The organism is Pseudomonas folii, assembly GCF_014357575.1.
Lineage (GTDB): Bacteria > Pseudomonadota > Gammaproteobacteria > Pseudomonadales > Pseudomonadaceae > Aquipseudomonas > Aquipseudomonas folii.
In genome coordinates this window covers 1-43,749 of the sequence record NZ_JACONW010000035.1, presented here as the reverse complement: position 1 = coordinate 43,749, position 43,749 = coordinate 1, and the positions used below count along the sequence as shown (strand labels likewise).

Here is a 43,749-nt window from a genome sequence, read left to right as displayed (position 1 = left end):
ACAAGTTGGTTCCTACCTGGAAATCTGCTCTGTCTGACTGCCTCGGTAGGAGCGACCTTGTTCGCGAGGCGTCATACCTGACTCACCGCGTGAAACGCTCTCGCCAACAAGTTGGCTCCTACCCTGAAATCTGCTCTGTCTGAATATTTGTCACAACTCACTGCTACAGTCCGGCGGTCCACATTCGAGATACACCCCATGCGACTCGCCTGGTTGTTTCTGCTATTTGTTGTCTTCAACGCGAACGCCAACGCGCTCCAGGACCTTGAGAATTACGCTTTTCCGACCCGCAACGACGAAACCCGTGAAGGCATTCGCACCGACGCCTTATTGGTGATGCGCGACGGTCAGGTGCTGTACGAACGCTATGGCGGAGTGACGACCGCCCAGACGCCGCACCTGACCTGGTCAATCAGTAAAAGCATCATGGCAACGGTGCTGGGCGTAGCATTCGGCGAAGGGCGCTTTGCGCTGGATGACCCGGCAGCTAAATTCTATCCGCCGTTTCGTGCTCACCCCGATATCACGATCAGACATCTGATGCAGTGGACCTCCGGGCTTGATTGGCAGGAGGACTACGAATACGCCCCGCTTAATTCCTCGGTGGTCGCCATGCTTTACACCCGTGGCCGGGACGACATGGCGCGCTTTACGGCCGAGCATCGCAGCGCTCATCCACCGGGTTCGTCGTTCCTGTATTCCAGTGGCGACAGCAACGTCCTGTCTGCTGCGCTGAAAGGCATAGTCGGGGAAAAGGCCTATGCGGACTATCCGTGGTCAGCGCTGTTCGAGCCGCTGGGCATTCGCAGCGCCGTCTGGGAGACCGATGCCAGCGGAACGTTTGTCGGTTCTTCCTATGCCTACATGACAGCACAGGATCTGGCCCGCATCGGTGTGCTGATGCAGCATGGGGGGCGGTGGAATGACCGACAGCTAGTGCCCAAAACCTGGATCGACTTTGTTCTGACTCCCTTTGCCAATTCACAACCCGACGCCGAAGTATCTGGCGGTCAGTGGTGGCTCAATCGCGCCGCGAACGGTGAAAAAGGCCCATGGCCCGATGCGCCCGCTGACACCTTCGCGGCGCTGGGGCATTGGGGGCAGGCGTTGTATGTGATGCCCAGTGCCGGGCTGGTGATCGTGCGTTATGCCGATGATCGGGACGGCAGTTATTCCCATGATCAGCTTCTAAAGCTGGCTATGGCGGCGTTCGGCAGGGAGAGCCCAAGCCCAGAATGATTTTCTGTAGGAGATTGCCCTGTGTCCCTGAGACCGCACTATCGCGAAGCAAACACGGCCCCTGTAGGAGCGCCACCCCGGTCACTCCTACAGGGCAGTGTTTGCTGCGCGATAGTGCAGCGTCGAAGGCGGGGCGGCGGTTCCGAAAAATGCATTCCAAAGGGGGAGACCAATGACCACAGGTTTTATTCGCCGTCGTCCATTCAGCAGCCTGATGCTATTGATTCTGGCTGCACTGGGATTACTGGTCTGGCAAAACCGCGTCGCATTGGCGGCGTTCCCAAGCATCATCAGCGCTTATACCGCCAAAGAGTATTGCTCCTGTCGCTACGTCATGCTTAATTCCGCCGAGTATTGCCGTGGTTACGTGAAACAGTACGTACCGAGCAGCTTGCTCGAAGACGCGGCGAATAAACGGGTAACTGCCGAAGGTCTTGGCCGCAGTAATGTGGCGAGCTGGCAGGGCGAGCGACAAGGCTGTCGCTTGCTACCGTCAGCGCCTTGAAAACCCGGATGCGAACGTAGCAGTTTGCTAGCGGTCAGACAGGCGGTACGGTTGCCCCTTAATGCGCATCTGGAGTTTGCATGCCCATCACAACCCGCCTGCTGCTGGCCTTGCTGGCGCTGACAGCGTTGCCCGCTCAGGCGAACTGGTATCTGGATAACGAATCCTCACGGCTGTCGTTCACCTCCACCAAAAACGCCAATATCGCTGAAGTGCATCGCTTTTTGACCTTGCACGGGAAAGTTGATCGTAAAGGCGCGGCTGAGCTTGAAGTCGAGCTGGAGTCGGTCAGCACCGGCATCGCCCTGCGCGATGAGCGCATTCGTGAGCAAGTCTTTAACGTTGCGAAATTTCCCAGAGCGAAAATCAACGCGCAGCTCGACCTGGGCCCGATCAATGATCTGGCGCCCGGAGCGCAGCTGGAGTTGCGCCTGCCATTGGTGGTGCAACTGCATGGCAAATCCCACAGCTATAGAGCCGAACTGCTTGCCACGCGTCTTGATGAACGACGTTTTCAAGTCGTGACCCTTGAGCCGTTGGTGGTCAATGCACAGGATTTTGATCTGGTGCCCGGCTTCACGACATTGCGCGATGCGGCCGGCTTGTCTGCGGTCAGTCTCGCGGTGCCGGTGGGTGCCGTCTTGATCTTCACGGCGCGCTGAGTATGGCCGGGGCGATTTTTCCGTGGCGTGAGAATAACCAGTTTCAGCTGTTGATCGACGGCCCGGCTTTCTTTCCGCGCATGATCGCCGCCATTGATGGCGCTCAGCAGCAAGTCGAGCTGGAGCTCTATCTGGTCGAGGCGGGTGCTTGCGCCGAGGCGGTGGTACGCGCCTTGGTGGATGCGGCTCAACGCGGCGTGATCGTGCGCTGCCTGTTCGATGACTTTGGTGCACAGGCCTTCACCCTGGGGCTTCGTAAACGCCTGACCGATGCGGGCGTGATTCTGCGCTTTTACAACCGCATCAATTGGCGGCGCGGTGTGCGCAACTTCTACCGCGACCATCGCAAGTTGTTATTGGTGGACAAAAAACTCGCGGTGGTTGGCGGTACGGGCGTTACCGATGAGTTCTGGCAGCCTGCCGAGGACGTCAGCGAGTGGCATGAAGTGATGGTGGAAATCACCGGACCGTTGGTTATCGACTGGCAAGCATTGTTCGACCGCCAGTTTCACGCCAACCCTCGTCGCACCGCATGGCGCCCCGCCGAGAATTTCGGCTTGCCGCGTCTGCCGAAGGTGCCTGTGTCGGGTCACGGATTGGGCCGTGTTGCCTATGCGGATTCCCGCCAGCACCGTGACATTCTGCAATCGTTGGTGCGGGCGCTGAACAGCGGTCACAAACGTATATGGCTGGCGACGCCGTATTTTCTGCCTACCTGGAAAGTCCGCCGTTCATTGCGCAAGGCAGCCTCTCAAGGCATTGATGTGCGCTTGCTCCTCACTGGACCGCGCACTGATCATCCTTCAGTGCGCTACGCAGGGCATCGCTACTACCCGCGCTTACTGCGTGCGGGCGTGAAAATCTTCGAGTACCAGCCGTGCTTCCTGCATTTGAAAATGGTGCTGATCGATGACTGGGTCAGCATTGGCTCATGCAATTTCGATCACTGGAACCTGCGCTTCAACCTGGAAGCCAACCTGGAGGCTCTCGACGTTGGCCTGACCAAGGATGTAGTCGCGAGCTTCGAAAAAGACTTTGCCGTAAGTAAGCAAATCACCCTGGCTGAATGGAAGGCCCGACCTTTGTGGAGCCGGGTCAAACAGCGGCTTTGGGGTTGGGTTGACCGGCTGGTGGTGAACCTGCTTGATCGGCGTAACTGACGTGGGACCGGCTTTAGCCGGGAAGGCGGTATTTCTGACGATAAAGATGGGGTGAATATACTGGCCTCTTCCCGGCTAAAGCTGGTCCCACGGGTGCGCGTTAGTCTCGGCTATGGGGTGTTCAGATTCGTCACCGACAGTCGATAGACCGATCCACCATGGCCTTGGCGATTTCTGCCATGTGTACAACCGAGAATGCCAGATCACGGCTGGTGCCTTTGGCATTGTCGCCTGATTCGTAAGCGGTCGTGATGATGCAGCGCAGCAGGTCAGACGCGTAGTTGAGCGCTTGTTGCTGATTGACTGTTTCGTTGATGGTGAAGAGGGGTGAGTCAGCATTGTTTTGTTTGAGCATTTAGCAGTTCCCAGATTTTTATAAGGAGCCGCTCCTATCGCTACCAACGATAAAGGTGGCGGCCGCACGCAAGTGGTAGACCGGTAAACCTAGGCAAACCCGGTGCATCCGAAGACGCCAAGCGCGCGGCCACCATAAACATAGGCCGAAAAAATGCGCCTCGCAAAAGGTGGCGCACCGCGCCCAGGATACTCAGGTCTACCAAACCTGATCGCTGATTTTGCAGCGACCGGCGCACCCTAGAGATCTTGAAACAGGCGCGCAATGCGTCCAGAGCACTCTCGGAAATTTCCTTCGAGTAAAGAGGATATGTCCTGCGATTTCGCGGAAATCGAGTCGAACGCAGTCTTTGTCCGAGATCGCCTAGTGCCCGACACAGCGCTGTCGCAAAGCAAGCATTGGACCTGTGGGAGTGACCGGGGTGGCGATCCACAGTGCTCGCGATAAACGATAACGCGGTATGTCTTCGGGCTACGTCTCATGCATCGCGGGCAAGCCCGGCTCCCACAAAGGTTTGTGTTTGCAGCACGATGAGGTTGTGTCAGCTTTTTGAGCTGCATTGGAGCTGATGTCTTGGGTCAACATGGCTTTAACTGCGGATGCATTACCTGTGGAAGCGGCGCACAGCGTAGAAATCGATTTGCATCTATAGACTCTAGTTGCTACTGTTTGAGTCTACAGATGCAAAAGGTATCTCTCATGTCCGCCGTCCCACAGCTTCAGCCGCTCTCCAAAGAGCAATGCGTATCCGGCCTGCGCACTGCGCTGCGTATTCTTGATAAGTGGGATGCGTCCAGTGAGCAGGCGTGTCGGATTCTGCGTATCTCCCGTAGCACCTACACCCGTGCCAAGCAGACCAGCTCCGAATGGTCAGTCGGGCTGGACATGGATCAGATGCACCGCATCAGCTTCGTACTGAATATTCACGCGGCGTTGCGCACGGTCTTCGACAACCCGGACAACGTGTACGGCTTCCCGTCGATGGACAACGACAATGAGTTCTTCAATGGTCGCAAGCCGCTGGACATCATGGCTCAAGGCGACATTGTCTCGTTGTATGAAACCTTCCGCCGCGTTGACGCACTTCGGGGTGCACAGTGGTGATGCTCGACAGCCTGCCACTTCTTGCCGAGCAAGAGCAGCGGGCATATCGATTGGTCAATTCCAGGTTCCCGCCCATCGATCTGTTCGATGATGTTGCCGATGCCGCCGAGTTTGAGGCGTTATACCAGTTGCAGGCGTTGACCAATCCCCGTTTGCAGAATGAAGTCGGGCGCATTGCGTTGATCCCCGTCGCCGAGATCCCATTCGGCATTCCAGGCTGTTCTTACGCGGTAGGGCCGTTCACCCACGTCAATCCGGGCGGCTCGCGTTTCAGTTCGGGGGATTTCGGAGTGTTGTATCTGGCCGATGTGATGGAAACCGCTATCGCGGAGGTGCGCCATCACCAGAACAGGTATTGGTCGAAAGTGGCCGGGCTCAACTACGAGCGTTTCCTGTTTCGTGGTCTGGTCTGCACCTTCGATGAAGTGGCCAATCGCGATGCTACCGGGCTGCCACTTTCAGACCCGATTTACGATCCTGAAGATTATTCCACTGCTCGCCAGTTGGGCCATGCAGCCAAGCGGGCAGGGTGCCCAAGCCTGCGCTACAACTCGGTTCGCTCACCGGGCAATCATTGCTGGGCATTGATGACGCCCAGGCATGTGAAGTCGATTGTTCAGACTGCACATTACGAAATGATCTGGAGTGGGCAGATCACCAGTGTGAGTCGGCTTTCGAAGGCTTGAAGGCGTTAATGGCACCGCGCTGTCGCGCAGAAAACATTGGACCCTGTAGGAGCTGCCGAAGGCTGCGATGGCGGTGTGTCAGGATGAATGCTTCGCAGCCTTCGGCAGCTCCTACAGTAGCCCTCGAACGCCAATAAAAAACCCGCATCTCTGCGGGTTTTTTATTGAAGCCGACGTGCTTACTGCACTTCCACCGCCAAACTGTCGCTGATCTTTTTCTGCCAGATCTGCGGCCCGGTGACGTGTACGGATTCGCCCTTGCTGTCGACGGCAACGGTAACCGGCATGTCTTTGACTTCGAACTCGTAGATCGCTTCCATGCCCAGTTCGGCAAAGGCCACGACTTTCGACTTTTTGATCGCCTGCGCCACCAGATAGGCCGCTCCGCCGACCGCCATCAGGTACACGGCTTTGTGGTCCTTGATCGCTTCGATAGCGCTCGGGCCGCGTTCGGATTTGCCGATCATGCCCAGCAGACCGGTTTGATCAAGGATCTGCCGGGTGAATTTGTCCATACGGGTCGCGGTGGTCGGGCCAGCCGGACCGACGACTTCTTCACGCACCGGATCAACCGGGCCGACGTAGTAGATAAAGCGACCCTTGAGATCAACCGGCAGGCTTTCGCCCTTGTTAAGCATCTCGACCATGCGCTTATGCGCTGCATCGCGACCGGTGAGCATTTTGCCGTTGAGCAGTACGGTTTCGCCCGGCTTCCAGCTTTGCACGTCTTCCGGGGTCAGGGTGTCGAGATTGACGCGGCGCGCTGACGGGCCGGCTTCCCAGACGATTTCCGGGTAAGCGTCCAGCGGTGGCGCTTCCAGCGAGGCCGGGCCGGAACCATCAAGCACGAAGTGCGCGTGACGGGTGGCGGCGCAGTTAGGGATCATGCACACCGGCAGCGAAGCGGCGTGAGTCGGGTAATCCATGATTTTTACGTCGAGCACGGTGGTCAGACCACCCAGGCCCTGAGCGCCGATGCCCAGTTGGTTGACCTTCTCGAACAGCTCCAGACGCATCTCTTCGATACGACTGGATGGGCCGCGCTTCTTCAGCTCATGGATGTCGATGGATTCCATCAACACTTCCTTGGCCATGACGGCGGCTTTCTCGGCAGTACCGCCGATACCAATGCCAAGCATGCCAGGCGGACACCAGCCTGCACCCATGGTTGGAACGGTTTTCAGGACCCAGTCGACGATCGAGTCGGACGGGTTGAGCATCGCCATCTTCGATTTGTTTTCCGAACCGCCGCCTTTGGCTGCCACGTCCACTTCCACGGTGTTACCCGGAACGATGGAGTAGTGAATGACGGCGGGGGTGTTGTCCTTGGTGTTTTTGCGGGCCCCGGCCGGGTCGGCCAGGATCGAGGCGCGCAGGACGTTTTCCGGCAGGTTGTACGCGCGGCGCACACCTTCGTTGATCATGTCGTCCAGGCCCATGGTGGCCCCGTCCCAACGCACGTCCATACCGACGCGCACGAACACGGTAACAATACCGGTGTCCTGGCAGATCGGACGATGACCGGTCGCACACATGCGCGAGTTGATCAGGATCTGCGCCATGGAGTCACGGGCAGCAGGCGACTCTTCGCGCAGATACGCTTCGTGCATGGCCTGAATGAAATCCACCGGATGGTAGTAGGAAATGAATTGCAGGGCGTCGGCTACGCTCTGAATCAGGTCGTCTTGCTTGATCACGGTCATGTGGGCGCGCTCCTCTGTTTAGGACGGGAACATTCAAAAATATTGTCTGAGTCATCTGCCATCTTGCGATGTCTCATGGCTACGGCAGCATCACTGGCTGCGACAAAAAGGCGCGGCAGTATAACCCGCAACCTCGTTGCTCCATCCATCGGTTTTGCGCCTTGTCATGATTGGTCCGCTGACTGGTTTATCCCTATTGCTGCGGGAGTTGTCAGCCGACACCACCGCAAGCCGGTGTAATCCGTGTATTTGAGCTACGCCACATCAGTTGCAATTGAACCTTTTTGAACGTATTTATCCCCCGTCGCTGGAAACTTTCTGACGCGAGTCTAAAGTTCTGGGCTTGGTGCCACTACGGGAAGGAATCCTTTTTGAGCACGATGACCAAACGGGAAATATCCCCGACCACACAGTCCATTTTTTTGAAGCGATTTGGTTTGGCGGTGGCGACCTATGTATTGGTTCTGTTACTGAGCGGGCTGGCCATTTACGCGGGGGAGCTGCAACAGCCATTGCATGTGGCGGTGTTCACCTGTGTTTCGGTGCTGCTTAGCCAACTGGTTTTACTGATCGTTTTCCTTACCCGATTCAATCAGCGCTTCAGTGATGCGAGCCTGACTGAATTCCAGGTCGTGCTGGCCTTGTGTTGGCTGACCTGGCTGTTGTCATGTCTGGGGGAGGCTCGAGGCATATTTCTGATCATCTATGCGCCGATCCTCCTGTTCGGTTTGTTTCAGCTCACACCCATGGTCTTCGCTCGCTGTGCGTTGCTCGTGCTGTTGAGTTTCGCGGGCATCAATGCGTGGGAATTCATCAATGGAGCCTTGCAAAAACCGGGCACCGTATTGCTGCAGATCAGTGCTCTGTTCGTGATGCTGCTATGGCTCAGCCTCTTTGCCGGTTACGTGCATGCCCAGCGCCAGCGAATGCGTCAGCGTCGCTACGCCTTGCAGGCCCACCAGGACACGTTGCGCGGGATGATGGCTCAGCTTGAAGAGCTGGCTGCAACCGATGAACTCACCGGGCTGTATAATCGCCGCTACTTTTTGCGCATGGCTGCCCGGGAATTGAATCAACTGAACGACGACACTTCTCACGGTCTGGCCTTGATCGACCTTGATCACTTCAAGCGCATCAACGATAACCATGGCCATTCGGCTGGCGACCAGGTGTTGCAGGCTTTTGCGGCTCGCGCCGAGGATTGTCTGCGCGAGAGCGATGTGCTGGCGCGCTACGGTGGAGAAGAGTTTGTGTTGTTGATACCACTCTGTGACGAAAAACAACTGGTCGATTGCTGTGAGCGTGTACGTGAGTCATTCAGCCGTGTTGAGCTGGCGGCGTTACCTGGCTCAAATCTCAGCCTGTCGGTGGGCATGACCTTGCTGCAACGGGGTGACAATCTGGATGAAGCCCTGCACCGGGCAGATCAGGCGCTGTATCGGGCCAAGCGGGGCGGGCGTAATCGATGTGTAGCGGGTTGGGAAAGCGTTGATGCCTGAGTTGCATGTAGGCGAGCGTCACTGGACGGTCGAAGCAGGAAGCAATTTACTCGACAGCCTCAATCAGGCTGGCGTCAGCGTTCCCTATAGCTGCCGGGCAGGGAGTTGTCATGCCTGTCTGGTGCGCTGCATTGATGGCGAACCCGCGGATGCGTTGCCTGAGGCGCTGGATGCGGGCAAGCGTCTGCAGGGCTGGCGTCTGGCCTGCCAGTGTCGGGTGATGGAGGATTTGACGGTTCACGCGTTTGATCCACTGAGCGACGGGATGCCTGCTCGGATCGCTGAGTGTGACTGGCTCAGCGCTACGGTGCTGCGTTTGCGTCTTGAACCGGAGCGACCGTTGCGTTATCGGGCTGGACAGCATCTGGTGCTGTGGACTGAGGGCGGTGTTGCCCGGCCGTATTCGCTGGCAAGCTTACCGGGCGAAGACCGTTTTCTGGAGTTTCATATCGACTGCCGTCAACCGGGCGCCTTTGCCGACGTAGCTCGCCATTTGCGCGTAGACGAGCGTCTTGGCCTCGGCGAGTTGCGGGGCGGTGCTTTGCAATACGATCCCGACTGGCAGGACCGGCCGTTGCTACTTTTGGGCGCCGGAACCGGCCTCGGACCGCTGTGGGGCGTGCTTCGAGAGGCGCTGCGTCAGGAGCATCAAGGACCGATCAGGCTTATTCATCTGGCACGCGATGGCAGTGAGCATTACCTGCATACCGAACTGACTGAGTTGGCAGGTGCCCATGGCAATATTCAAGTGCAGCTGGCGACGGTTGATGAACTGGACGCGACCCTAGCCGACCTGCGCATGCTGTCGCGCAAGACCCTGGCGCTGGTCTGTGGCAGCCCGCAAAGTGTAGAGACCTTCGCCAAGCGACTTTATCTGGCGGGTATTCCGCGTAATCAGGTGCTGGCGGACGTGTTTGTGGGACGTGAATAAGGCATTCAAACGCGAGATTGCCTTGTGTCCCGGACACTGGACTCACACAGAACCTGTGGGACCGAATTTATTCGGGAAGAGGCCAGTACATCCGCCACACCATCGGCGCTTGGAATGCCGTCCTCCCGGATGAATCCGGTCCTACAGGCCCAGGTTTGCCGCGAGATAGCGCGGTGCCATAGACATCGGGGTCTCTCAGAAATGCACTGCGGTTCACCCTGGGTCACCAGACACAAAAAAGCCCCGGCTCTCGCGAGTCGGGGCTTTTGTTCACTGCGCGGGCGGTCTTAGACCAGTGGATCGCCTACATGCAGGATTTTCATGCCATTGGTGCCACCGATGGTGTGGTAGCTGTCACCCTTGGTGAGGATGACCCAATCGCCTTGCTCAACGAGACCGCGCTTGAGCAGTTCGTCTACCGCAGACTGGCTGACCTGGCCTGGTGGCAGGTTGGCTGGGTCGAACGGTACGGTGTAAACGCCACGGAACATTGCTGCGCGAGCCTGAGTCCCGCGGTGCGGGGAGAACGCGTAGATCGGCACCGATGAGCGAATGCGAGACATGATCAGCGGGGTATAGCCGCTTTCAGTCAGAGCAATGATCGCTTTAACGCCCGGGAAGTGGTTGGCGGTGTACATGGCGGCCAGCGCGATGCTTTCGTCACAACGGGTGAACGAGTGACCGATGCGATGGCTGGAGGTTTTACCCGTCGGGTGCTTCTCAGCGCCGATGCAGATGCGGGCCATGGCCTGAACGGCTTCGATCGGATAAGAACCCGCAGCGCTTTCAGCGGACAACATCACAGCGTCGGTGTAGTCGAGCACGGCGTTGGCCACGTCGGAGACTTCTGCGCGGGTCGGCATCGGGCTGGAGATCATCGACTCCATCATCTGAGTAGCGACGATTACCGCTTTGTTGTGGCGACGTGCGTGCAGAATAATGCGTTTCTGAACGCCCACCAGCTCGGCGTCGCCGATTTCAACGCCCAGGTCGCCACGGGCAACCATGACCGCGTCACTGGCGCGAATCAGCGCGTCCAGCACTTCATCGTTGGCAACGGCTTCAGCACGTTCGATCTTCGCCACCAGCCAGGCGGTACCGCCGGACTCGTCGCGCAGTTTACGGGCGTATTCCATGTCGGCAGCGTCGCGGGGGAAGGACACGGCCAGATAGTCCAGGTCCATTTCGGCAGCGAGCTTGATGTCCAGCTTGTCTTTTTCAGTCAAGGCCGGAGCGGTGAGGCCGCCGCCGCGACGGTTGATGCCTTTGTGGTCCGACAATGGACCACCGATCAGCACGGTGCAGTGCAGTTCGTCGGCCGTCTGAGTGTCAACGCGCATGACCACGCGACCGTCGTCGAGCAGCAGCTCGTCGCCTACGCCGCAGTCCTTGACCAGATCCGGGTAGTCGATACCCACGATTTGCTGGTTGCCTTCGGTCAGCGGGTGAACGGTGGAGAAGGTGAATTTATCACCGACTTTCAGTTCGATTTTCTTGCCGGCAAACTTGGCAATACGAATTTTCGGACCTTGCAGGTCGCCCAGCAGGGCAACGAAGCGCCCGTGCTTTGCGGCAATTTCGCGAATGAGCCTGGCGCGTGCCTTGTGCTCATCCGGTGTGCCGTGGGAGAAGTTCAGACGAGCAACGTCCAGACCCGAAAGGATCAGCTGTTCGATGACTTCCGGCGAGTTACTGGCAGGGCCAAGGGTGGCGACGATTTTAGTGCGGCGAACGGTCATGCATAAACTCCTTATATGAAGCGCAGCGAGAGGCTACTACTGTCTTGATCTGTAGTCATGTTTCTTTGCATTGTCGTCTTACTTTACGAGCCGGTAACCAGCAGACGACCGGTGTCAAAAACCGCTTGAAGAAATCCTGTCTGAGGTCGATATATTGCAGAGCACAGGAGAGTCCCATGCGAATCGTGATGATTTTAGTATTGCTGGCAGCTGTCAGTGGTTGCACCCGAATGGCAATGAATTCCAATTTGAACAGCGCCTATCGATCCTATGATCGGGGTGACTGCGAGGCTGTGATGTTGAGCCTCTCCAAGGTCGATCGTCAAAGCCGCTCGCGTCGCTACGTTCAACCGGAAGTATCGATGCTGCGCGGGCAATGCCTCGAGCGGCAAAAACTGTTTGTTGATGCGGCGCAGACTTATCAGTTCATCATCACTCAGTACCCTTACAGTGAGTATGCATTCAGAGCGAGAGCGCGCCTGGAGACGCTGCAGCAGTTGGGTCACTATCCGCGCGTCCAGACTGCTCAAGTCAGCCCTGTAAAGCGTTAATTACATCCGTTTGGATCAGTTGTAACGTTTTTGAGTGGTTGTATGCCATAAGTGGTCTAGTCTTACGAAAAGCAGACGGACGTACGTGACTTGTGGCGCCTGCATTGGGTCAGATTCACGTTTCTGCGACGACAAACTCAAGTTTGTCCGTATTGACGGTGCCAGCGCGCAGTGCTGGCTACCCCAGGAGTATTAGCGCGGCCATGCTCAATGGCCACCTATGGCGGCTGACCTATGTTGAAAGAACGAAGGATCGAACGGCACCAATTGCCTGGTTATCTGCGGGTGTTCAACCGCTACACCAACAAGCAATTGGGTTGTCTGGGCAACATTTCCGAGAAGGGATTGATGCTGATCAGTGATCTACCGATGCTGGTGGGTGCTGAATTTCAATTGCGTCTGCAGGTACCTTGTGAGAGAGGAATGCCTGTAACCCTGGAAGTGACAGCGACCTGTCTGTGGTGTCATGAAGATGAGACACCAGGTAGCTATGACTCCGGCTTCATATTGACGGAGTCACCGCCAGAGTACGCGGAACTGATTGGTGCTCTAAGGCATTACTTCAGTTTTTATCCGATGGAGGCGTCGGCGTGAGGGCGACTAACTGACTCACGCTAATTGCGTAGGAGCTGCCGAAGGCTGCGATGCAGTTTTCCTGACAGACCGCTATCGCAGCCTTCGGCAGCTCCTACAGTTCAATGTTTGCTTCGCGACAGCGGATGGCGGGAAGGCGCGTTCACAACGCCCCGGTTTTTTTCCAGTTCAGGTAGCGACTGATCAGTTCCGGCCCAAGCTCTACCGGACGGGAGTCGAGAACTGGTATGCCGTGGGCGTTCAAACGGTCATGCAATTCGGTCCGGGCGCTCAGAAAGTCGATGGTTCCGCAGTACATCAATGCGTCTTCGTAAGTCTGAACCGGCTCGTGCCGTAATGTATCCAGCACTTCTTCGCGCAAACTGACTATCAGTACCCTGTGTTTCTGACTCAGCATTTTGACCGCTGACAACAGCTCCTCATCATCTTCATCGCGCAAGTTGGTCATTACCACGACCAAAGCGCGGCGCTTCTGGCGTGCTATCAACTGGCGTGCGGCGGAGCTGTAGTCTGCGGTTCTGCGAGTGCTGTCCAGGTCGTAGACGCTGTTGAGCAGGACATTCAACTGGCTCGGCCCTTTGACCGGGGCAAGGTAGCGGTCCTGCTCGCTGGCAAAGGTCGACAGACCTACCGCATCGCCCTGACGCAACGCGATGTGCCCAAGCAATAGCAGGGCGTTGAGCGCATGATCGAAGTGCGAAAGATCGCCGTCCTGGCTGCGCATGCGTCGACCGCAGTCGAGCATGAAAATGATTTGTTGATCAGTTTCTTCCTGATACTCACGGGCGATGGGCGTGCGGTGACGCGCGGTAGCTTTCCAGTCGATTTGCCTCAGGCTGTCGCCTTCGCGAAACTCTCTCAACTGGTTGAATTCCATGCCCAGACCACGCCGCTGTCGCTGGCGTACGCCCATCTGGCTGAGCCAGTTTTCAACCGCCAGCAACTGCCCCCCATAGACGCGGGCAAAATCCGGATAGACCCGTGTACTGCCGTTCAACTCCAGATAACGACGAACTCGCCAGAGTCCCATCGAACTGGGCAGCTCTATCTCGCAACGGGAAAGCTTGAAAAGCCCTCGTTGCAATGGCCGCAGGCGGTAGCTCAACCGACTTTGCTGGCCCGGCCGCAGCGCCAGGGTTTGTGGCAGATGTTCGACCTCGAAGCCCTCCGGCAAATGATCAAGCACCTGCACGGTGGTTTCATCCGGATAATCGTGGTTCAGCGTCAGATGTGCTTGCGCCCAACGACCCAGCGCCAGACTCCCGCTGACTTCACGTTCCAGGCTCGGTGACGGTTTACGGACCAGCCGAATGGCATCTGCCAGTGCCAGCATCAGCAGTGCCAGCAGCAACGCGCAAAACAGTATGCCGACCTCATCGGGCACCTCAATGGCCATTGCGGACAGAATGCCGAGCAACAGCGCAATGCCAGCCAGGCCTCCCAGCCAGCCAAACAGTGCAGTCGATGGTTTCAGCAATTGCTTCATAGACGGGGCGCCGGAACCTGATCGAGCAACTGGCTGAGGACCTGATCAACCGACAGGCCTTCGATGTCGAGTTCTGGCGCCAGCCTTACCCGGTGGCGCAGCACAGCCAGCGCACAATCCTTGATGTCGTCAGGGATGACAAATTCGCCACCTCGCAGCAACGCCCGCGCCCGGCCGCCACGTACCAGCGCAATGGAAGCCCGTGGACCTGCGCCGAGGGTCAGTCCCGGCCAGCTGCGGGTAGCGCGCGCCAGTCGCACGGCATAGTCCAGTACCTGATCGTCCAGCGGCAGTTCGCTCGCAATACGCTGCAAGGCCTGCACTTCACGCGCCTGGAGCACGACGCGTAGCGGTTGTACGTCGAGCATATCGGCCCGTGTTGAGCGCGTGACCTGGCGGACCATGCTCAGCTCTTCGTCGACATCGGGATAGTCCATGCGCAGTTTGAGCATGAAACGATCCAGCTCGGCTTCTGGCAGTGGATAAGTCCCTTCCTGCTCAATGGGGTTTTGCGTCGCCAGCACCATGAACGGCTGAGCGATGGGCATGGGTTTACCTTCAAGAGTCACCTGCCGTTCCTGCATGGCTTCAAGCAGCGCGGCTTGAGTCTTGGCCGGAGCACGGTTGATTTCATCGGCCAGCAGCAGGTTGGTGAAAATCGGACCTTTACGGAGTTTGAACTGCTCGGTGTGAAGGTCATAGACCGCATGGCCGGTGACGTCACTGGGCATCAGGTCAGGGGTGAACTGAATGCGGGCGAACTCCCCGCCAAAGCAACGGGCCAGCGCCCGGACCAGTAAAGTTTTGCCGAGTCCGGGCACCCCTTCGAGCAAGACATGGCCGCCACCAATCAACGCGGTCAGCACGTCATCAATAACGGCGGCTTGTCCGATCACGGCTTTTTGCAGCTCTTTGCGCAACGCCTGGGCCAACTGGCTGGCGCGCTGCCGTTGCTGCGCCTGATTGCTGGCGGGCGGTGCGGGAGTGGCTACCGGGTCGATATTGAACTCGACGACAGGCTCGGTGCCGGGGGAGGTTTCGTTGGGTAGATCGCTCATAGGGCATTCCTGATGGTTTGCAGGTGGGCAACCTGACGGGTGAAGTCGGAACTGGACATGCGCTGTGCCGGACGTGGGCGCAATGCCTGGCTGATGACACTGGTTGGCTGGCGGGTCAGGCGTGCCAGGACCTGCCATTGGTCGGCGACCACCAGGGATTCGAAGCCTGGGTGACGAATGCGGGCGCGGCGCAGGATTTCTGCCTGCAGGGTCCGCAAGAGGGTTTGCTGGCCGCTGCGACGACGTAGAAATTCAGCACTGGCGCGCAGGTGCTCGGTCAATTGGCGACGCGCGCCGACAGCAGGTGCTCGCACAGGCCCCTGACGCATGCCCGCCCGCCAGAGTCCAGCGCCGATCAGTAGCGTCAGCATTAATAGCAGCAGCGGGAAATGACGCAGCAACAGGCTGAACAGGTTGTCGTGGTCGGTTCTGAAGACCATCGTGACTTTGCTGTCCTGGGTCAGGTACCACAGGAGCCACGCATTGTCGTAATGACCGATGGATCGGGTTTTCCACAAGTCGGCATCGGTGACCACGGTAATCAGGCCGTCACCATAGATCAGCTGCAGCATGTGCGTTGCGTCAGCGCTGTTGGCCCAGGACTGGGCGTGATCTTCAGGGTCTTCGAGGTGGAAGCTGGGGTCGAAGCTCATGTAGGCCGGAGCTTCTTCGTTTTCCAGATACAAGCGTGTCAATTCCGGCCAGGACACTTTGGGTGCCTTGGGTACAGGCGTGCGCAGCGGGATTACCGGGCTAACGGAGCTGGGGGGTGAGTAATCCTGCCCTTTGAGGTCTTTGGTGAGTAATTGATGAATCTGCAACCGGTCCAGCAACAGATCGCCGCTACGGCCTCTTTTTTCATCCCAGAGTTGCTCGGCGACAAACAGCAGATGCCCGCCGGACCGCGCCCACTGCAGCACCTGGTCCGCTTGGGCAGGGGTCATGTTGTCGCGATAGTCGAGCAACAGCAGGGTTTGGGATTCGAGCCTCGCATCGGGCAGTTTGTTGGTCGAGTCGGCTGTCTTTACGTCGATGGAGCGACTGCGTAGAAAACTTTCCGCTGCCAGCCATGGATTGGCGCGAGCTTCGGGGGAGGGGCCTTGATCGATCGTTTCTTCGTAGCGCTCCAGATTCTTCAGGAGGTAGGCCGCAACAACGCCCAGAACCAGCACAGCCAGAGCGAGCAGCAACCAGCGACGTCGGGTCATGACTGCACTTCCCGATCAAACAGGCGCCGCCAGCCATCACAAAGCTCCTGCTGTACCGGAGTTGCAGGTAGCTGGTGACCATAAGCGAGGTTTTGCCAGTGTCGGGTCAGGCTTTGGCTGAAGTTGTTGAGGGCCGGTTGATCAAGCGCTGCGATTCGTTGCAGAACCTCGCCTTCGGTGTCGGCGCTTTTCAGGGGCAGTTGATAGTCGACAAGCAGCCGGTTGAGTAGCGCCCGATACAGCAATCCCAGCGCTTCACGTGGCTGGGTTGACCACAGCTGCTCCGCACTGCCTGCAATGTCCGCAGGCAGGCTTTCGGCGCTGACTTGCAGGCCAAACAATTGTTCCGGTGGAGCGCGCTGCGGCTTCTCACGGGGAGCGCGAAGGTTGACGAACGCTGCCAGCCATTTCCGGTAGCGCCAGATCACCACACCGATCAAGGCGATAACAATTCCCCATAGCAAAACCTGGAAGACCTTTGCCAGGACGTTGCCAAATTGCAGCAGCCATTTCAGCCAGCCGAACAATTTGGTGTTCTGGTCCGCGCTTTTCTCCTGCGGAGTTATTGGGGCTTCAGGCAGCCGCCAACCTGAAACGGTTTTCGGATTCTTGAACGGCGGCTGTTGCAGCAGGTTTTTTATGTCCTGCTGCGACTCTGCGCTGGTCAGTTCCTGATTGACGAGGCGCGGGCTGTCGGGGCCAGCTTCGCCCTCTGGGGACAGCATGGGAATCGGACAGCTGAAATCCTGCTGCGCAGACCATGCGGGCGGCGCGGCGCTGATCAGCGTCAGGCCAAGGCCGATCATCAGTACATAGGCGCTACCCGTGAGCCTTTGGCGCAACCGACGCAGGACCAGTTCAATGTCCCAGGCTTCTAGAACCGTGCGCCGATTCAGGTACAAGGTGAAGCCGCAGGACACGTAAACCGGTCCCCATACGATCAGAATCAGTGCATAGAAAAGATTGCACAGGTGCTCCAGCCAGTTTAGTTCGTCGTTCAGTTCGAGCATGGCCAGCCAGGTCCAGTCGACCTCTACCTGCTGGGGAATCAGTGCATAAAACAACACGATCATCCCGATCCACAGGGACGACTCCAGCGTGCCGCCCACGGCAGTCAGGCAGCGAGCGGCGAACTGATCTTTCTGGCTGAGCACGCCAATGCGCTGGCTGAGTGCCTCGCCGGAGAGTTGTTCCAGTTGTTGCACGGGCAAAATGAAGCTACGGCTCAAGCTGAGTCGGCGCCAGGTCAGGCTGGAGAGCAGATTCGGGCGCAACGTTTTCAGCCAGCTTTTAAGTGCATCTTTCAGGCTGGGTGCAGGGGCGAACAATGCTTTGGAAAGAATAAGAAGTGGCAAGCGTTCATAGACGGGCTTGATCCACCAGAACAGCAGGATCGCGGTAGTCGGATGATTCCAGAGCAACAGGCTGAGCATCGCAAAAATCGGTAAGGTGACAATGGCCCAGCTTGCCATCAGCAGTCCGCGATGCTCCTGTGCCAGCAGCACGCCCAGGTCTATGGCTTCCCAAGGTGTTCGGGGATGAATCGCAACGCTGGCATCAGTCAGGCGCATGGTGTGTCCTGCCTGCAAAAACCAGATAAGCGATGACTAATAGCCAGAGCCCCGCGCCGACTGTGTACTTGATTGCCGGTTGCGGCCAGGTCATGGAAGACCAATAGGCTTCTATAAACGCTGCAATCAACAGGAAGAGGATGACGCCATAGATCAGCTGTACGCTGGTTTTTGCCGCAATCCGCAATGCTTCGCCGCGACGCAATGCTCCGGGTGCCAATAACGCCCAGCCGAGTTTGAGCCCGGCAGCACCCGCCAGCGCGATGGCGGTGAGTTCAAATGCGCCGTGGCCGATAACGAATGACCAGAATGTCTGACCGGAGCCGATACCGGTCAGGTGTCCGGCAACGGCTCCGATCGTCAGCCCGTTGAAAAACAGAAAGAACAGGCTGCCAAGCCCGAACAGCAAACCGCTGGCGTAAGTCTGAAAGGCAATCCCGATGTTGTTCATGATGTAGTAGCCAAACATCATCCAGTCAGCATCGGCGGCGCGCTCTACGGTCTGACCGATGCGGCTTGATTGTGGGTCGTACATGCCCTCCATCTGCGCCACCTGGTCAGGGGCGATGACGCTGTAGACCAGATCCGGGAAGCCATACACCAGCAAGCCCATGCCGATCAGGCTGCCGAAGAACAACAGGCTGGCGATGGCGACCAGACGCCATTCGGCGCGCACCAGTTGCGGGAACCCGGCCAGCACGAAGCCCAGCAGTTGCGCACCGAGGGGATGACGATGCCGGTACAGTTGCTGATGACCACGCATGGCCAGTTGTTGCAGCGGGTCAACCAGATGGCTGCTGTAGCCCCTTTCCTGGGCAACGGCCAGTTGGTTACAGATACGCCGGTATTCGCGACTGAAGGTCTCGTTCGAGGTGCCTGGCGCTTTGCCTTTTTCCAGGGCGTCCAGACGCTCTGCAAAGCGCCGCCACTCGGCCTGATGACGAAGTTCGAAGAGGCCTTGTTTCATGTTGGCCCCAGCAAGCCGCTGGCTACGCTGTTCAGCCGAGGTACTGCCAGTGCCGGGCTGACGTTCAGCGGCTCGGCGAGAATAGAAGCCAGCTCCTGGGTGCGTTCCGACGTCAGTTCGGCTTGTCGTTCCGCGAAGCTCAGAATGGCCCTTTGTTCTTCAAGGCTCAGCACAAAGGGAGCGATGATCGGCGTGGCGTGCGGCAAAACCGGACGCCGCGGTGGTTTGTCCTGATAGACCACCAGCGTACCGGCGGCCAGATCGCCGAGGCGTTTGAATTGGGGGTGTTGCAAGCAACTGATAGCGCCCAGGCTGTAGCCGAATGGCAGCATATCGACGAAACGCAGCAGGTTACGGATGAGCGAAGCGGTCCAGCCGACAGGCGTTCCGTCATCATGGATCACCCGCAAACCCATGATTTGCTTGCCGGGTGTGCGCCCTTGGTTCAGCACTTCGAACAGCACCATGTACCACCAGGTAACCAGGAACATGGCGATAGCACTGAGGCCTGCGCCAAAGGATTCGAACAGGCTGAAGATCAGCAAGAGCGCACCGATAACCACGGCACGAATGATGAAGTCGATAACAAAGGCCAGAGCGCGAGGCACCAGTCCTGCCGGACGCAGGAGCAGGTCGATACCTTCCGGGGTTTCCATTCGGCTGCGGGTGTCCAGCGGCGCGATTGGCGGTGCAGTCCTTGGCAAAGCGTGCGGGGAGGGCATTGTCGGAAGAGGTACGCCTGAAAACAAAACCTGATGCTAGGGACTGTTGAGTTGGTAAGCAACCGGACTGTTTCTACATGTGTTGTAAGAAAAGGTTTCTTTTAAGGCAAACATCGCCTTATTCGCCTTTTACCAGTCTCAAGCCCTACACTTTGCCGGTCTTTTGTTCAGGATCAGCCCGTGACTTCAACCATCTTCTGGTACGACTACGAAACCACCGGTATCAATCCGCGCAATGATCGCCCGTTGCAGATGGCGGGTATCCGTACGGATATCGAACTCAATGAGATTGAGTCGCCGGTTAATATTCACTGCCAGCCCAGCGACGATATTCTTCCGCATCCCGCCGCATGCATGATCACCGGTATCACGCCGTCAACGCTCGCCGAGAAGGGATTGTGCGAAGCTGATTTCATGACTCGTGTTCACGCCGAACTCGCTGCGCCCGGCACTTGCGGAGCGGGCTACAACACCTTGCGCTTCGATGATGAGATGACGCGCTACAGCCTGTACCGGAATTTCTTTGATCCTTATGCCCGTGAATGGCAAGGCGGGAACAGTCGCTGGGACTTGATTGATGTGGTGCGTGCCGCCTACGCACTTCGACCCGAAGGCATTGTCTGGCCCGAAGATGATGGTCGGGTCACGCTCAAGCTTGAGCGGCTGACGGCTGCCAATGGTATCGATCACGGACAGGCGCACGACGCGTTGTCTGATGTGCGGGCAACGATTGCTCTGGCGCGTCTGGTTCGTGAAAAACAACCCCGTCTCTACGTCTATCTTTTCGAGTTGCGCAGTAAGCAGAACGTCCAGCAACAGATACGGCTTATGGAACCACTGGTTCATATCTCCGGGCGCTTTTCGGCGGCACGTCATTATCTGGGGGTTGTGCTTCCGCTGGCCTGGCATCCGCAAAATCGAAATGCGCTGATCGTGTGCGATTTACATCAGGATCATTTGCCGTTACTGGAGCAGGATGCACAAATATTGCGACAACGGTTATATACCCGTCGCGAGGATTTAGCTGAGGGCGAGCTGCCGGTCCCCCTTAAACTTTTGCATATAAATCGTTGCCCGGTGATCGCGCCGCTCAAGGTGCTACGTGCTGAAGATCAACAACGCTTGAATCTCGATATGACTGTATTTAGCGAGCGTGTGCGTCACCTCAATGAGGGGCAGGCACTCTGGCAGGATAAGCTGAAGGCGATTTATGCCGCTGATGACTTTGTTGCCAGCGAAGATCCCGAGCAACAATTGTATGACGGGTTTATTGCTGACCGTGATCGCAGGCTTTGTGAGCAAGTACGCAATGCGGAGCCTGAGGAGTTAGCCCGTCAGCCATGGCCTTTTGATGATGCGCGTCTGCCAGAATTGTTATTTCGCTATCGAGCGAGAAATTTTGCTGAAACCTTGAGTACCGAAGAGCAACAGCGCTGGCTTGCTTTTTGTAGGACACGTCTGACAGTGCCTGAGTCTGGCGCACCTAATACGCTGCAAAGTTTTACTCAGGCACTTGTTGAACTATCGCTTAGTGCTACCCCCGGGCAGCTTGCGATATTGCGCGAATGGCAGGACTACGTGGAGGCGTTGCGCCAGAAACTCGGCCTTTGAAGTAACGGGCACGGGTGTTTTTCCAGGCAATAAAAAACGCCAGACTGGCTGGCGTTTTTTAGTGTAACGAGTGAAGCGGGGTCTGCTCCGGGTTTAGCCCAGCAGGGTTGCCCAGCCTTCAACTTCATCACCGCCCCACTTGGCTTTCCACTCTTTCAGAGTTTTGTGGTTGCCACCTTTGGTTTCGATGACTTCGCCGTTATGCGGGTTTTTGTACTGCTTGACCTTGCGCGCGCGCTTGGTGCCAGTAGGTTTAACCGCGCCGCCGCGTGCAGATTTGCCAACTTTAGCTTCTGGGTCGAGCAGAGCAATGATGTCGCGCAGCGACTTCTGATATTCGCCCATCAGAGTGCGCAGTTTGCCTTCGAATTCCAGCTCGGTTTGCAGTTTGTCGTCTTGGGACAGGTTCTTCAAACGCGCTTGCAGTTCTTTGATGGCTTCTTCTGTAGCGCGGTATTCGTTGATCAGAGACATGAGGCTTACCTTATGTTGAGAGGTGGGCAGGGATACAGTGAACCAATAATAGTCATGCGCCTTGATCAAGTAAACATTAAAGAAAAGTTTTATTTGAATTATTTAGAAATATACCGGGGCCTACAGGCGGTTGATAAACTAAATGGCGTAGCGCATCAGGTAAAGATAGTCGCTATTAAGGCGTTTAAATTGCGGTTTCTTAAGCGTTCGTTCAGGAACCAGCGGCCGGTGTGGCAGGGCGGCGATTCGGGACGCCAGGGTAGCCGCAGCCATCTCCAATCAGTTTTACAGGAATACTGCAGTTTTCCCGCGCAGTCGCTAGAATAGCCGCCTTTGCGAAGTTCTGGAGTTTCCCCCAATGCGCACTTTTCGTCTGGTGATTTCTTGCCCGGACCGCGTCGGCATCGTTGCCAAAGTCAGTAACTTTCTGGCGTCCTATAACGGCTGGATTACCGAAGCGAGCCATCACTCTGACAATCAGAGTGGCTGGTTCTTCATGCGTCATGAAATTCGTGCCGATACGCTGCCGTTTGATCTCGACGCGTTCCGCGAGGCGTTCACCCCTATCGCTGAAGAATTTGCGATGGACTGGCGCATCACTGACTCCGCGCAGAAGAAGCGCGTTGTATTGATGGCGAGTCGCGAGTCTCATTGTCTGGCGGACTTGTTGCACCGCTGGCACAGCGATGAACTGGACTGCGAAATTGCCTGCGTGATTTCCAATCACCAGGATTTGCGCAGCATGGTCGAGTGGCACGGCATTCCTTATTACTACGTGCCGGTAAACCCGGCGGACAAGGAGCCGGCGTTTGCCGAAGTTTCACGTCTGGTTGCTCATCATCAGGCCGACGTGGTGGTACTGGCGCGCTACATGCAAATCCTGCCGCCGCAACTCTGCCGTGAATATGCCCATCAGGTCATCAATATTCACCACAGCTTCCTGCCTTCATTTGTAGGTGCCAAGCCTTATCACCAGGCCTCTCTACGGGGCGTCAAACTGATCGGTGCGACCTGTCACTATGTCACTGAAGAGCTGGATGCAGGCCCTATCATCGAACAGGACGTGGTCCGCGTCAGCCACAGCGACAGCATCGAAAACATGGTGCGCTTCGGTCGCGACGTGGAAAAAATGGTCCTGGCCCGCGGCTTGCGCTATCACCTGGAAGATCGCGTGCTGGTGCATGACAACAAGACAGTAGTGTTCGACTAAGCTCCAGGCGAACATTGAATCTGCAGGAGCTGCCGAAGGCTGCGAATGGCGGAGTGTCAGGCAGGTTGCTTTCGCAGCCTTCGGCAGCTCCTGCAGAAGATGTATTTCCGACACTTCGATGAGGTGCTCTCCATGACCGATCCTCTCGACAAAGCCACTTCAACAGCTCCCCCAACCCTGGGTGAGGGTTGCCTCAGCCGTTATGATCCAGATGCGTTGACGCCAGAAGACGGCGCCGATTTCGACGGCGCCGCAGAGCTTTGGCGCGCCACTCAGTTGGAGAAGGATCTGCAGCCAGACGACAAGTCCGACACTTGATTCAGACTTGGTTGAAGCGCATCAGTTTGTTCAGCAATGGCCGACCGACCATCAGCAGGAAAATCGGCCCGCCTACCACCAGGTAGAAGTAGTAGGTCACTGTGCGCCAGATCAGAATTGCAGCCGCAGCCGTGGATTTACCGACCATCGGTGCCAACAGCGCAGCGGATGTCAGCTCGGCAGTACCCGCGCCTCCTGGCAGCAGGCTGAACTGTCCGGCCGTTAACGAGAGCATCTGAATCAGAAACGTCCACGCCCACTGCACATTCACACCCAGACCTAGCAGCGCAAGGTACAGGATGCTGTAGCGCAGCCCCCAATGCAGGCAGGTCAGCACAAACACCGCGATCAGTTTCTGACGTGGCATTTTCCAGGTTTCAGCCAGCGCATCGCGAAAATGCAAAAGTTTACGCGCCCAACGATGCCGGGTAGTGCTTTTGGTGTTGAAACGCTTGAGCAGCCTGCCATTGAACTTGATGACCTGGCGATGGAAGCGGGCAAACCCCAGAAACAGACACAGGCTGCCCACGACGAGCACCGCGCTGAAGCCCAGCAGCCACTCCATACGCTCGCTGAGCGTATGGAAGAGCGCATAGAACATGATTCCTGTCAGCGCCACGAGGAAGAACACCAGATCGCTGAGCTGGTCTGTGGCGAAGACCGCGCTGGCTTTTGCTGGCCTGACGCCATTTCGGGCGAGCACTGCCATCAACGTGAGTGGCCCACCGCTGCCGCCGGGCGTTGCGCAATAGGCGAACTCGCTGGCCATGATCAGGCCGAGGCTTTTGTTTACTGTCAGCTGTCGCGCGCTGTCCCCCAGCAGGATCCGCATGCGCAGGGTATTCAGGCCCCAACAGAGGATGATCATGCCGAACATCGCCATCAACAGCGGGAAGGGGAAGCTGCGTAACCGCTGAAAGATATCGCCGCCGCCCAGCAGCAAAGGGATCAGCACGGCTGCCAGCAAGCCAATGCCCAGCCACGCAATGCGCTTCATTCTTGACGCCCTGAAGGTTGCCGCTGGTGAGTCAGCACGATATATGCAGTCATGGGGTGTTGGGCCCTGCGCTGGATGATCACGGAAAAAGTCTAACGTTGACCACTTATTACGACAGATGTTCGTCAGGTGGCGTCGACAGTCTGGTTTTCTGGCGCGCTCGCAGCCAAAGCCGCTTCTGCGAACTGCGATACCCGGTAGGAGCGAACTTGTTCACGAAGCGTCGGACCAAACGAAAGATGAGCATCGCCAGCCAAACCGCCTCGCGAACAAGTTCGCTCCTACCAGGGTTTATCCTTCCTTCCCGGCTACAGCATCAAGTTTCGCACTGTTTCCCTGCGCGTGGGCCACACTGATAAAACGATCAAGACAGGTGATGACATGTCAGACGTTCAGAACATTGTAATGGGTGCCGGTCCGGACGGGTTGCCGGTGAGTCAGGCATTGCGCCTGGGGAATCGTCATGGGCTGGTGGCCGGAGCGACCGGGACCGGCAAGACGGTGACGCTGCAACGTCTGGCCGAAGCCTTCAGTGATGCAGGCGTCGCGGTGTTCGCCGCGGATATCAAAGGCGACTTGTGCGGGCTGGGCGCACCGGGAGAGCCGCAAGGCAAGATTGCCGAACGTATTGCTGGTATGCCTTGGCTCAATCACACACCGAAAGCCTACCCGGTCACCTTGTGGGACATACTCGGGAAATCCGGTCATCCACTTCGCACGACGCTGAGCGAAATGGGGCCGCTGTTGCTGGGCAGCTTGCTGGAGCTGACGGACAGCCAGCAAGCTGCGCTATACGCGGCCTTCAAAGTGGCTGATCGCGAGGGCTTGTTGCTGCTTGACATCAAGGATCTGAAAGCGTTGCTCAATCATCTGCGGGACAATCCGCAGTTGCTGGGTGAAGACAGCTCACTGATGACTACGGGTTCGAGTCAGGCCCTGCAGCGTCGGTTGGCGGTGCTTGAACAGCAGGGCGCTGAGGCGTTGTTCGGTGAGCCAGCTTTGCAGCTGGAAGATATTCTGCAGCCTGCAAGCGATGGGCGAGGGCGTATCCATTTGCTGGACGCCAGCCGACTCGTTCATGAAGCGCCCAAGGTCTACGCGACGTTCCTGTTGTGGCTTCTGGCCGAGCTGTTCGAACAGTTGCCGGAACGTGGTGACGCAGACAAACCGATATTGGCGCTGTTTTTTGATGAAGCGCATTTGCTGTTTGCCGACACGCCCAAGGCTTTGCAGGACAGGCTTGAGCAAGTGGTGCGGCTGATTCGCTCCAAAGGGGTAGGCGTGTATTTCGTCACCCAGTCGCCGGGTGACTTGCCTGATCAGATACTGGCGCAGTTGGGTTTACGCATCCAGCACGGCTTGCGCGCATTTACTGCAAGGGAGCAGAAATCGCTGCGCGCCGTGGCGGACGGGTTCAGGCCCAATCCGGATATCGACACATTGACCGTGCTTACCCAACTCGGTATTGGCGAAGCGCTGGTCGGTACCTTGCAGGAAAAGGGCACGCCAGCGATGGTTCAGCGAGTGCTGATCGCGCCGCCGCAATCGCGGATCGGGCCGTTGACCGATGCCGAGCGAGCCAGTTTGATTGCCCGGTCGCCACTGTCAGGTCGCTATGACAAGCCTGTTGATCGTGAGTCAGCCTATGAAATGCTTATTGCGCGAAAAGTCGCAGCACCTGAGACGGAGGATGTACCAGCGAAGAGCGCCAAGGAGCAGGAGAGCTTCAGCGACATGGCAGGCGAGTTTCTGGGCGGTGTGGCGGGGCAGGCAATGAAAAGCGCCGTGCGCCAGGCGGCCAATCAGTTGGGGCGTCAATTGGTACGAGGGTTGTTAGGGTCTTTACTGGGCGGGGGGAAGAAGCGGCGGTAGTTCAGGGATGTTTGTAAACTGCTCTATGTCTCTTGGTTCACAGTGTTTGCTTCGCGACAGCGCTGTGTCAGAGGCCACGGGAGACGCCTACAGCAAAGCGCCATCGCGGGATGTTCCCGCGATGGCGTTTTTAATTAAGCCAGCGCTTTGGACGCCAGCCAGAACAGGGCGGCCGACAGTGCCACGGTTGCTGGCAGGGTCAGCACCCAGGCCAGAAGGATGGTGCGCACCGTGCCGCCTTGCAGGCCGCTCTTGTTGGCGACCATGGTGCCCGCGACGCCGGACGACAGAATGTGTGTCGTGGAAACCGGCAGGCTGAAGACGTTGGCTGCAGCAATGGCACACGCTGTGGTGATCTGCGCCGACATGCCTTGTGCGTAAGTCATGCCTTGTTTGCCAATCTTCTCGCCAATGGTCAGCACGACGCGTTTCCAGCCGACCATGGTGCCGATACCCAGCGCCAGCGCGACCGCCAGAATCACCCAGAACGGGGCGTACTCAGTGGTCGCGGTCAGGTCTTTGCGGAGTTTATCCAGATCCGACTTTTCACGGGCGCCCAGGTTGGGCAACTTGGCGACTTTGCGTGCGGTGTCATCCAGGCACAGCAAGTAGCGACGTACTTCGATGCGTCGCTCAGGACTCAACGAATGGTAATCGGCTACGCCTGTGAGGTTGTCGAGCAGTGCGGCAATAGTCGGTTCGGTCTGTTCCGGGTTGCAGCTGGAGCTTTCCGGCAGATCGCCTTTTTCCGCTTTACCCAGCGCCAGATACTCGCCCAGGGTGCTGTTGTTGCGCTGATAGAACTGACTGAGGTGCAGGGTTGCATCCCGGGTACGTTCAATCTGGTAGGTGGTGCTGTTCAGGTCCAGTACGAACTGGCTCGGCACGATACCGATCAGCACCAGCATGATCAGGCCGATACCTTTCTGACCATCGTTGGAACCGTGTACGAAGCTCACCGCCATGGCGGAAATCACCAGAACCAGTCGGTTCCAGAAGGGCGGGTGCTTCTTGTCGTCGAGCTTGCGACGCTGTTCAGGCGTCTTGTGCATTTTCGACAGCGGTCGCCACCATTTGAGTCCGATGAGGACCAGCGCCGCAACGAGGAAGCCTGCCAGTGGCGAGAAAACCAGCGAAGCGCCGATGTCGATCGCTTTTTGCCAGTTAACGCCGTCGGCCAATGGAATATCGTTGATCAGTGCGTTTGCCAGACCAACGCCGAGGATCGAGCCGATCAGCGTGTGGGAGCTCGATGCCGGGATACCGAAATACCAGGTGCCCAGGTTCCAGGTGATCGCCGCGGCGAGCAGCGAGAACACCATGGCCAGGCCGTGTCCGGTGTTGACGTTGATCAGCAGTTCAACCGGGAGCAGGTGAACGATGGCATAGGCAACGCCGACACCGCCCAGCAGCACACCCAGGAAATTGAAAATCCCGGAGAAGAATACAGCCAGATGCGGCGGCATCGCTTTGGTGTAAATGACTGTCGCCACCGCGTTTGCGGTGTCATGAAAGCCGTTGATGAACTCGAAGGTGAGGACGAAAGCCAGGGCGAGCAGCAGGCTCACAAGTACCCAGGCATCTAGTCCGCTGAATAAATCGATCATGAAGGTTTTCTGACCCGGTCTGAAGGGGGCGGGATTATGACAGAAAAAATACAGATCGATGTGTCGACTGCCGATTGGTATCGCCAATTATCGAAATTTTATGCTCGGCGAAGCGTCTCCTTTGATAAATCAAGAAGATGGTGGAGCCGTTTGGCAGTCGTTCAGGAACAGTTGGCCGCTCTGAAAAAAATCCGGCCGGGCCATCGGAGGTAGCCCGGTTCGCAGCGCTGAAGGTTATCCCTCTTCGCTCAGATCTTTTTCCATCTTTTGCAATTCTTGCTTGAAGGCCTGATCGAGAATACTGGCCTTCTTGCGCCAAGGTTTGCGTTCCGGCTCTGGTTGAGCGGCGTAGGTGGTGATTTCGCCACCGTAAACATCCTTGTAGCGTTGTTCCTGGCGCTCAAGTTCCGCGCGCAGTTCATCTTTGGTCACTTTGTTACCTGATCAAGTCAAATTTAATCTGGCGTTATCGCAGAGCGGCTTAATAGTCCACACAGGGTCCTGTCCAGAGACTGCTGAAAGGCTTCCGCCATACAACCCCTTGATCAGGCCATGATCTGAACATCTAGCGGCTCGCGGCTACGGACACCAGAAAACATAATTGTCGTAGCGACAGTCGTTTGAGTTGCGAATGCGATTGCTACTTTGGCTGGAAATTCATTCGCGAGGATAATGCTTTGGCCGCATTGCTGCGGTGCCTCGATCCTGTGGTTTGCCCCGAGCATGGCGCCCGGTACTGCGACCATTGCGAATCGTTATTGCAAGCCAAGTGGCAGGTACTATCTCCAAGAACTTCGGATCAGTCAACTATATGTGCAGTTCATTATCAAAAGACTTCCGTAATGGACTTTTTCTTGTACGACAGTTCCGAAGTTTCAGTGAGTGACATACGACGTAACTTTTATGTCCTGAATATTGACGACAACAGACAGAATTCTGACGACATAGTTCGTGGCGAAATGAGAGGTATGTGCAGGACGGACGATATTTGTGACAAGGGCACGCATCAAGGGATCACGATCCGTCGATTTGTGGCTTTTCGATATCACTTGCGAGTAGCAGGGGAGGTGCGCGGGAATAAAAACGGCCTCGCTTCATGGGCAAGGCCGTACCTTGGACTTCTCGTGGGTACCTGACCAGTATTTCCAAGAAGCCACTTAAGGCGATCTAAAGGTATAAGTATCTTTGCGACGGGTCAATTGCGATTATCGGCCACTTGTTCGATAATCGCACAAGGTGGGTCGGATGTTTGCCGCGAAAAAAGCGTGGAAGCTGCGATTTATATGGCCTGACAGGGTTTACCGAGGTAGTGGCAATGAATGATGAACTGCGCAATTCTTTTGCTTCGTTGGCACCGCCTATCGTGGCATCGCCTGCCAAACGGATTCAGGCATTGACCGGCGACCCGGACTTCATGACGTCGCTGGCGAGAGGGCTGGCGGTGATTCACGCTTTTCAGGAACGCAAACGGCATCTGACCATCGCCCAAATCAGCCACCGCACGGAAATTCCGCGCGCGGCGGTACGGCGTTGTCTGCTGACGTTGATCAAGCTGGGGTATGCCACGACGGATGGTCGAACCTATTCGCTGCTGCCGAAAGTGCTGACGCTGGGCCACGCTTATCTCTCGTCGACACCGCTGGCGGTGTCTTCTCAGCCTTATCTTGACCGGATGAGCGATCAACTGCATGAAGCCTGCAACATGGCGACCCTGGAAGGTGAAGACATTCTGTACATCGCCCGGTCGGCAACCACACAGCGCCTTATTTCAGTGGACCTTTCGGTCGGCGGCCGACTGCCTGCCTATTGCACGTCCATGGGCCGCATCCTGCTCTCGGCGCTGGACGATGTGACATTGAGGGAATATCTGGATCATGTGGATCTGCAGCCCAAGACCAGCCGTACGATCCGCACGCCTGAAGCGCTGCTTGAATGTCTTCAGCAAGTCCGTCAGCAGGGTTGGTGCATTGTCGATCAGGAACTGGAGCAAGGATTGCGTTCTATTGCGGTGCCGGTCTATGACGCGTCCGGTCAGGTCCTGGCAGCGCTGAACGTGAGCACCAGTGCAGGCCGCGTGGCCAGAAGCGAGCTGGAGCAGCGTTTCCTGCCCATCATGCTGGATGCAAGCAGGGATTTAAGTACTCAGTTGTTCACCTGAGCCTCAATTGAATTTGTGCGATTAACGAACGAATAATCGATTATCGGATTGTTTGGCCTCAGGCCCCGGCATAACCTCAAGTCCATTCCAGCGTAGTCCATCTACGCTGTTCATTGGATGCAATTTGAGTTCGGGAGCACCTCATGGCTGAAATTCTTTCTCTACGCGACGCCGTGAAGCAATTGGTCAACGATGGCGACACCGTTGCGCTGGAAGGCTTCACCCATTTGATCCCCACGGCCGCAGGCCACGAAATCATTCGTCAGGGTAAAAAAGATCTGACGCTGGTGCGCATGACGCCGGACCTCATCTATGACCAGTTAATAGGCGCAGGTTGTGTGAAGCGTCTGATTTTCTCGTGGGGCGGTAATCCTGGGGTCGGCTCCCTGCATCGTTTGCGTGACGCTGTTGAAAAACAATGGCCGCACCCGATGGAAATCGAAGAGCACAGCCATGCCGACCTGGCTAACGCCTATGTCGCTGGCGCGTCCGGTCTGCCGTTCGCTGTATTGCGTGCTTACGCGGGCTCCGATCTGCCCAAGGTCAATCCACTGATCAAGACGGTAACTTGCCCCTTCACCGGCGAGGTGCTCGCAGCAGTGCCTGCGGTGCGCCCGGATGTGACGGTCATTCACGCGCAGAAAGCAGACCGTAAAGGCAACGTGCTGCTGTGGGGCATCCTCGGCGTGCAGAAAGAAGCCGCACTGGCAGCCAAGCGCTGCATCGTTACCGTGGAAGAGATCGTTGATGACCTGAATGCGCCGATGAACGCCTGCGTATTGCCAACCTGGGCTTTGAGCGCGGTGTGCCTTGTACCCGGTGGTGCTCATCCGTCCTACGCCCATGGTTACTACGAGCGCGACAACCGTTTCTATCAGGCGTGGGACCCGATTGCCCGTGACCGCGAGAGCTTCAGTGCGTGGATCAAGGAATACATTCATGGCACCGCGGATTTCAGCGAATTCCAGAGCAAGTTGGCCAGCGCTTCGGAGGCACAATAATGACTTACACCACCAGTGAAATGATGACAGTGGCAGCGGCTCGTCGTCTGCGTAACGGGGCGGTCTGCTTTGTCGGTATCGGTTTGCCTTCCAAGGCGGCGAACCTGGCGCGCCTGACGTCCTCGCCTGACGTCGTGCTGATTTACGAATCCGGGCCGATTGGCGCCAAGCCGACTGTGCTGCCGCTGTCCATCGGCGATGGCGAGCTGGCGGAAACCGCTGACACGGTGGTGTCCACCAGTGAGATCTTCCGTTACTGGTTGCAAGGTGGACGAGTGGATGTGGGGTTCCTCGGGGCTGCGCAAGTTGACCGCTTCGGCAATATCAACACGACGGTGGTCGGGGATTACAACAATCCAAAAGTGCGTCTGCCTGGCGCAGGCGGCGCGCCGGAAATTGCCGGGTCTGCCAAGCAGGTCTTGATCATCCTCAAGCAGTCCGCGCGGGCTTTCGTCAACAAGCTGGATTTTATGACCTCGGTTGGTCATGGCGAAGGCGGTGACTCTCGCAAACGCCTTGGATTGCCTGGCGCCGGGCCGGTCGGGATTATTACTGACCTGTGCATCATGGAACCGGAAGAAGGCACCAACGAGTTTGTGGTGACTACCTTGCACCCCGGCGTAACCCGTGAGCAGGTTATCGCGGCCACGGGATGGGAGCTGCGTTTCGCCGAAAACGTCGAGTACTCCGCCGAGCCAACCGAAACCGAGCTGACCGCCTTGCGTGACCTGGAAGCCCGAACTGCTAAAGCCCACGGTCAAGCGCCGGGAGAAGCATGATGCGCGAAGTGTTTATCTGCGATGCGATTCGTACCCCCATTGGCCGTTTTGGCGGTGGATTGGCCAGCGTTCGCGCTGATGATCTGGCCGCTGTGCCTATCAAGGCGCTGATGGAGCGCAACCCTTCAGTCAACTGGAATGAAGTGGACGAGGTGTTTTTCGGCTGCGCCAATCAGGCCGGTGAAGACAACCGCAACGTAGCGCGCATGGCGGCGTTGTTGGCGGGCCTGCCGGAAACGATCCCCGGAGTGACCCTTAACCGTTTGTGCGCCTCGGGCATGGACGCTATCGGGACGGCATTTCGAGCGATTGCGGCAGGTGAGATGGAGCTGGCGATCGCCGGTGGCGTTGAGTCGATGTCGCGCGCGCCCTTTGTCATGGGTAAAGCTGACGCTGCGTATTCACGCAACATGAAGCTGGAAGACACCACCATTGGCTGGCGTTTCATCAACCCGTTGATGAAAGAGCAATATGGCGTCGATTCCATGCCACAAACCGGCGACAACGTCGCCGATGACTTCAGGATTTCTCGAGCCGATCAGGACGCTTTCGCCCTGCGCAGCCAACAGCGCACTGCCGCTGCTCAGGCTGCGGGCTTTTTTAAAGAAGAAATCACCCCAGTGCGCGTTGCCCATAAAAAGGGTGAAACGGTGGTGGAGCAAGACGAGCACCCGCGCGCCGATACCAGCCTGGAAACCCTGGCCAAACTGAAACCGGTCAATGGTGCGGACAAGACCGTCACCGCCGGTAATGCTTCCGGGGTCAACGACGGTGCTGCCGCGCTGATCCTGGCGTCGGCTGAAGCGGTCAAAAAGCATGGCCTGACGCCCCGGGCTCGAATTCTCGGCATGGCCAGTGCCGGCGTCGCGCCGCGGGTCATGGGTATCGGCCCGGTGCCAGCGGTACGTAAGCTGGTGGAGCGCCTTGGCCTGGCGGTCAGCGATTTTGATGTGATCGAACTCAATGAAGCCTTCGCCAGTCAGGGCCTGGCGGTGCTGCGTGAACTGGGACTGGCCGATGATGCGCCGCAAGTGAACCCCAACGGTGGCGCCATCGCTCTGGGTCACCCCTTGGGCATGAGCGGCGCACGACTGGTATTGACTGCGCTGCATCAACTGGAGAAAAGCGGCGGTCGCCGAGGCCTGGCGACCATGTGTGTAGGGGTAGGGCAGGGCCTTGCGTTGGCGATTGAGCGCTGACGGGGTGGGCGCTTTTCTGAATTGAAGCGGGGTCCTGTGGCAGCGGTGCTTGCCCGCGATAAGGCTTGACGCGATCTAAAGTGAACCGCGTCCAGCCTTATCGCGGGCAAGCACCGCTCCCACGGGAGACTGCGTTCCAACTTTTGAATTCGCGCCATCCTCAATGGCGCCCGCCACCCCACAATGGAATTCCATAAAGCTGCTTGTTGTCCCAAAACATGTTACAGGTTATGTCCTGGATGACTGTTCAGCTTTAATGGGGAAAAATAATGACAACCACGCATTACACGGGTGAAGAACGCAGCAAAAGGATCTTTGCGATTGTGGGCGCCTCCTCAGGCAATCTGGTCGAATGGTTCGATTTCTACGTCTACGCTTTCTGCGCCATCTACTTCGCTCCGGCGTTCTTTCCTTCCGATGATCCCACCGTTCAGTTGCTCAATACCGCGGGCGTGTTTGCTGCCGGTTTCTTGATGCGGCCTATCGGCGGCTGGCTGTTTGGCCGGGTTGCCGACAAGCATGGTCGCAAGAACTCAATGATGATCGCCGTACTGATGATGTGCGGCGGCTCGTTGATGATTGCGTGTTTACCGACTTACGCAACGATTGGCGTCTGGGCCCCGGCATTGCTGTTGCTGGCGCGTCTGATTCAGGGCTTGTCGGTAGGCGGCGAGTACGGCACCACTGCGACGTATATGAGCGAAGTGGCGTTGCGCGGCCAGCGGGGTTTTTTCGCCTCCTTCCAGTACGTGACGTTGATCGGCGGGCAACTGCTGGCGGTGCTGACCGTAGTGATCATGCAGCAGTTTCTCAGCACTGAAGAGCTACGCGCCTATGGCTGGCGCATTCCGTTCGTGATCGGTGCAGTCGCAGCGGTGATCTCGCTGCTGTTACGTCGCTCGCTTGAGGAAACCACCACCGCTGAAATGCGTCAGGACAAGGACGCCGGAAGCATCAGTGCGCTATTCCGTGATCACAAGGCGGCGTTTATTACCGTGTTGGGTTACACCGCAGGCGGCTCGCTGATTTTCTACACCTTTACCACTTACATGCAGAAGTACCTGGTGAACACGGGGGGTATGGACCCCAAGACCGCCAGTTACATCATGACCGGCGCGCTGTTCCTGTACATGTGCATGCAGCCGTTGTTCGGCATGCTGGCGGACAAGATCGGTCGTCGTAACTCAATGCTGTGGTTCGGCGCACTGGGTACGCTTTGCACGGTGCCGATTTTGATGACCTTGAAAACCACGACCAGCCCGTTCCTGGCTTTCCTGCTCATCACCTTTGCGCTGGCAATCGTGAGCTTTTACACCTCGATCAGCGGTTTGGTAAAAGCCGAAATGTTCCCTCCGCAAGTTCGCGCACTGGGTGTAGGTCTGGCTTATGCAGTGGCTAACGCGGTGTTTGGTGGTTCTGCAGAGTTTGTTGCGTTGAGCCTCAAGAACCAGGGCATGGAGAACAATTTCTATTGGTACGTGACGATCATGATGGCCGTCGCCTTCCTGTTCAGTCTGCGCCTGCCCAAGCAACCGGCGTATCTGCATCACGATCACTGATAAAGCGCTTTCTCTGAAGCAATAAAAAACCCACCGATGAGGTGGGTTTTTTATGTGAGTCGCTTATCAGAGCAGGTGTCAGAACAACTGAACTGTCGGCTTCTCTTTATCTACCGGTTTGGCCTGCCCGGTTTGCTCATACCAACCACCGCCGAGGGCCTTGTACAGGTTGACCTCGCTGGTGAGCTGGGAGAGACGGTCGGTGATCAGCGATTGTTGCGCGCTGAACAGCGAGCGTTGGGCATCGAGGAAGGTCAGGTTGCTGTCGATCCCGATGCGGTAGCGACGCTCGGCCAGACGGTAGTAGTCCTGGTTGGCGTTCACGAAATCACGCTGGGCTTGCAACTGTTCGTTGTAAGTCTTGCGCGAAGCCAGGCCGTCAGAGACTTCCTGGAAGGCGGTCTGAATCGCTTTTTCGTAGTTGGCGACGCTGATCTCTTTCTGGATTTTCGAGTAATCCAGGCTGGCGCGCAGGCTGCCGGCGTTGAAGATCGGGATGTTGATGCTTGGCTGGAACAGCCAGGTACCCGAACCGCCTTTGAACAGACCGGAAAGATCCGGGCTGATCGTACCGGCGTTGGCTGTCAGGCTGATGCTCGGGAAAAATGCCGCACGGGCTGCACCGATGTTTGCGTTGGCAGCCTGCAACGAGTGCTCGGCCTGCAGAATGTCTGGACGACGCTGCAGCAGATCCGAAGGCAGGCCTGCTGGCAGAGCGCTCAACAGGTCGGCACTCAAAGGCTGAGCGGGCGGCAGATTATCCGGCAGGTTAGTGCCCAGCAGCAGGGTCAGGTTGTTCTGATCCTGAGCGACCTGACGCTGGTAGCGCGCCAGAGCAACCTTGGCGCTTTCCACCGAGGTCCGTGCCTGGCTCAGATCCAGCGCCGACGAAACGCCCACTTCATTACTACGGGAAGTCAGACGCAGACTTTCTTCGTAGGTCTTGAGTGTTTCTTCCGTCAGCTTGAGCAGCTCTTTGTCGGCCTGCCAGGTCATGTAGGCATTGGCGACGTTGGCCACCAGGCTGATCTGTGTGCTACGACGGGCTTCTTCACTGGAGAAGTAAGTCTGCAAGGCTTGCTCGCTCAGGCTGCGAACCCGACCGAACAGATCCAGTTCATAGGCACTGACACCCAGCGTTGCTGAATACTGGCTGGTAATGCCTGATTCGCGAGTGGTGGACATATCGGCCGGAACCCGTTGACGGCTGCCGCTGCCATCAGCAGAAACCGCCGGGAACAGATCGGCACGCTGAATGCGGTACTGAGCACGGTAGGCGTCGATGTTCAGCGCCGCGACACGCAGGTCGCGGTTGTTGACCAGCGCAGTCTGGATCAGCTGCTGCAGGGCCGGGTCATGGAAAAACTGACGCCAGCCCTGTTCGGCTGCCGCGACGTTCGCCGCTTCAGTCGGCGAGTAGGCCGGACCTTGCGGGTACTGCGCCGCGACCGGAGCCGCAGGCTGTTTGTATTCAGGGATCAACGAGCAACCACTGAGGATGACCGCAGTGACTGCCAGGGAGATCAGGGACTTGCTCATTGGCCAGCCTCATCATGTGATGTTTGTTTCTCGTGTTCCTTGTCGTACTTGCTCTTGAACATCGACGACACGGCAACGTAGAACATTGGGACCCAGAAAATTGCCAGGACGGTGGCGGTGATCATACCGCCGATTACGCCTGTACCAATTGCGTGCTGGCTACCCGAACCGGCACCGGTGGAGATCGCCAGCGGTACCACGCCGAGGATAAACGCCATGGAGGTCATGATGATCGGGCGCAGACGCATGCGGCAGGCTTCCATCGCCGCATCCACCAGACTCTTGCCCTGTTCATGCAGCTCTTTGGCGAACTCGACAATCAGGATCGCATTCTTCGCCGCCAGCCCGATCGTCGTCAACAAGCCGACCTGGAAGAACACGTCGTTGGACAGGCCCCTCAGGCTGGTTGCCATAAGTGCACCGATGATACCCAGCGGTACAACGAGCATGACCGCAATCGGAATCGACCAGCTTTCATACAGCGCTGCCAGACAGAGGAACACGACCAGCATCGACAGGGCGTACAGCGCAGGCGCCTGAGAGCCGGACAAACGTTCTTCGAAGGACAGACCGGTGAAGGCGTAACCGATACCTGCTGGCAGTTTCTTGGCGATGGATTCGACCTCCGCCATGGCTTGCCCCGAGCTGTAACCCGGAGCCGGTGTGCCGAGAATTTCCATTGCCGCTACGCCGTTATAACGCGACAGCTTCGGCGAACCGTAAATCCACTCGCCTTTGGCGATGGCAGACAGCGGCACCATGGTCCCGGCATCGTTACGCACGAACCACTTGCCCAGATCTTCAGGGGTCATGCGGCTCGCCGCTTCACCCTGCACGTACACTTTCTTCACCCGACCACGGTCGATGAAGTCGTTGACGTAGCTACCACCCAGTGCGATGGACAAGGTCTGGTTGATGTTTGCCAACGTAATGCCCAGAGCGCTGGCCTTCTCGTCATCGACAGTGAGCTGATACTGCGGCTCGTCACCCAGGCCGTTAGGACGTACGCCTGCAAGTATCTTGCTTTGCGACGCCATGCCGAGGAACTGGTTACGTGCCTCAAGCAGCTTGTCGTGGCCTACACCGCCCTGGTCCTGCAGGTAAACGTCGAAACCGGTTGCGTTACCCAGTTCCAGTACCGAAGGTGGAACCACGGCGTACACCATCGCATCCCGGAAGGAGAAGAAGTGTGCCTGTGCTCGTTCGGCAATCTTGAACACGGTGTTTTCCGAGTCACGTTCGCCCCACGGTTTGAGCATTACAAACGCAAGGCCCGAACTCTGGCCACGACCGGCGAAGTTGAAGCCGTTGACGCTGAACACCGAGTTCACGCCGTTACCTTCACCGTTCTCCTTGTCGAGCAGGAAGGTACGCATATCGTCGATGACTTTCTGCGTACGCTCGGCGGACGAGCCCGCTGGGGTCTGAACCTGAGCGAAAATCACGCCTTGGTCTTCTTCCGGCAGGAACGCACTCGGGATGCGAGTGAACAGGAAGATCATGCCCGCAACGATGAGCAGGTATACGCCGAACGCTGGCAGCTTGTGAGTCACCATGCGTTTCACGCCGCGCTCGTAGCTGTTTACGCCACGATCAAACGTGCGGTTGAACCAGCCGAAGAAACCTTTTTTCGGTTGGCCGTGTTTTTCCGGGTCGATGGGCTTGAGCATGGTGGCGCAGAGCGCCGGGGTGAAGATCAATGCAACCAGAACCGACAGGGCCATCGCCGAAACAATGGTGATCGAGAACTGTTTGTAAATAACCCCTGTAGACCCCCCGAAGAACGCCATTGGCAGCAGTACCGCCGAGAGCACCATGGCGATACCCACCAGTGCACCCTGGATCTGCCCCATGGATTTCTTGGTCGCCTCTTTCGGCGATAAGTGCTCTTCGGCCATTACCCGCTCGACGTTCTCCACCACCACAATGGCGTCGTCCACCAAGAGCCCGATGGCCAGGATCATCCCGAACATGGTCAGGGTGTTAATAGTGAAACCGAACGCGGCAAGGATGCCGAATGTACCGAGCAATACGACCGGCACGGTCATCGTAGTGATCACGGTGGCGCGGAAGTTTTGCAGGAACAGGTACATCACCAGGAACACCAGCACGATCGCTTCGATCAGGGTGTCAACAACGCCCGAAATCGATTCGGTCACGGTTGGCGTGGTGTCGTACGGGTAAACCACCTTCATGCCAGGCGGAAAGAACGGCTCCAGGTTGGCGACGGTGGCGCGAATCGCCTTGGCGGTGTCCAGTGCGTTGGCACCGGAAGCCAGTTTGATTGCCATACCGGAAGCCGGTTTGCCGTTGAACTGCGCATCAATGCTGTAGTTCTGGCCGCCCAGCTCAATACGGGCGACGTCACGAAGACGTACTTGCGAACCGTCGGTATTGACCTTGAGCAGAATGTTGCCGAACTGCTCAGGGGTCTGCAGACGCGTCTTGCCGATGATCGTGGCGTTCAGTTGAGTGCCGGGTACGGCAGGCAGACCGCCCAGTTGGCCGGTAGCGATCTGGACGTTCTGTGCAGAAATTGCCGTGCTCACATCAACCGGTGTCATCTGGTAGTTGTTGAGCTTGGCCGGGTCCAGCCAGATACGCATGGCGTACTGCGAACCGAACACCTGGAAGTCGCCCACACCGGAAGTCCGGGAGATCGGGTCCTGGATGTTGGAAACGATGTAGTTGGACAAGTCTTCCCGGGTCAGGCTGCCGTCCTCGGCGACCAGACCAATTACCAGCAGGAAGTTTTTCACCGACTTGGTTACGCGCAGACCCTGTTGCTGTACTTCTTGCGGCAGCAGCGGGGTGGCAAGGTTGAGCTTGTTCTGGACCTGAACCTGGGCGGTATCCGGGTTGGTACCCTGGTTGAAGGTCACAGTGATGGTCATGCTGCCGTCGGAGTTACTGTCCGAGGAAACATAACGCAGGTTATCGATACCGTTGAGCTGTTGCTCAATGATCTGCACCACGGTGTCTTGCACCGTCTGCGCCGAAGCACCTGGGTAGGTAACCTGGATATCAATGGCTGTAGGTGCAATGGCCGGGTACTGGTTGATCGGTAGCTTCAGGATCGAAAGCGTACCCACCAGCATGATCACCAGGGCTAATACCCAGGCGAAAATGGGGCGGTCAATAAAGAATTTAGACATCGGTTACTCACCTTTGCCAGTGGCGGCAGGGGCGGACTGGGCTGGCGTGAGGTTGGTCGCTTCCTTGACCGTCACTTGCGCGCCTGGCTTGACGAATTGCAGACCTTCAGTGATTACGCGATCACCCGGTTCCAGACCTTTTTCGATCAACCAGTAAGCACCGGAAGTGCGATTGGCGATGAGTTCGCGCTGCTCAACCTTGTTGTCTTTGTTAACCACCAGGGCGGATGGATTGCCGCGCATGTCACGGGTCACGCCTTGCTGCGGAGCAAGGATGGCTTCGCTTTTCACGCCAGCCTGCAGCTGGGCGTGAACGAACATGCCAGGCAACAGGGTGTGGTCAGGGTTAGGGAACACTGCGCGCAGGGTCACGGAGCCAGTTGCCTGGTCTACCGACACTTCAGAGAATTCCAGTTTGCCCGGTTTGCTGTATTCGCTGCCGTCTTCAAGGGTCAGCTTGACCGATGCGGCGTTGTCACCGGCTTTTTGCAGTTTGCCGGACTCCAGGTCCCGACGCAGTTTGAGCATCTCGGTGGAAGACTGGGTCACGTCAACGTAGATCGGGTCCAGTTGCTGGATCGTCGCCATGGCGTTGGTCTGACCGCTGGTAACCAGTGCACCTTCAGTCACATCGGAACGCCCGATACGGCCGGAAATAGGGGCCATTACCTTGGTGTAACGCAGGTTGATCTGAGCGGTTTGCAACGTGGCCTGCGCTTCCAGGCTTGAGGACAGCGCGGTGTCGTATTCCTGACGGCTTACGGCTTGCTCGTTGACCAGTTGCTTGTAGCGATCAGCGAGAGACTTGGCCGACTGCAATGTCGCCTTGGCGCTGTTGGCCGTGGCTTCGTAAAGCGCTGGATCAATTTGATACAGCTGTTGGCCGGCTTTCACATCAGCGCCTTCTGTAAACATGCGCTTGAGAATGATGCCGTTGACCTGAGGCCGGACTTCAGCGATGCGATAGGCCGTGGTACGGCCTGGCAGTTCCGATGTCAGGGTGTAGGGCTGAGCTTTGATGGTAACGACGCCGACCTGAGGAGGTGCAGCTGCAGGAGCTGCGGCTTCTTCCTTTTTACTGCATCCACTGAGCAGTGTTGCCAGGGCGACGGCAGTGACCAGTACGGTAACAGCTGGCTTGAATTGCATGAAGATCCTCGGGTCAGGAGCCTGGGTGCTCAAGAAAAGTGAAAGGGTGTGAAAAATTCTGGCTGGATAAGTAGTAGGCTAATGAATATACTTACATTCACGGTTGTTTGTAAATACCCAGTACTGCGTCGCTAAGCCGCGCCTACTGGGGATTGCAGGTTCGGGACAAGGCAATACAAATGCCGCCCGGTTTTGCTTCAGAGCCACATGATTCGTGGCGTGCAGCATTTTCAATGAGGTTTTACTGCCATGGTCCGTCGTACCAAAGAGGAAGCTCAGGTTACCCGTAGCCAAATTCTCGAGGCCGCTGAGAAAGCGTTCTATGAGAGAGGCGTTGCGCGTACGACTCTGGCGGATATCGCATCCCTGGCGGGAGTGACCCGTGGCGCGATCTACTGGCACTTCAGCAATAAGGCCGATCTGGTGCAGGCGATGCTCGACAGCATCCAGGAACCCTTGGAAGAGATGGCGCTGGCGAGCGAAAGCGAGGACGAGGTCGACCCGCTGGGCTGCATGAAGAAATTGCTGATTCATTTGTTTCATGAAATTACAGTGGACCCGAAAACGCGGCGCATTAATGAGATTCTGTTTCATAAATGCGAATTCACCGATGAAATGTGCGACTTTCGCCAGCAGCGTCAGGTCAATGCGCTGGAGTGCAACGACCGGATCGGCCTGGCGTTGAGCAACGCTGTCCGCAAAGGTCAATTACCTGCAGATCTGGACACCGTTCGTGCGTCCATCGCCCTTCATGCCTATATAGACGGCATGCTCGGCCAATGGCTGCTGGTCCCCGACAGCTACTCCCTCATCGACAGGGCCGAGAAATGGGTAGATGCCGGTCTGGATATGCTGCGCCTAAGCCCCGCCCTACGCACCTGAAACTTCTGTCAGATTCCCCGCCCAGTGCCTGTATCTTCAATGAAGCAGGCCATGACTGCCCAGTCATTTTACCCAACGCTTACAAAATTGGCGCAATGCCATTATGACTATTGGTGATTAAAAGTGCCCGGCAGAGGCTAAATTTGTAGGATTTGAGTAGGACGCTTCTTGAAGTGTGTAGCTGATTTCCCAAATTGATTTCTCCGTATTGTCCCTCCTTGCAACTCCCTTCACTCTTGCGTCGCATTCTTGTTTATGGAAGACCGGGAGAATAAAAACGTGTTGCAAACCGTATCTGAAGCACCAGGGATTCTCGGAAGGCTCAAGTACCAGGCGGATCAGTTTCTGACCGACGCTGCACAATGTAGACCCGCCGCCCGATTAGGGCTCATGACCACGTTGTATTTCAAGCAAGGGCATACGCCGAAGACCCGGCAACGAATCGAAGAATGCTTCACGCATTTTTACGATACGTTTCGGTCGGCGCTCGATTGGCAGTCTTATCAGCGGCTTCGAAAACTGTCGCCCAGCAGTTTCTCCATTTGTCGGAAGCAAGTGCTTGATAGCGCACCGGACGAACCGCTGCTGTGGTCGATTTCCAGCGCCAGACCCGTGGAGGCTGCCACTTATTGCATGTCCGTCATGGCGCCGCCTGAAAGTCAGGCGGCGACCGATCACTCTTGCCTGAAAATGCTGCTGCCGTGGTCCTTTTTGATGGACCGAGACGGTGCCAAAGTGTACGAGGGCTGGGTCAAGTATCTCTGCAACCAGATCCAGGCCGAGCATGGTTACGGCGGGCTGGTGTGTGTTCTGCCAGGTGATGGCCTCAGGTATCTGCCCTTGGAATACCGGTTGGCACAGGACTACATCGGTTTGATGGTCGATGCCGGACCGCACATGGAAAGTCTGCGATTGCTGGACAGGATCAAGGGCGTCAGTTGGTACAGCATTCTGGGGAACCGGTTTGTTCATCAGTTGGGTGGTAGCGACCGGTTGCGCAAGGTGCTCAGTCCTCATAGTGACGTCGTTTTCCAAACCTATGAAAACGGCCTGATGATTCGCGCAGGTGTTTTACCGGCACTGGGTGGCAGAGGCGAAGGGCCTTCGAATGCTTACATGGCGGTCAATAAGGTGCTCAAGCCAATCCGGGTGCAGGACACTGGCTGCCTTCATCCATGCCCGGGGCGCGGCATCGGTTTTACCGAGCAATCGACTGCTCAGTGGTATGCCCGCTTCGACGAAAAACCCATGGCCTCGGTGCGTGCCGGTCAGCCTTGTCCGCAGACCGGGCACTGGTTCAGTAGCGCCATGGCGCGCTCCCGGCGTTTCTTCAACAAGGGTGAAGTCATGCCAGCTTTCGAACACCTTAAAGCCGAGCGAACACAGTGGTTCTGGACTGATTTCAGCGGTTAGCCAAGCGGCGCTGGCGACCCCTTTTTCATGAATGATTCTGCATCATCCAGCGTTTGTCTAAGCTCTGGGCAGACTTATAAAAAGAAGGGGCCAGTCATGCAGTTTTCGCCACGCGGTATCGGTGTTGTCCTGGGGGTTCTATGTTCTGCCTGGCTTGGCCAGGCAGTGGCTGGCGTCGAAAGCCCTGAGCAGGGGCCTGCCGCCAAAGCCTTGCTGGAGAAGGCTGTGACCCGCTATCAGGAAGCAGGTGACAAGGCGTTTGCCGAGTTCAGCCGTCAGGGCGAGTTTGTCGATGGCGAGCGCTATGTGTTCGTCGTCGACACCCACGGCACCATGCTGGCCAGCGGTGGACCTTCAGTGGTTCTGATTGGCCGCGACGTCTCTCAGGTGCTTGAGCCGGACCTGCAAAAAGCGTTCAAGGAAGTTTTGCAGACCCCGGAAAGCAAAGGTGTCCAACAAGCCGAGTATCGCTGGCAGAACTGGGCTGACGGCAAGGTCGAGCGCAAGCGGGTGTACTTTCAGCGGCTTGGCGAGCGGATTCTCGCGGTGGGTTATTACGTGCCTCGAGCATCACCTGAACAAGCCAGAGCGTTGCTGGATAAGGCGGTTAGCGAAATGGGTCGTGACCAGAAGGGCACTCTCACCGCTATCAACAGCCTGCGAGGCGGATTTCTGCAGGATGACCTTTATGTGTTTGTCGTCGATCTGAACAGCAAGCGTTATGTGGCGCATGGCACCAACCTACGATTGATCAATACCGACTTTCGCAAAGTTAAAGACCCTGAGGGCAAACCTGTCGGCGAACCAATGCTCGCGCTGATTGAAAAACAGGACGCCGCTGAATACGAATACCGTTGGCGTAACCCCGTAACCGGCAAGGTGGAGAACAAGCATGCGTATGAGCGCAAGGTTGGGGATTACCTGGTGGCGGTGGGGTATTACAGCCAATAAGCAGTAGGTTGTTCAACTCGTGGGGTACCGAGTCCGCGCGTTATAGCTGTAGACGGGGTACCTGAGGGAGATTCTTTACCCGCAAGCTGATATGTGCCGTGGGACCGGCTTCAGCCGGGAAGGCGGTATTTCAGA

General features: G+C 57.2%; 37 protein-coding genes and 1 pseudogene. 22 read left to right on the top strand and 16 right to left on the bottom strand.

Annotated features, from left to right (window positions below):
- Nucleotides 1-252 precede the first annotated feature (252 nt).
- The 4 genes and pseudogenes from H8S59_RS10005 to H8S59_RS09990 all read left to right on the top strand — a co-directional run.
- Nucleotides 253-1,239 (top strand): annotated as a pseudogene (locus H8S59_RS10005) (serine hydrolase domain-containing protein); the annotation flags it as partial.
- 172 nt (nucleotides 1,240-1,411) lie between these two features.
- Entirely contained in the window at nucleotides 1,412-1,744 is a 333-nt protein-coding gene (locus H8S59_RS10000) for an amidase (protein ID WP_187521311.1), read from the top strand.
- Nucleotides 1,745-1,824: 80 nt separating this feature from the next.
- On the top strand, nucleotides 1,825-2,406 hold the full coding sequence (locus tag H8S59_RS09995) for a YceI family protein (protein ID WP_187521310.1): 582 nt from the start codon (nucleotides 1,825-1,827) through the stop codon (nucleotides 2,404-2,406).
- Nucleotides 2,407-2,408: 2 nt separating this feature from the next.
- Complete coding sequence (locus tag H8S59_RS09990; protein WP_095096215.1) at nucleotides 2,409-3,566, top strand: phospholipase D-like domain-containing protein; 1,158 nt, start codon at nucleotides 2,409-2,411, stop codon at nucleotides 3,564-3,566.
- Between the two features lie 130 nt (nucleotides 3,567-3,696).
- On the opposite strand, the gene H8S59_RS09985 is transcribed toward H8S59_RS09990, so the two are convergent.
- A complete protein-coding gene (locus H8S59_RS09985) occupies nucleotides 3,697-3,921 on the bottom strand; it encodes a DUF6124 family protein (RefSeq protein ID WP_095096212.1) in 225 nt (74 codons plus the stop codon).
- A gap of 699 nt (nucleotides 3,922-4,620) precedes the next feature.
- Between H8S59_RS09985 and H8S59_RS09980 the strand changes: the two genes are divergently transcribed.
- Nucleotides 4,621-5,025 carry an antitoxin Xre-like helix-turn-helix domain-containing protein gene (locus tag H8S59_RS09980; RefSeq protein ID WP_187521309.1) on the top strand — a complete coding sequence of 135 codons (405 nt, stop codon included), beginning with the start codon at nucleotides 4,621-4,623 and terminating at the stop codon, nucleotides 5,023-5,025.
- Entirely contained in the window at nucleotides 5,025-5,711 is a 687-nt protein-coding gene (locus H8S59_RS09975; RefSeq protein WP_187521308.1) for an RES family NAD+ phosphorylase, read from the top strand. Before H8S59_RS09980 ends, H8S59_RS09975 begins: the two co-directional genes overlap by 1 nt.
- A gap of 179 nt (nucleotides 5,712-5,890) precedes the next feature.
- Here H8S59_RS09975 and H8S59_RS09970 read toward each other — a convergent pair whose 3' ends face one another.
- On the bottom strand, nucleotides 5,891-7,414 hold the full coding sequence (locus tag H8S59_RS09970; protein ID WP_095096206.1) for a fumarate hydratase: 1,524 nt from the start codon (nucleotides 7,412-7,414) through the stop codon (nucleotides 5,891-5,893).
- Between the two features lie 380 nt (nucleotides 7,415-7,794).
- Between H8S59_RS09970 and H8S59_RS09965 the strand changes: the two genes are divergently transcribed.
- Nucleotides 7,795-8,913 carry a GGDEF domain-containing protein gene (locus H8S59_RS09965; protein ID WP_187521315.1) on the top strand — a complete coding sequence of 373 codons (1,119 nt, stop codon included), beginning with the start codon at nucleotides 7,795-7,797 and terminating at the stop codon, nucleotides 8,911-8,913.
- The gene (locus H8S59_RS09960) at nucleotides 8,906-9,844 is read left to right on the top strand and encodes an iron-sulfur-binding ferredoxin reductase (RefSeq protein WP_187521307.1); all 939 of its coding nucleotides are present in this window, start codon (nucleotides 8,906-8,908) and stop codon (nucleotides 9,842-9,844) included. The genes H8S59_RS09965 and H8S59_RS09960 overlap by 8 nt, the downstream gene beginning before the upstream one ends.
- Nucleotides 9,845-10,131: 287 nt before the next feature.
- On the opposite strand, the gene pyk is transcribed toward H8S59_RS09960, so the two are convergent.
- A complete protein-coding gene (gene pyk, locus H8S59_RS09955) occupies nucleotides 10,132-11,583 on the bottom strand; it encodes a pyruvate kinase (protein WP_095096197.1) in 1,452 nt (483 codons plus the stop codon).
- A 176-nt stretch (nucleotides 11,584-11,759) separates the two neighbouring features.
- Here pyk and H8S59_RS09950 point away from each other — a divergent pair, with 176 nt between their 5' ends.
- A complete protein-coding gene (locus tag H8S59_RS09950; protein ID WP_027900594.1) occupies nucleotides 11,760-12,134 on the top strand; it encodes a tetratricopeptide repeat protein in 375 nt (124 codons plus the stop codon).
- A gap of 234 nt (nucleotides 12,135-12,368) precedes the next feature.
- A complete protein-coding gene (locus H8S59_RS09945) occupies nucleotides 12,369-12,728 on the top strand; it encodes a PilZ domain-containing protein (RefSeq protein ID WP_095096194.1) in 360 nt (119 codons plus the stop codon).
- A gap of 142 nt (nucleotides 12,729-12,870) precedes the next feature.
- Here the strand turns inward: H8S59_RS09945 and H8S59_RS09940 are convergent, their stop codons facing one another.
- The 6 genes from H8S59_RS09940 to H8S59_RS09915 are packed head-to-tail and all read right to left on the bottom strand — an operon-like array spanning nucleotide 12,871 to nucleotide 19,740.
- Nucleotides 12,871-14,202 (bottom strand): DUF58 domain-containing protein, encoded by a 1,332-nt coding sequence (locus tag H8S59_RS09940; protein ID WP_187521314.1) that lies wholly within the window; start codon nucleotides 14,200-14,202, stop codon nucleotides 12,871-12,873.
- An 8-nt stretch (nucleotides 14,203-14,210) separates the two neighbouring features.
- Nucleotides 14,211-15,272: an AAA family ATPase gene (locus H8S59_RS09935; protein ID WP_095096191.1), complete on the bottom strand. Its 1,062-nt coding sequence runs from the start codon at nucleotides 15,270-15,272 to the stop codon at nucleotides 14,211-14,213.
- Nucleotides 15,269-16,480, bottom strand: coding sequence for a DUF4350 domain-containing protein (locus H8S59_RS09930; protein WP_187521306.1), 1,212 nt, complete (start codon nucleotides 16,478-16,480; stop codon nucleotides 15,269-15,271). The genes H8S59_RS09935 and H8S59_RS09930 overlap by 4 nt, the downstream gene beginning before the upstream one ends.
- On the bottom strand, nucleotides 16,477-18,051 hold the full coding sequence (locus H8S59_RS09925) for a DUF4129 domain-containing protein (protein WP_187521305.1): 1,575 nt from the start codon (nucleotides 18,049-18,051) through the stop codon (nucleotides 16,477-16,479). The genes H8S59_RS09930 and H8S59_RS09925 overlap by 4 nt, the downstream gene beginning before the upstream one ends.
- A complete protein-coding gene (locus tag H8S59_RS09920) occupies nucleotides 18,038-19,018 on the bottom strand; it encodes a stage II sporulation protein M (protein ID WP_187521304.1) in 981 nt (326 codons plus the stop codon). Before H8S59_RS09920 ends, H8S59_RS09925 begins: the two co-directional genes overlap by 14 nt.
- Nucleotides 19,015-19,740 carry an RDD family protein gene (locus tag H8S59_RS09915; RefSeq protein ID WP_187521303.1) on the bottom strand — a complete coding sequence of 242 codons (726 nt, stop codon included), beginning with the start codon at nucleotides 19,738-19,740 and terminating at the stop codon, nucleotides 19,015-19,017. The genes H8S59_RS09920 and H8S59_RS09915 overlap by 4 nt, the downstream gene beginning before the upstream one ends.
- 180 nt (nucleotides 19,741-19,920) lie before the next feature.
- On the opposite strand from H8S59_RS09915, the gene sbcB reads away from it, so the two are divergent.
- Entirely contained in the window at nucleotides 19,921-21,351 is a 1,431-nt protein-coding gene (gene sbcB, locus H8S59_RS09910) for an exodeoxyribonuclease I (protein ID WP_187521302.1), read from the top strand.
- 93 nt (nucleotides 21,352-21,444) lie between these two features.
- Here sbcB and mvaT read toward each other — a convergent pair whose 3' ends face one another.
- Nucleotides 21,445-21,825 (bottom strand): histone-like nucleoid-structuring protein MvaT, encoded by a 381-nt coding sequence (mvaT, locus tag H8S59_RS09905; protein ID WP_095096177.1) that lies wholly within the window; start codon nucleotides 21,823-21,825, stop codon nucleotides 21,445-21,447.
- A 358-nt stretch (nucleotides 21,826-22,183) separates the two neighbouring features.
- On the opposite strand from mvaT, the gene purU reads away from it, so the two are divergent.
- Nucleotides 22,184-23,035 carry a formyltetrahydrofolate deformylase gene (gene purU / locus H8S59_RS09900; protein WP_095096171.1) on the top strand — a complete coding sequence of 284 codons (852 nt, stop codon included), beginning with the start codon at nucleotides 22,184-22,186 and terminating at the stop codon, nucleotides 23,033-23,035.
- A gap of 132 nt (nucleotides 23,036-23,167) precedes the next feature.
- Nucleotides 23,168-23,353 (top strand): hypothetical protein, encoded by a 186-nt coding sequence (locus H8S59_RS09895; RefSeq protein ID WP_187521301.1) that lies wholly within the window; start codon nucleotides 23,168-23,170, stop codon nucleotides 23,351-23,353.
- A gap of 1 nt (nucleotide 23,354) precedes the next feature.
- On the opposite strand, the gene gpgF is transcribed toward H8S59_RS09895, so the two are convergent.
- Nucleotides 23,355-24,350, bottom strand: a complete 996-nt coding sequence (gene gpgF / locus H8S59_RS09890) for a glucosaminyl phosphatidylglycerol flippase (RefSeq protein ID WP_095096168.1) — start codon at nucleotides 24,348-24,350, stop codon at nucleotides 23,355-23,357.
- Nucleotides 24,351-24,731: 381 nt separating this feature from the next.
- Between gpgF and H8S59_RS09885 the strand changes: the two genes are divergently transcribed.
- Nucleotides 24,732-26,222, top strand: coding sequence for a helicase HerA-like domain-containing protein (locus tag H8S59_RS09885; protein WP_187521300.1), 1,491 nt, complete (start codon nucleotides 24,732-24,734; stop codon nucleotides 26,220-26,222).
- Between the two features lie 134 nt (nucleotides 26,223-26,356).
- Here the strand turns inward: H8S59_RS09885 and H8S59_RS09880 are convergent, their stop codons facing one another.
- Nucleotides 26,357-27,829: an inorganic phosphate transporter gene (locus tag H8S59_RS09880; RefSeq protein WP_095096869.1), complete on the bottom strand. Its 1,473-nt coding sequence runs from the start codon at nucleotides 27,827-27,829 to the stop codon at nucleotides 26,357-26,359.
- A 234-nt stretch (nucleotides 27,830-28,063) separates the two neighbouring features.
- The gene (locus H8S59_RS09875; protein ID WP_027900610.1) at nucleotides 28,064-28,261 is read right to left on the bottom strand and encodes a hypothetical protein; all 198 of its coding nucleotides are present in this window, start codon (nucleotides 28,259-28,261) and stop codon (nucleotides 28,064-28,066) included.
- Between the two features lie 883 nt (nucleotides 28,262-29,144).
- Between H8S59_RS09875 and pcaR the strand changes: the two genes are divergently transcribed.
- From pcaR to H8S59_RS09850, 5 genes are all read left to right on the top strand, one after another.
- Nucleotides 29,145-29,987, top strand: coding sequence for a pca regulon transcriptional regulator PcaR (gene pcaR / locus H8S59_RS09870; protein WP_095096158.1), 843 nt, complete (start codon nucleotides 29,145-29,147; stop codon nucleotides 29,985-29,987).
- A gap of 143 nt (nucleotides 29,988-30,130) precedes the next feature.
- Nucleotides 30,131-30,988, top strand: coding sequence for a CoA transferase subunit A (locus H8S59_RS09865; RefSeq protein ID WP_187521299.1), 858 nt, complete (start codon nucleotides 30,131-30,133; stop codon nucleotides 30,986-30,988).
- Nucleotides 30,988-31,767: a CoA-transferase subunit beta gene (locus H8S59_RS09860; RefSeq protein ID WP_214658267.1), complete on the top strand. Its 780-nt coding sequence runs from the start codon at nucleotides 30,988-30,990 to the stop codon at nucleotides 31,765-31,767. Before H8S59_RS09865 ends, H8S59_RS09860 begins: the two co-directional genes overlap by 1 nt.
- Nucleotides 31,764-32,966 (top strand): 3-oxoadipyl-CoA thiolase, encoded by a 1,203-nt coding sequence (gene pcaF / locus H8S59_RS09855; RefSeq protein ID WP_187521298.1) that lies wholly within the window; start codon nucleotides 31,764-31,766, stop codon nucleotides 32,964-32,966. The genes H8S59_RS09860 and pcaF overlap by 4 nt, the downstream gene beginning before the upstream one ends.
- A gap of 269 nt (nucleotides 32,967-33,235) precedes the next feature.
- Entirely contained in the window at nucleotides 33,236-34,525 is a 1,290-nt protein-coding gene (locus H8S59_RS09850; protein WP_095096148.1) for an MFS family transporter, read from the top strand.
- A gap of 78 nt (nucleotides 34,526-34,603) precedes the next feature.
- Here H8S59_RS09850 and H8S59_RS09845 read toward each other — a convergent pair whose 3' ends face one another.
- The 3 genes from H8S59_RS09845 to H8S59_RS09835 are packed head-to-tail and all read right to left on the bottom strand — an operon-like array spanning nucleotide 34,604 to nucleotide 40,368.
- Complete coding sequence (locus H8S59_RS09845) at nucleotides 34,604-36,064, bottom strand: AdeC/AdeK/OprM family multidrug efflux complex outer membrane factor (protein WP_187521297.1); 1,461 nt, start codon at nucleotides 36,062-36,064, stop codon at nucleotides 34,604-34,606.
- On the bottom strand, nucleotides 36,061-39,219 hold the full coding sequence (locus tag H8S59_RS09840; protein ID WP_187521296.1) for an efflux RND transporter permease subunit: 3,159 nt from the start codon (nucleotides 39,217-39,219) through the stop codon (nucleotides 36,061-36,063). The genes H8S59_RS09845 and H8S59_RS09840 overlap by 4 nt, the downstream gene beginning before the upstream one ends.
- Nucleotides 39,220-39,222: 3 nt before the next feature.
- Entirely contained in the window at nucleotides 39,223-40,368 is a 1,146-nt protein-coding gene (locus tag H8S59_RS09835; protein ID WP_095096139.1) for an efflux RND transporter periplasmic adaptor subunit, read from the bottom strand.
- A 249-nt stretch (nucleotides 40,369-40,617) separates the two neighbouring features.
- Here H8S59_RS09835 and H8S59_RS09830 point away from each other — a divergent pair, with 249 nt between their 5' ends.
- From H8S59_RS09830 to H8S59_RS09820, 3 genes are all read left to right on the top strand, one after another.
- The gene (locus tag H8S59_RS09830) at nucleotides 40,618-41,250 is read left to right on the top strand and encodes a TetR family transcriptional regulator (RefSeq protein ID WP_187521295.1); all 633 of its coding nucleotides are present in this window, start codon (nucleotides 40,618-40,620) and stop codon (nucleotides 41,248-41,250) included.
- A gap of 279 nt (nucleotides 41,251-41,529) precedes the next feature.
- Nucleotides 41,530-42,663 carry a DUF3396 domain-containing protein gene (locus tag H8S59_RS09825; protein WP_425504571.1) on the top strand — a complete coding sequence of 378 codons (1,134 nt, stop codon included), beginning with the start codon at nucleotides 41,530-41,532 and terminating at the stop codon, nucleotides 42,661-42,663.
- Nucleotides 42,664-42,759: 96 nt separating this feature from the next.
- Complete coding sequence (locus H8S59_RS09820) at nucleotides 42,760-43,614, top strand: cache domain-containing protein (protein ID WP_187521294.1); 855 nt, start codon at nucleotides 42,760-42,762, stop codon at nucleotides 43,612-43,614.
- The last annotated feature ends 135 nt before the right edge of the window (nucleotides 43,615-43,749 follow it).

Excerpts from the sequence above, each read along its gene's own strand:
- H8S59_RS10000 (WP_187521311.1), top strand. The coding sequence starts at position 1,412 with ATGACCACAGGTTTTATTCGCCGTCGTCCATTCAGCAGCCTGATGCTA.
- H8S59_RS09995 (WP_187521310.1), top strand. The coding sequence starts at position 1,825 with ATGCCCATCACAACCCGCCTGCTGCTGGCCTTGCTGGCGCTGACAGCG.
- H8S59_RS09990 (WP_095096215.1), top strand. The coding sequence starts at position 2,409 with ATGGCCGGGGCGATTTTTCCGTGGCGTGAGAATAACCAGTTTCAGCTG.
- H8S59_RS09985 (WP_095096212.1), bottom strand. The coding sequence starts at position 3,921 with ATGCTCAAACAAAACAATGCTGACTCACCCCTCTTCACCATCAACGAA.
- H8S59_RS09980 (WP_187521309.1), top strand. The coding sequence starts at position 4,621 with ATGTCCGCCGTCCCACAGCTTCAGCCGCTCTCCAAAGAGCAATGCGTA.
- H8S59_RS09975 (WP_187521308.1), top strand. The coding sequence starts at position 5,025 with ATGCTCGACAGCCTGCCACTTCTTGCCGAGCAAGAGCAGCGGGCATAT.
- H8S59_RS09970 (WP_095096206.1), bottom strand. The coding sequence starts at position 7,414 with ATGACCGTGATCAAGCAAGACGACCTGATTCAGAGCGTAGCCGACGCC.
- H8S59_RS09965 (WP_187521315.1), top strand. The coding sequence starts at position 7,795 with ATGACCAAACGGGAAATATCCCCGACCACACAGTCCATTTTTTTGAAG.
- H8S59_RS09960 (WP_187521307.1), top strand. The coding sequence starts at position 8,906 with ATGCCTGAGTTGCATGTAGGCGAGCGTCACTGGACGGTCGAAGCAGGA.
- pyk (WP_095096197.1), bottom strand. The coding sequence starts at position 11,583 with ATGACCGTTCGCCGCACTAAAATCGTCGCCACCCTTGGCCCTGCCAGT.
- H8S59_RS09950 (WP_027900594.1), top strand. The coding sequence starts at position 11,760 with ATGCGAATCGTGATGATTTTAGTATTGCTGGCAGCTGTCAGTGGTTGC.
- H8S59_RS09945 (WP_095096194.1), top strand. The coding sequence starts at position 12,369 with ATGTTGAAAGAACGAAGGATCGAACGGCACCAATTGCCTGGTTATCTG.
- H8S59_RS09935 (WP_095096191.1), bottom strand. The coding sequence starts at position 15,272 with ATGAGCGATCTACCCAACGAAACCTCCCCCGGCACCGAGCCTGTCGTC.
- H8S59_RS09930 (WP_187521306.1), bottom strand. The coding sequence starts at position 16,480 with ATGACCCGACGTCGCTGGTTGCTGCTCGCTCTGGCTGTGCTGGTTCTG.
- H8S59_RS09925 (WP_187521305.1), bottom strand. The coding sequence starts at position 18,051 with ATGCGCCTGACTGATGCCAGCGTTGCGATTCATCCCCGAACACCTTGG.
- H8S59_RS09920 (WP_187521304.1), bottom strand. The coding sequence starts at position 19,018 with ATGAAACAAGGCCTCTTCGAACTTCGTCATCAGGCCGAGTGGCGGCGC.
- H8S59_RS09915 (WP_187521303.1), bottom strand. The coding sequence starts at position 19,740 with ATGCCCTCCCCGCACGCTTTGCCAAGGACTGCACCGCCAATCGCGCCG.
- mvaT (WP_095096177.1), bottom strand. The coding sequence starts at position 21,825 with ATGTCTCTGATCAACGAATACCGCGCTACAGAAGAAGCCATCAAAGAA.
- purU (WP_095096171.1), top strand. The coding sequence starts at position 22,184 with ATGCGCACTTTTCGTCTGGTGATTTCTTGCCCGGACCGCGTCGGCATC.
- H8S59_RS09895 (WP_187521301.1), top strand. The coding sequence starts at position 23,168 with ATGACCGATCCTCTCGACAAAGCCACTTCAACAGCTCCCCCAACCCTG.
- gpgF (WP_095096168.1), bottom strand. The coding sequence starts at position 24,350 with ATGAAGCGCATTGCGTGGCTGGGCATTGGCTTGCTGGCAGCCGTGCTG.
- H8S59_RS09885 (WP_187521300.1), top strand. The coding sequence starts at position 24,732 with ATGTCAGACGTTCAGAACATTGTAATGGGTGCCGGTCCGGACGGGTTG.
- H8S59_RS09880 (WP_095096869.1), bottom strand. The coding sequence starts at position 27,829 with ATGATCGATTTATTCAGCGGACTAGATGCCTGGGTACTTGTGAGCCTG.
- pcaR (WP_095096158.1), top strand. The coding sequence starts at position 29,145 with ATGAATGATGAACTGCGCAATTCTTTTGCTTCGTTGGCACCGCCTATC.
- H8S59_RS09865 (WP_187521299.1), top strand. The coding sequence starts at position 30,131 with ATGGCTGAAATTCTTTCTCTACGCGACGCCGTGAAGCAATTGGTCAAC.
- H8S59_RS09860 (WP_214658267.1), top strand. The coding sequence starts at position 30,988 with ATGACTTACACCACCAGTGAAATGATGACAGTGGCAGCGGCTCGTCGT.
- pcaF (WP_187521298.1), top strand. The coding sequence starts at position 31,764 with ATGATGCGCGAAGTGTTTATCTGCGATGCGATTCGTACCCCCATTGGC.
- H8S59_RS09850 (WP_095096148.1), top strand. The coding sequence starts at position 33,236 with ATGACAACCACGCATTACACGGGTGAAGAACGCAGCAAAAGGATCTTT.
- H8S59_RS09845 (WP_187521297.1), bottom strand. The coding sequence starts at position 36,064 with ATGAGCAAGTCCCTGATCTCCCTGGCAGTCACTGCGGTCATCCTCAGT.
- H8S59_RS09840 (WP_187521296.1), bottom strand. The coding sequence starts at position 39,219 with ATGTCTAAATTCTTTATTGACCGCCCCATTTTCGCCTGGGTATTAGCC.
- H8S59_RS09835 (WP_095096139.1), bottom strand. The coding sequence starts at position 40,368 with ATGCAATTCAAGCCAGCTGTTACCGTACTGGTCACTGCCGTCGCCCTG.
- H8S59_RS09830 (WP_187521295.1), top strand. The coding sequence starts at position 40,618 with ATGGTCCGTCGTACCAAAGAGGAAGCTCAGGTTACCCGTAGCCAAATT.
- H8S59_RS09820 (WP_187521294.1), top strand. The coding sequence starts at position 42,760 with ATGCAGTTTTCGCCACGCGGTATCGGTGTTGTCCTGGGGGTTCTATGT.